This window comes from Micromonospora parva (genome assembly GCF_000718515.1).
GTDB classification, from domain to species: domain Bacteria; phylum Actinomycetota; class Actinomycetes; order Mycobacteriales; family Micromonosporaceae; genus Micromonospora; species Micromonospora parva.
Genome location: NZ_JNZS01000027.1, coordinates 57,672 through 114,592, shown reverse-complemented (window position 1 = coordinate 114,592; position 56,921 = coordinate 57,672). Strand labels below are relative to the sequence as shown.

The 56,921-nt window shown below is 70.5% G+C and carries 52 protein-coding genes (1 of these 52 only partly in view); 23 read left to right on the top strand and 29 right to left on the bottom strand.

All coding sequences use genetic code 11. The features are described 5' to 3' along the window. A protein-coding gene (locus IF22_RS0128065) for a S8 family serine peptidase (protein WP_156057939.1) crosses the window boundary here: on the top strand, positions 1-1,184 show its final stretch. Its footprint begins 2,167 nt before the window's first position; only the last 1,184 of its 3,351 coding nucleotides appear in the window; its start codon lies beyond the left edge, outside the window; the stop codon is at positions 1,182-1,184. Between the two features lie 60 nt (positions 1,185-1,244). Here IF22_RS0128065 and IF22_RS34050 read toward each other — a convergent pair whose 3' ends face one another. Beyond that, positions 1,245-1,724 (bottom strand): hypothetical protein, encoded by a 480-nt coding sequence (locus IF22_RS34050; protein ID WP_051708830.1) that lies wholly within the window; start codon positions 1,722-1,724, stop codon positions 1,245-1,247. A gap of 200 nt (positions 1,725-1,924) precedes the next feature. On the opposite strand from IF22_RS34050, the gene IF22_RS0128055 reads away from it, so the two are divergent. Then, positions 1,925-4,147, top strand: coding sequence for a hypothetical protein (locus tag IF22_RS0128055; RefSeq protein WP_036412447.1), 2,223 nt, complete (start codon positions 1,925-1,927; stop codon positions 4,145-4,147). A 192-nt stretch (positions 4,148-4,339) separates the two neighbouring features. Here the strand turns inward: IF22_RS0128055 and IF22_RS0128050 are convergent, their stop codons facing one another. The 3 genes from IF22_RS0128050 to IF22_RS0128040 form a co-directional block, all read right to left on the bottom strand. Continuing rightward, positions 4,340-4,834 carry a DUF2231 domain-containing protein gene (locus IF22_RS0128050; RefSeq protein WP_030337146.1) on the bottom strand — a complete coding sequence of 165 codons (495 nt, stop codon included), beginning with the start codon at positions 4,832-4,834 and terminating at the stop codon, positions 4,340-4,342. A gap of 115 nt (positions 4,835-4,949) precedes the next feature. Continuing rightward, entirely contained in the window at positions 4,950-5,585 is a 636-nt protein-coding gene (locus IF22_RS0128045) for a LysE family translocator (protein WP_030337145.1), read from the bottom strand. Between the two features lie 2 nt (positions 5,586-5,587). Then, entirely contained in the window at positions 5,588-6,334 is a 747-nt protein-coding gene (locus IF22_RS0128040; RefSeq protein WP_030337144.1) for a metallophosphoesterase, read from the bottom strand. A gap of 89 nt (positions 6,335-6,423) precedes the next feature. Here IF22_RS0128040 and IF22_RS0128035 point away from each other — a divergent pair, with 89 nt between their 5' ends. Next, positions 6,424-7,029, top strand: a complete 606-nt coding sequence (locus IF22_RS0128035) for a CGNR zinc finger domain-containing protein (RefSeq protein WP_030337143.1) — start codon at positions 6,424-6,426, stop codon at positions 7,027-7,029. 9 nt (positions 7,030-7,038) lie between these two features. Here IF22_RS0128035 and IF22_RS0128030 read toward each other — a convergent pair whose 3' ends face one another. Together IF22_RS0128030 and IF22_RS0128025 are read right to left on the bottom strand one after the other, a co-directional pair. Beyond that, positions 7,039-8,082 (bottom strand): SEC-C domain-containing protein, encoded by a 1,044-nt coding sequence (locus IF22_RS0128030; RefSeq protein ID WP_030337141.1) that lies wholly within the window; start codon positions 8,080-8,082, stop codon positions 7,039-7,041. An 80-nt stretch (positions 8,083-8,162) separates the two neighbouring features. Next, positions 8,163-8,993: an NmrA family NAD(P)-binding protein gene (locus tag IF22_RS0128025; RefSeq protein ID WP_030337140.1), complete on the bottom strand. Its 831-nt coding sequence runs from the start codon at positions 8,991-8,993 to the stop codon at positions 8,163-8,165. Positions 8,994-9,096: 103 nt separating this feature from the next. Here IF22_RS0128025 and IF22_RS0128020 point away from each other — a divergent pair, with 103 nt between their 5' ends. Both IF22_RS0128020 and IF22_RS0128015 read left to right on the top strand, forming a co-directional pair. Next, a complete protein-coding gene (locus IF22_RS0128020; protein WP_030337139.1) occupies positions 9,097-10,023 on the top strand; it encodes an AraC family transcriptional regulator in 927 nt (308 codons plus the stop codon). A gap of 135 nt (positions 10,024-10,158) precedes the next feature. After that, entirely contained in the window at positions 10,159-12,228 is a 2,070-nt protein-coding gene (locus IF22_RS0128015; protein ID WP_030337137.1) for a phosphocholine-specific phospholipase C, read from the top strand. A gap of 266 nt (positions 12,229-12,494) precedes the next feature. Here the strand turns inward: IF22_RS0128015 and IF22_RS0128010 are convergent, their stop codons facing one another. From IF22_RS0128010 to IF22_RS0127975, 8 genes are all read right to left on the bottom strand, one after another. Next, positions 12,495-13,529 (bottom strand): LLM class flavin-dependent oxidoreductase, encoded by a 1,035-nt coding sequence (locus tag IF22_RS0128010; protein WP_030337135.1) that lies wholly within the window; start codon positions 13,527-13,529, stop codon positions 12,495-12,497. A 176-nt stretch (positions 13,530-13,705) separates the two neighbouring features. Continuing rightward, the gene (locus tag IF22_RS0128005; protein ID WP_051708829.1) at positions 13,706-14,977 is read right to left on the bottom strand and encodes a hypothetical protein; all 1,272 of its coding nucleotides are present in this window, start codon (positions 14,975-14,977) and stop codon (positions 13,706-13,708) included. Between the two features lie 45 nt (positions 14,978-15,022). Further along, positions 15,023-15,859: an aldo/keto reductase gene (locus tag IF22_RS0128000; RefSeq protein ID WP_030337131.1), complete on the bottom strand. Its 837-nt coding sequence runs from the start codon at positions 15,857-15,859 to the stop codon at positions 15,023-15,025. Positions 15,860-15,918: 59 nt separating this feature from the next. Then, complete coding sequence (locus tag IF22_RS0127995) at positions 15,919-17,718, bottom strand: glycoside hydrolase family 15 protein (RefSeq protein WP_030337129.1); 1,800 nt, start codon at positions 17,716-17,718, stop codon at positions 15,919-15,921. 49 nt (positions 17,719-17,767) lie between these two features. Continuing rightward, positions 17,768-18,244, bottom strand: a complete 477-nt coding sequence (locus IF22_RS0127990) for a hypothetical protein (RefSeq protein ID WP_030337128.1) — start codon at positions 18,242-18,244, stop codon at positions 17,768-17,770. 221 nt (positions 18,245-18,465) lie between these two features. Further along, positions 18,466-20,280 carry a DUF2075 domain-containing protein gene (locus IF22_RS0127985; RefSeq protein WP_245233757.1) on the bottom strand — a complete coding sequence of 605 codons (1,815 nt, stop codon included), beginning with the start codon at positions 20,278-20,280 and terminating at the stop codon, positions 18,466-18,468. Positions 20,281-20,513: 233 nt separating this feature from the next. Then, a complete protein-coding gene (locus tag IF22_RS0127980) occupies positions 20,514-20,849 on the bottom strand; it encodes a nucleotide pyrophosphohydrolase (protein WP_030337126.1) in 336 nt (111 codons plus the stop codon). A gap of 270 nt (positions 20,850-21,119) precedes the next feature. Further along, complete coding sequence (locus IF22_RS0127975) at positions 21,120-21,623, bottom strand: hypothetical protein (protein WP_030337125.1); 504 nt, start codon at positions 21,621-21,623, stop codon at positions 21,120-21,122. Positions 21,624-21,867: 244 nt separating this feature from the next. Between IF22_RS0127975 and IF22_RS0127970 the strand changes: the two genes are divergently transcribed. Next, entirely contained in the window at positions 21,868-22,335 is a 468-nt protein-coding gene (locus tag IF22_RS0127970; RefSeq protein ID WP_030337123.1) for a hypothetical protein, read from the top strand. Between the two features lie 47 nt (positions 22,336-22,382). Here the strand turns inward: IF22_RS0127970 and IF22_RS0127965 are convergent, their stop codons facing one another. Then, positions 22,383-22,586, bottom strand: coding sequence for a DUF397 domain-containing protein (locus IF22_RS0127965; RefSeq protein WP_030337121.1), 204 nt, complete (start codon positions 22,584-22,586; stop codon positions 22,383-22,385). Next, positions 22,579-23,466: a helix-turn-helix domain-containing protein gene (locus IF22_RS0127960; RefSeq protein ID WP_030337119.1), complete on the bottom strand. Its 888-nt coding sequence runs from the start codon at positions 23,464-23,466 to the stop codon at positions 22,579-22,581. The genes IF22_RS0127965 and IF22_RS0127960 overlap by 8 nt, the downstream gene beginning before the upstream one ends. Positions 23,467-23,695: 229 nt before the next feature. Between IF22_RS0127960 and IF22_RS0127955 the strand changes: the two genes are divergently transcribed. The 3 genes from IF22_RS0127955 to IF22_RS34045 all read left to right on the top strand — a co-directional run bounded on the left by IF22_RS0127955 (position 23,696) and on the right by IF22_RS34045 (position 25,222). Next, on the top strand, positions 23,696-23,998 hold the full coding sequence (locus IF22_RS0127955; RefSeq protein ID WP_030337117.1) for a DivIVA domain-containing protein: 303 nt from the start codon (positions 23,696-23,698) through the stop codon (positions 23,996-23,998). Then, on the top strand, positions 23,995-24,246 hold the full coding sequence (locus tag IF22_RS0127950; RefSeq protein ID WP_030337115.1) for a hypothetical protein: 252 nt from the start codon (positions 23,995-23,997) through the stop codon (positions 24,244-24,246). Before IF22_RS0127955 ends, IF22_RS0127950 begins: the two co-directional genes overlap by 4 nt. Positions 24,247-25,072: 826 nt before the next feature. Further along, on the top strand, positions 25,073-25,222 hold the full coding sequence (locus tag IF22_RS34045) for a hypothetical protein (protein WP_156057936.1): 150 nt from the start codon (positions 25,073-25,075) through the stop codon (positions 25,220-25,222). A 59-nt stretch (positions 25,223-25,281) separates the two neighbouring features. On the opposite strand, the gene IF22_RS0127935 is transcribed toward IF22_RS34045, so the two are convergent. From IF22_RS0127935 to IF22_RS0127920, 4 genes are read right to left on the bottom strand one after another with little or no spacing between them, the layout of a single operon-like run. Next, entirely contained in the window at positions 25,282-25,479 is a 198-nt protein-coding gene (locus IF22_RS0127935; protein WP_030337113.1) for a DUF4926 domain-containing protein, read from the bottom strand. Position 25,480: 1 nt separating this feature from the next. Then, on the bottom strand, positions 25,481-26,641 hold the full coding sequence (locus IF22_RS36080; RefSeq protein WP_245233756.1) for a WXG100 family type VII secretion target: 1,161 nt from the start codon (positions 26,639-26,641) through the stop codon (positions 25,481-25,483). Further along, positions 26,638-27,006, bottom strand: coding sequence for a type VII secretion target (locus tag IF22_RS33425; protein ID WP_051708827.1), 369 nt, complete (start codon positions 27,004-27,006; stop codon positions 26,638-26,640). Before IF22_RS33425 ends, IF22_RS36080 begins: the two co-directional genes overlap by 4 nt. Continuing rightward, positions 26,993-27,391, bottom strand: a complete 399-nt coding sequence (locus IF22_RS0127920) for a hypothetical protein (protein WP_030337107.1) — start codon at positions 27,389-27,391, stop codon at positions 26,993-26,995. Before IF22_RS0127920 ends, IF22_RS33425 begins: the two co-directional genes overlap by 14 nt. A 289-nt stretch (positions 27,392-27,680) precedes the next feature. Here IF22_RS0127920 and IF22_RS0127915 point away from each other — a divergent pair, with 289 nt between their 5' ends. Next, positions 27,681-29,600, top strand: coding sequence for a Na+/H+ antiporter NhaA (locus tag IF22_RS0127915; protein WP_425339857.1), 1,920 nt, complete (start codon positions 27,681-27,683; stop codon positions 29,598-29,600). Between the two features lie 661 nt (positions 29,601-30,261). Next, entirely contained in the window at positions 30,262-34,296 is a 4,035-nt protein-coding gene (locus tag IF22_RS0127910; protein WP_030337096.1) for a discoidin domain-containing protein, read from the top strand. 58 nt (positions 34,297-34,354) lie between these two features. Here the strand turns inward: IF22_RS0127910 and IF22_RS0127905 are convergent, their stop codons facing one another. Beyond that, positions 34,355-35,050: an NAD(P)-dependent oxidoreductase gene (locus tag IF22_RS0127905; protein WP_030337095.1), complete on the bottom strand. Its 696-nt coding sequence runs from the start codon at positions 35,048-35,050 to the stop codon at positions 34,355-34,357. Positions 35,051-35,114: 64 nt separating this feature from the next. Between IF22_RS0127905 and IF22_RS36245 the strand changes: the two genes are divergently transcribed. From IF22_RS36245 to IF22_RS0127870, 7 genes are all read left to right on the top strand, one after another. Beyond that, on the top strand, positions 35,115-35,696 hold the full coding sequence (locus IF22_RS36245; protein WP_030337093.1) for a TetR family transcriptional regulator: 582 nt from the start codon (positions 35,115-35,117) through the stop codon (positions 35,694-35,696). Between the two features lie 79 nt (positions 35,697-35,775). After that, entirely contained in the window at positions 35,776-37,452 is a 1,677-nt protein-coding gene (locus IF22_RS0127895) for an ABC transporter substrate-binding protein (RefSeq protein WP_081884111.1), read from the top strand. Between the two features lie 6 nt (positions 37,453-37,458). Then, complete coding sequence (locus IF22_RS0127890; RefSeq protein ID WP_030337089.1) at positions 37,459-38,415, top strand: ABC transporter permease; 957 nt, start codon at positions 37,459-37,461, stop codon at positions 38,413-38,415. Then, positions 38,412-39,299, top strand: a complete 888-nt coding sequence (locus IF22_RS0127885; RefSeq protein WP_030337087.1) for an ABC transporter permease — start codon at positions 38,412-38,414, stop codon at positions 39,297-39,299. Before IF22_RS0127890 ends, IF22_RS0127885 begins: the two co-directional genes overlap by 4 nt. After that, positions 39,296-40,303, top strand: coding sequence for an ABC transporter ATP-binding protein (locus IF22_RS0127880; RefSeq protein WP_030337086.1), 1,008 nt, complete (start codon positions 39,296-39,298; stop codon positions 40,301-40,303). Before IF22_RS0127885 ends, IF22_RS0127880 begins: the two co-directional genes overlap by 4 nt. Next, positions 40,300-41,301 carry an ABC transporter ATP-binding protein gene (locus IF22_RS0127875; protein ID WP_030337085.1) on the top strand — a complete coding sequence of 334 codons (1,002 nt, stop codon included), beginning with the start codon at positions 40,300-40,302 and terminating at the stop codon, positions 41,299-41,301. Before IF22_RS0127880 ends, IF22_RS0127875 begins: the two co-directional genes overlap by 4 nt. Continuing rightward, a complete protein-coding gene (locus IF22_RS0127870) occupies positions 41,298-43,088 on the top strand; it encodes a gamma-glutamyltransferase family protein (protein ID WP_030337084.1) in 1,791 nt (596 codons plus the stop codon). Before IF22_RS0127875 ends, IF22_RS0127870 begins: the two co-directional genes overlap by 4 nt. Positions 43,089-43,111: 23 nt before the next feature. Here the strand turns inward: IF22_RS0127870 and IF22_RS35215 are convergent, their stop codons facing one another. Beyond that, positions 43,112-43,792, bottom strand: a complete 681-nt coding sequence (locus IF22_RS35215) for a GntR family transcriptional regulator (protein ID WP_036412443.1) — start codon at positions 43,790-43,792, stop codon at positions 43,112-43,114. Positions 43,793-43,862: 70 nt separating this feature from the next. On the opposite strand from IF22_RS35215, the gene IF22_RS35210 reads away from it, so the two are divergent. Both IF22_RS35210 and IF22_RS0127855 read left to right on the top strand, forming a co-directional pair. Next, the gene (locus IF22_RS35210; protein WP_051708826.1) at positions 43,863-44,579 is read left to right on the top strand and encodes a YoaK family protein; all 717 of its coding nucleotides are present in this window, start codon (positions 43,863-43,865) and stop codon (positions 44,577-44,579) included. A gap of 169 nt (positions 44,580-44,748) precedes the next feature. After that, positions 44,749-48,615, top strand: a complete 3,867-nt coding sequence (locus IF22_RS0127855) for a S8 family serine peptidase (RefSeq protein ID WP_081884106.1) — start codon at positions 44,749-44,751, stop codon at positions 48,613-48,615. A 52-nt stretch (positions 48,616-48,667) separates the two neighbouring features. Here the strand turns inward: IF22_RS0127855 and IF22_RS0127850 are convergent, their stop codons facing one another. The 5 genes from IF22_RS0127850 to IF22_RS0127830 all read right to left on the bottom strand — a co-directional run bounded on the left by IF22_RS0127850 (position 48,668) and on the right by IF22_RS0127830 (position 52,988). Next, complete coding sequence (locus IF22_RS0127850) at positions 48,668-49,633, bottom strand: helix-turn-helix domain-containing protein (RefSeq protein ID WP_051708824.1); 966 nt, start codon at positions 49,631-49,633, stop codon at positions 48,668-48,670. A 112-nt stretch (positions 49,634-49,745) separates the two neighbouring features. Continuing rightward, entirely contained in the window at positions 49,746-50,372 is a 627-nt protein-coding gene (locus IF22_RS0127845; protein WP_030337076.1) for a response regulator transcription factor, read from the bottom strand. Next, positions 50,369-51,610: a sensor histidine kinase gene (locus IF22_RS0127840; protein ID WP_081884117.1), complete on the bottom strand. Its 1,242-nt coding sequence runs from the start codon at positions 51,608-51,610 to the stop codon at positions 50,369-50,371. Before IF22_RS0127840 ends, IF22_RS0127845 begins: the two co-directional genes overlap by 4 nt. 5 nt (positions 51,611-51,615) lie before the next feature. After that, the gene (locus IF22_RS0127835; protein ID WP_030337073.1) at positions 51,616-52,068 is read right to left on the bottom strand and encodes an ABA4-like family protein; all 453 of its coding nucleotides are present in this window, start codon (positions 52,066-52,068) and stop codon (positions 51,616-51,618) included. Next, on the bottom strand, positions 52,065-52,988 hold the full coding sequence (locus IF22_RS0127830; protein WP_030337072.1) for a hypothetical protein: 924 nt from the start codon (positions 52,986-52,988) through the stop codon (positions 52,065-52,067). The genes IF22_RS0127835 and IF22_RS0127830 overlap by 4 nt, the downstream gene beginning before the upstream one ends. A gap of 166 nt (positions 52,989-53,154) precedes the next feature. Here IF22_RS0127830 and IF22_RS0127825 point away from each other — a divergent pair, with 166 nt between their 5' ends. Beyond that, positions 53,155-53,904, top strand: coding sequence for a VOC family protein (locus tag IF22_RS0127825; protein ID WP_030337071.1), 750 nt, complete (start codon positions 53,155-53,157; stop codon positions 53,902-53,904). Between the two features lie 188 nt (positions 53,905-54,092). Further along, entirely contained in the window at positions 54,093-55,265 is a 1,173-nt protein-coding gene (locus tag IF22_RS0127820; RefSeq protein ID WP_051708823.1) for a lactonase family protein, read from the top strand. Positions 55,266-55,359: 94 nt separating this feature from the next. Here IF22_RS0127820 and IF22_RS0127815 read toward each other — a convergent pair whose 3' ends face one another. Further along, positions 55,360-55,662, bottom strand: a complete 303-nt coding sequence (locus IF22_RS0127815) for a helix-turn-helix domain-containing protein (protein ID WP_030337069.1) — start codon at positions 55,660-55,662, stop codon at positions 55,360-55,362. Positions 55,663-55,724: 62 nt separating this feature from the next. Between IF22_RS0127815 and map the strand changes: the two genes are divergently transcribed. Continuing rightward, positions 55,725-56,498: a type I methionyl aminopeptidase gene (map, locus tag IF22_RS0127810; RefSeq protein ID WP_030337068.1), complete on the top strand. Its 774-nt coding sequence runs from the start codon at positions 55,725-55,727 to the stop codon at positions 56,496-56,498. 8 nt (positions 56,499-56,506) lie between these two features. Here the strand turns inward: map and IF22_RS0127805 are convergent, their stop codons facing one another. Beyond that, positions 56,507-56,851, bottom strand: a complete 345-nt coding sequence (locus tag IF22_RS0127805) for a DUF1330 domain-containing protein (RefSeq protein WP_030337066.1) — start codon at positions 56,849-56,851, stop codon at positions 56,507-56,509. Between the last annotated feature and the right edge of the window lie 70 nt (positions 56,852-56,921).

The following is a 56,921-nucleotide window of genomic DNA, read 5'->3' as shown; positions in this document are numbered from 1 at the left end:
CCGACCTCACCAACGTCCAGACCGCGCCGAACGGGTTGTCCTGGTGGCACCAGGTCAGCGGGTACGGGTCCCAGACCACTGTCCGCACCACCGCGATGCCGAAACCCGGTGTCGGATCCCGGAGCAGCTGGGCGGCCGTCAACCTCGATTCGCCGGCCGGCACGGCCAAGCCGTACCGGTACAACCTGGTGCACGAGTACCCGGACGGCGTACCGGCCGACCCCGCCTTCCGGGTGGGCCGGGCCGAGCAGGCGACGCTCGCCCGCATCGATGAGCGATTCCACCAGATGGACTCGGAGGGGATGGTCACCCAACTGGTCCGCAGCGGCTTCACGCCGGACGGGTTCCCGGTGACGCAGACCCACGAGGGGAACCTGCCGCCGAACCGCACCGACTACCTCTCGCCCGGGTTCCGCTGGGCGGACGAGGGTGTCTACGGTGGCCTGTCGGCCCAGGAGGCGCCCCGCAGCTACCAGCCGGGCAGCCAGCAGACCAAGGTGTGGGCGCGGCAACCCCTGCACTCCGGCTTCTACGACGACCCGGCCGGCGTCGACCACAGCTGCGCCACCGCGCCGTCGCGGACCCGGGGCAACCTGCACATCGACCTGGTGTCGCTGACCGACCAGCACCAGCGGGCCGACTGCCTCCAGGGCCCCTCCATCGGGGTGAACCGCAAGCTGTCGCTGTACCGCAACGGCAAGCTGGTCGAGGAACGGGACCGCCCGCTCGCCGACTTCACGGTGCCGCAGCAGCTGTCTGACTACCGGTTGACCCTCGACGTCGACACGAGCCTGATCCTGCCGATCTCCACCAAGGTCAGCACCTCGTGGACGTTCCGGTCGGCCGGGCCGGACGGGACCGCAAGCGTGCCGTTGCCGCTGCTCGCGCTGGACTACGCGCTGCCGATGGACACCAACAACCACGCCACCGGCGGTACGGCCGAGCTGGCCGTCCGGCAGGCACACGGTGTCACGGCGCAGAAGGTGACCTCGTTCGAGGTGTGGACGTCGACCAACGACGGTGCCACCTGGACCTCGGCCCGGGTCACCAGCAGCGGCGACAGCTACCGGGTCGTGCTGCCGAAGGCCGCCGCCGGGCAGGCCGTCTCGCTGCGGGTGAAGGCCGGCGCGAACGGTGGTAGCGGCATCGACCAGACCATCATCCGGGCGTACCACGCCGGCTGACGGTCACCCCGCTGGTGCGGCCCGGGCCCTCGACCGGGCCGCACCGGCACCCCGAGACCGTCATCGGTACCGGTTGAGGACGTCACGCAGTCGGTTCTCCGGGCCCCGGACAAACAGGGCTCGGATCTCGACGAAGGGGTTGTTGCCGGGTCGGTACCTTTCGTCGTCGTCCTCTTCGTACTCGTCGCGTGGATCCTCGGGCATGAGCACGAACGGTGTGCCGTCCTGGTCAGGGTGGTTCACCGGGAGTTGCGGGTTGCAGTGCCACACGGTGCCGTAGTGCCGGTTCTGCACCTCGCCGAGGTACCAGGCCGAGACTGCCACGATCGGATCCTCCTGCGCCGCGCTCACCTCCTCCCAGGTGGAGAACTGCCGCCGGAGCAGGTCTTCGAGCTGATCCAGCGACCCGGGCGTGAAGTCCCACGCCTGGCCACTCTGCTGCGCCCACCCCGGGAAGGCCGCCTCCTGCTTCGCCAGCCACGCGTTCAGCCGTGGGTTGTCGGCCCACTCCTGCTCTTCGCTCTGCCGATCGACGCTCATGGCGTTCCACCCTACGACTGTGGTGGCGCGAACGTAACGATCCCGCATCCAAAGCTATCGATCAGGTAGTGCTGGACTGCATCGGCGGCGAACTCACGCCTAGGGTGCCTGACGGCGCTGGTGACCAGATGACTACGGGGAGGCATCTGCCGCAGCGCTTCCGCTGTCTGGTCTTTCAGCCTCCCCAGACGAGGATCCAGATGAGCTACCCGACACCCAGACGTCGCCCACGCAGCCTGGCGCGAATCGCGGTGGCGGTCGCCTGCGCCAGCGTGATGACCTTCAGTGGCCTGCCTGTTCTCACCGGCGGCGTGGAGGCGGCACCGAAGGCGAAGCGCTGCGACGAGATGTACGGCGTCAGAGGCGATCCAGCGAAGCCGGGCGGACTGCCGGCGGACAGCACGATCCGTCGCGAGGCGGACTGGGACGAGTACGAGTTCGACAACCCACGGCAGGCCATGGACGGTCTGACCCTTCCCTCTGACCCGGCCGAACGCACGAAATTCCTGGACGAGATCGGCGAGGACAGCTCGCGATACAAGGAGGGCGACCCGAAGCGGGTCTACGCCACCTACAACAACAACCAGAAGAACGGCACCAGGCCGTTCGCGGGCACGTTCGACGAGTGGCTGAACGAGGTCTACATCGAGAACTACGCCCGTAACCGGCGTGGTGCCGCGTTCACCGCGAAGATCGTACGCGATCTGAACCTCGTCGGACCGGACTGGCTGTGTGAGGAGTACATCCTCGACAAGGACGGCAAGACCATCCGCAAGTACGACGCGGCCAACCACCGGACCAAGGAATTCGTCGAGTTCAAGTCCGGCGGCGCGCACGACACGAGCCAGCCGCCGAAGGACCGCGTCGTACTCAAGGACCCGAGGTACCAGGACTACAAACTGCGGTACGCCTTCGGCCAGGAGCAGGAACCGAAGACCAGGACGGCTGTGCGGAACCTGGGCGCGGACATCGGCAACGACGCGCAGGGCAGGCCAAGGGTCACCACCTACGAGCACCGTTCCACTGCAGTCGTCCGCTACACGCCTGGCCCGCACAGCAGGTACGACTCCACCCTCAACGCCAAGCCGGGCGTGAACCAGGGCTCACGCGGCGGCGGCAACGACATGATCAACCGGTCCGCGCCGAACCCGGAGACCGCGCGCCAGCAGATCGAGCGTGCCCGTCAGTTGGACACGACCGGTCAGCGCGTGCGTGGTCCCGGCGGCGTGGACTTCTCCACCCTGGAACTGCGCTTCGTGGGCGCGCCGGTCAAGGGCGAGGGCCTGGACTATTCCTTCAGCGCCAAGAAGATGCCAGATCCGGACACCAATCCCGGTGCGGGCGGCAAGGAGAAGGCGGAGCTGGTCTCCGACTCGTTCTTCACCTGGCTCGCGCTCACCCCGGACAAGTTCTGGGTGAACCTCAACCCGGACCAACCCGACAAGATCATGGACGACCGGTTCGGCGAGACCGACGCTGGCCGCGTGCTGCTCGAAGCTGACCTGGATATGAAGCACGACTTCGCCCAGACGATGAACCCCAGCACCGCCCGCGGCGCCCGCTTCTGGGACTCGCTGAGTCGGGTCGACGGACGGCCCTGCCTGCACAGCATCCGCAACTGGATCGTCCCCCAGCCGGCGCAGGTGCGGGAGCAGGACGGCGGCATCTACATCCTCGACGCGCCGCTGAAGGTCAACTCCGTTCCGCAGGAGGTCAACACCCCTGTGCCAGGCGGCACCTGCGACCTGACCAAAGCGCAGATCGAGCACAACCAGAGCCTCGTCAACACCATGATCCTCCCCGAAGTCGAAAAGAAGATCAACAACCATGCGGCGTACGCCGACCTGCGCCGGGTGTACACCTCGCGCGTCGCCGCGGAGTGGATCCGGCTGCAGGACGCGGAGAAGGCCACCGACTACCGCGCCATCATCAACAGCAACGAGGTGTCCCGATGGCCGATCCGCGGTGCGAAGTGGGACAAGAACGAAACCTGGCAGCGGTACCTGAAATCCTTCAAGGAGGGCGACTACAGCTTCGAGCGTGAGTACGGCGGCAGGGTCTACGTCTACACCGTCGGCGGCGTGGACTTCTCACAGGCACCGAAGAAGAACATCACCAAATCGGAGTTCACCACGGCGCACCCGCACCTGCCGCGCACCACGCAGACCTCCGTCAAGGCGATGACCGACGACGCCGAGACCAAGAACATCCTCTACCTCGGCGGTAACACCACCGTGAAGGCGTCCAGGGGCGGAGGCGCGACCCCCGAGCCGCCGTCCAACGACGGCGGATCGGGTGGTGGTCTGCCCATCACCGGCGACAGCCTGCCCATCGGTCTGGTGCTCACGTTCGCTGCCGCGCTCATCGCCGTCGGCAGTGGCATGCTCTGGTGGACGCGTCGCCGTCGGCGATTCCAGAGCTAGCTGTCCCGTTCAGGTCTCCCGGCTGGGCCGGTGCCGTCTCCGGTTGCTGGTCAGCGCGTTGGCTGACCAGCAACCGGAGACCTTGGGCCCGCCCTCGACCCGGTGCCGAATCCTTCTGTCGCCGGAGGTGTCGATCCGGCGGGGCGGCGTTCCCGTCGCTGATCGCGGCCGGTCTGCTGCTCGCCTGGCGGGTCACTGGCCCTCCCAGACCGCCTTCGCCCCGGAGTCGCCGGTACGGAACACGTAGTAGACGGCGACGCCGGCGGCCACCACCGACAACACCTGCAACGCCACTGTCAGCGCAGGGGAGGGGCGCCGGTCGACGTCGCCGTCGGTCGCCCTGGGCGCGACGAACCAGACCAGTGCCAGCGCCACCACGGCCAACCCGATCGTCGCGTACAGCGTGATGTCACCGAACTCCTGATGCGCCTCAAGCTTCGGCAGGAACTCGGGAGTGACCCGGTTGGCCGCCTGCATCCGTTCGAGGAAGGCGTCGCCGGAGAGCTTCGTCAGCAGGGCGGCGATCGGTGCGCCCACCGCGAGCAGCCCCAACACCCAGCGGGTGTGCGGCCGGATCGGCGCGACCAACGCGTAGCCGACGGTCAGCAGGGCCAGCAGCGGCACGAACACCACGGCTGCGTGCAGCAGCAGAGGGTGGGCGGGGATGCCCATGAACTCCTCGAACATCGGCGTCTCCTCCTGATACCGGCCGGACGTCGTTCGTCCGGGCATGGACGCTATCGGTACCGCTCGGATGTGTCAGCCCCCACGATCGCCCGGCGGGGCGCGAGCCACGGCGACCTCAGGTCACCGCCGCCCGTACCCCGAGGCCGAGCAGGATCGCACCGGTCAACCGATCGAACGCGCGTCGCACCGAGGCGGTGCGGAGCAGCCGGGCGGCGGCACCGGAGACCTCGGTCCAGCCGGCGAGCCAACAGGTGTGCAGCGCGGCGTGTGCCGTGGCGAGAAGCACCATCGGCACGAGCACCGGTCGACCCGGTTCGAGGAACTGTGGTGCCAGGGTGAGGTAGATGGCGGCGGCCTTCGGGTTCAGCACGTTGCCGAGCAACCCCTGCAGGTACGGGTGGTCCACCCGCCAGGGCAGCCTCCGGCTGGGAACCGTCGGTGGTCGTTCCGTCTTCGTGCGACGGCGTGACGCGGACCAGAGCAGCCAGAGCCCGAGCCCGACCAGGTAACCGGCCCCGACCAGCTTGACGACCCAGAACGCCTGCGACGAGCGGAGCACCAGCGCGGCCAGACCGACAGCGGCCAGGGTGGCGTGCACGTACAGCCCGGTCACCGTACCCAGGATCACCCACCAGCCCTGCCGCCGGCCGCCGCTGGCGACCTGCGAGACGACCAGGGTCAGGCTCGCGCCCGGCGTGGCGGTGATCGGCGCGACGGCGAGCAGGAAGCCGAGCACCGCGACCCCGTGCACGCTCAGACCACCACCCGGTAGTGGGTGGTGAGCAGCCCGGTGTCGTCGTACACGTGGAACGCGACGCCGGGCGGCTGGGTCTGGGTGGTCAACGGGCCGTCACCCTCCCACGGCATCCGCAGCGTGGAGACCACACCCGGCGCGATCCGCAGTGGACGGCCCGCGAAGGTGCTCGCGGCGGCGGTGTGGAAGTGCCCGGTCAGCACGGCGACGACCTGGGGGTGGGCGGCGACGAGGTCGGCCAGGGGGTCGGCCGGCAGCAGCCGCATCGGATCGATGACCGGGTGGTGCAGCACCACCGGCGGGTGATGTAGGGCGATGAACGTCGGCGTCCCGGCCGGCACCGAACCCAGCTCGTCGACGAGCCACGCCATGGTCTCGTCGTCCAGGTGGCCCTCGTCGGCACCGGGCACCGACGAGTCGGCGAGGAGGAAGACCACGCCGGCCACGTCGTGCCGGGCGTTGATCGGGCCGGTGCCGCCGCCGTCGTCGCCGAGCAGACCCTTGCGGTACGCGTCGCGCACGTCGTGGTTGCCGGGGCAGACCATGATCGGCAGTGGGGATTCGAAGAGCTTCGCGGCGGTCTCGTACTCGGCCACCTCGCCGTGGTCGGCGATGTCCCCGGTGATCAGGATGGCGTCGACCGGTCGTGGCAGGGAGTGCAGGTGGTCCATGACCCGGGCGGTCCGCTCGGCTGATCGGGGATGACTGTCGATGTGAGTGTCACTGAGGTGTGCGATGACCAGCACGGCGCCCCCTAATGGTTCACGAACGGCGTAAGCATTAGGCAAGCTACTCTTGGCAGCATCGACAGCACAAGCCAGCACCGGAGGGACCGATGTCAGCGCAGCTCGCGCTCGCCCTGGTCAGCACGATTCGGCACGACGGCAACGGCGGCGTCGCCGACGACCTCGACGACCTCGCCGGCCTCACCACCTGGCTGCACGAGCACTACGAGGCGCTGCGGGAGTACGTCGGCGGAATCGACGCCCACGGCGAGGTGGTCGACGAACGGACCCGACTCGACGTGGTGGCGGTGCGCCGTGCCGCGCGTGGCCTGTTCGCCGTGGCGGTCCGCCCAGGCCCACCGAGCCGGGCCGACTCGGCCTCACTGCTCTCGCCGCAGGAGGCGGTCGCCCAGCTCAACCAGGCCGCCGGGGCGGTGCCGGTCCGGCCCGTGCTGAGCTGGGCGCAGGAGGGCGCACCGTCCCTCGCCTGGCACGGCGAGGCCGCCGACGCGCGGCTCGCGATCACCGCCGGCCTGGCCCGGGCCGTCATCGGCTTCCTCACCGGTCCGGCGCGCGAAGAGTTGCGCGCCTGCCCCGCACCCCGATGCGTGCGCTACTTCGTCAAGGACCACCCGCGTCAGGAGTGGTGCAAGCCCTCCTGCGGCAACCGGGCCCGGGTCGCCCGCCACTATCAGCGGCACGCCGCATCTCGATAGCTGCCACGCTCAGCTGCGGGAACGCGGCAGGCAGTCCTTCTTGTACTTGAGGCCCGACCCGCACCAGCAGGCGTCGTTGCGCTCCGGCGGCCAGGCGATCCGCGCGCTGGGTCGTGCCTGCACCTCGGCCGCGTATCCCGCCCGGACCGCGGCGTCGGCCGGATCGCCGTCACGTCGACCGGCAAACGCGTTCAACCCGTCCACGGTGGCACGGAACACGGCCAACCCGGCCTGACCGGCCCCCCTCAGCCGGACCAGTTCCTTCTCCAGCCGGCCCCGGTGCGCGTCCCAGTCCGACCCGTACACCTCGCTCAGCGCGGGGTGCTCGGCGAGCAGTCGGTCGAACTCGACCCGGGGCCAGAAGAGCAGGTCGGACTCGGCGTCCCTGCGCTCGCCGGCCCGGCGCACGAGTTGGGTCTCCAGCCGGTCTGCCAGGTCGTCCTGCCGGTCGTGCGGCAGGTTCAGGTTCCGGCGTACCCGATGCCGCTGTTGCAGCAGGAAGAAGGTGACACCGGGCGCGTCCGGCGGACCGAGATCGACCACCGGGTCGATCGCGGTGCTGGCCGGCCCGGAGGCGGCGGTCGCGCGTTCGTTGAGCACCGCGTCGACCGCCTCGCTCAGCCACTGCTCGGCAATCGCCGAACGACCACCGGCATCCAGCGCCGCGCTGACGTAGGCGGGGGCGTCGGGCTGCGTGCGCAGCAACGGGCGCAGCGCTGTCAACTCTGCCATCGCCTCGTCGTCCCGACCGCCGGCGCGGAACAGCGCCCGGGCCCGCAGCGCCCGGGCGAACCCGGCCCGCGGATCGTCCCCGGACGGGTACGCCGCCAGGGCCCGCTCCGCGTAGCGCAGGGCGGCATCCGGTCGGGCCCGGATCTCGGCGATCTCGGCGGCCAGTGTCAGCGCGTCCCCGGCGTCGTCGGGATCCTCCAGTCGGCCCTGCTCCGCCGCCTCGGCGAGATCAGCGGCGACGCCGAGCGGGTTGGCCGTCCCGAGCGCCGAGCGGCGAAGTTCAGCGAGGTCAGCCTTGGTGAGTACGTCTTTCGTCGACACGATCTCACGGTACGTCCGGGTGCTCGCGGTATGCGGGCAGATCACCTGTTACGCCGCTCTCATGCCGCCCGCCGGGCGGACTACGACCACGCGCCGGCCGCAGCGGCCCGTTCGGCGTAGGTGTCGAAGTCGAGCGGGTCCCGTCCGAGAACTCGACGTACCCCGTCGGTCGGTTCGGCGAGATGGCCCGCCCGCATCCCGGCGAACAGGGCGTTCAGCCCCGTGGCCGCCTGCGCCGGATAACCCTCGGCGCGCAGTTCGGCGTGGTACTGCTCCGGAGTGAGCTCCACGTAGCGGATCGAGCGGCCGGTCACCCGCGCGATCGTGGCGACCGCCGTAGCGAAGGTGAGCGCACGGGGGCCGGACAGGTCGTACACCTGTCCGTGGTGACCGGGCGAGGTCAACAGCGTCGCCGCCACGTCGGCGACGTCCTGGGCGTCGACGAACGGCTCGGGCGTGGCCCCCATCGGCAGGGCCAGCCGACCGTCGAGCAGTGGTTGGCGAAACAGGTCCTCGCTGAAGTTCTGACTGAAGTTGTTCGCCCGGATGATCGTCCACTCGATGCCGGACTTCCGCACTGCCTCTTCCGCGGCGAGCATGCCGGGGGAGAAGTCACCGATCCGGTCGATCCCGCGCCCGGAGAGCGCCACGATCCGGCCGACACCTGAGTCGACTGCCTGCGTCACGAAGTCGGTGGCCAGCGCCGGGTCCTCCGGAGCGAGCAGATAGACAGCAGAGGCACCTGCCACGGCCGGCCGCCAGGTGTCCCGCCGCGACCAGTCGAAGCGCACCTCACCGGAGCGAGAGGCGGCCCGGGCGTGGTGACCCGCCGCCCGCAGCGTCTGGACCAGCCGGCGACCGGTCTTGCCGGTGCCGGCCATCACGAGTGTCGAAGGTGCGTTCGTCGTCATGACCACGAGTCAACGCGCCCGGTCGTTTGCGGGACATGTCCTGTCGTACGACGGGCATGTCCGATCGTCCGCGGTCCATCCTCCGCGACCTATCGTCGGAGACATGGACCCGTTCGACAATCTGCTGCGCGGTCTGCACGCCGACGGCGCGGCCTTCGGCCGGTCGGTGCTGACGCCGCCGTGGGCGCTGCGGTTCACCGACGGCGCCCCGCTGACGCTCTGTGTTCCGATGCGGGGCGAGGGCTGGATCTCCCATCCGGACAGCGACAAGCCTCGCCTGGTCCGGGTCGGCGAGGCGGCCATCGTGCGCGGGCCGGCGCCGTTCGTCTTCTCCGCCGAGCCCCGGTCGAGCTTCGAGCCCGGGGAACTGCGGGACGTCCGGCGCGGCCAGACCGGGGTCGTCGACCCGGTGGACGCGGATCACACCGACCGCCTCGTGCTGTTGGTCGGGGTGTACCACGTCCGGGGTCGGGTGCCTCAGCGGTTGCTGGGCGCGCTGCCGCCGGTGCTCGTCGTGCCGGAAGACCAGGACTGCGCCGCGCTGCGCGACTACCTGGACGCCCAACTCAACGCGGGTCGGCCCGGACGGCAGGTCGTGCTGGACCGTCTGCTGGACTGGTTGTTGGTGTGCACGGTCCGGGACTGGTTCGACCAGCCGGAGGCCGAGGCGCCCGGCTGGTACCGCGCGCTGAGCGACGACACTGTCGGTCCGGTGCTGCGCGCCATGCACGACGCGCCGGGCCGACCGTGGACCCTGGCCGACCTGGCCGCCCAGGCCGGGGTGTCCCGGTCCACACTGGCGAAACGGTTCACCGCATTGGTGGGTGAACCGCCGCTCACCTACCTGACCGACTGGCGCATGGCGGTGGCCGCCGACCTGTTGTCCGAATCAACAGCGACGGTCGCCGCCGTGGCGCGTCGCCTCGGGTACGCGGACGCGTTCGGCTTCAGCGCGGCCTTCAAACGCGTGCACGGCCTGAGCCCGAGCGGGCATCGACGGCTCACCCGGGTCGACGTCACGGCGGCGTGACCGGCACTCATCGAGGGCCCAGAGCCGGTCGACGAGTGGTCGCAAAACCAACGAACTACGGTCATCCGCCGTCAACCCGTCGTCGGTAGCGTCCGGTCGCCAGTTTCTCGACCAGATCGCACAAAAGGCGGAGTTATGGGCACGGTGGATCGGCGCACGTTCCTCAAGGCGATGGGAGTCCCCGCGATCGGCGCGGCGCTCCCGCTGGACCTCAGCAAGGCGCTCGCCATCCCGGCGAACAACCGGACGGGCACGATCAAGGACGTCGAGCACGTCATCATCCTGATGCAGGAGAACCGTTCCTTCGACCACTACTTCGGCACCATGCGCGGTGTACGCGGATTCGGTGACCCCCATCCGGCGACACTGCCGTCCGGCAAGGACGTGTGGCACCAGCCCAATGGGGCCGACGAGCTGCTGCCCTTCCGGCCCGAGGTGAAGGACCTCGGCCAGACCTTCCTGCCGGACCCGCCGCACGGCTGGAACGACGGGCACGCCGCCTGGAACGACGGCCGGTTCGACAGGTGGGTGCCGAACAAGGGCGTCACGGCGATGACCTACCACACCCGCCAGGACCTGCCGTACCACTACGCGCTCGCCGACGCCTTCACTGTCTGCGACAGTTACCACTGTTCGCTGATGGGGCCGACCGACCCGAACCGCTACCACATGTTCAGCGGCTGGGTCGGCAACGATGGCAAGGGTGGCGGTCCGGTCATCACCAACGCGGAGGCCGGCTACGACTGGTCCACCTACCCGGAGCGGCTGGAGCGCAACGGCATCTCCTGGAAGATCTACCAGGACGTCGGCACCGGCCTGAACGCCGGCGGCTCCTGGGGCTGGACGAACGACCCGTACATCGGCAACTACGGCGACAACTCGCTGCTCTACTTCCACCAGTACCAGAACGCGCAGCCCGGAACGCCGCTGGCAGACAAGGCCAAGACCGGCACCGAGATCAGGACGCAGGGCCGCGACCCGGAGGCGCTGCTGGCCGACTTCCGCGCCGACGTCGAGGCGGGACGCCTGCCCCAGGTTTCCTGGATCACCGCTCCCGAGGCGTACACCGAGCACCCGAACTGGGAGCCGGCGTACGGCTCCTGGTACATCTCGCAGGTCATCGACATCCTCGCGGCGAACCCCGAGGTGTGGAGCAAGATGGCGCTCTTCATCACGTACGACGAGGAGGGCGGCTTCTTCGACCACGTGGTCCCGCCGACCCCACCGCAGTCGCGGGAGCACGGGCAGTCCACGGTGCCCACCACCAACGAGATCTTCCCCGGCGACGCCAACCACCCGGCCGGACCCTACGGGCTCGGCCTTCGCGTACCGATGATCATCGTGTCGCCGTGGACCCGCGGCGGCTACGTGAACTCCCAGGTCTTCGACCACACCTCGCTGATCAAGTTCCTGGAGGCGCGGTTCGGACACGGCCGGCCGGACCTGATCGAGCAGAACATCACCCCGTGGCGGCGTGCCGTCGTCGGCGACCTGACCACGGCCTTCGATTTCCGACACCCGAACCGCTCACGCGAGGTCCGGCTGCCCGACACCGACGACTTCAAGCCCGAGGACCTCATCCGGCACCCCGACGAGGTGCCGGTCCCGCCGGCGGACCAGCGGCTGCCGAAGCAGGAGCACGGGGTACGACCGGCGCGCCCGATCCCGTACACCCTGCACGCCGACGGGCACCTCGCCGACGGCGCGTTCCGGATCGACTTCCGCAACTCGGGCGGGGTCGCCGCGGTCTTCCAGGTCCGCCAGGCAGGCAGCGCGGACGCCCCGCGCAGCTTCACCGTCGAGCCGGGCAAGCACCTGTCGGACACGTGGAAGGTCGAGTCCGGGTACGACCTGTCGGTGCACGGGCCGAACGGGTTCTTCCGCCGGTTCACGGGCGGCCGGTCGAACCTCGACGTCACCCCCTCGTACGACGAGCGGGACTTCAAGGTCGCCCTCACGCTCACCAACCGTGGGTCGAAGCGGGTCGAGGTAACCGTCCGGGACCTCTACAACTCCCGTCCGGTCAAGCTGTCGCTGCGGCCCGGCGAGACGGAGCGGGCGCAGTGGCCGCTCTCCCGTACCCACGGCTGGTACGACCTGACCGTCAGCGTCGCGGGTGACGCCGCCTTCGAGTACCGGTACGCGGGCCACGTCGAGAACGGCAGGGACAGCATCAGCGACCCGTCCCTCGGCGGGCTCGTCTGATCTGACGCGCGCCGATGCCGTGCCGGGCGGCCGCCACGTGGCCGCCCGGCACCGGCGTGGGTTCAGTCGTCGCCGCCGCGCCCGGCGGTTGCCCACGTCCAACCAGCTTCGCAGGCCCAGGGGGAGTCGGCGTGCCGCGTCCTGGTCACGGCGGAGCAGCGCCCGGATTCTGGCCAGCAGTTCGGCGACTTCGGCAGGCTTGACCAGATAGTCCTCCGCGCCGGCAAGCGGCGGCCTGAGCGCCCGGCAAGGCGGGGGTCGCGGGCTCAGTCGGCCAGCAGCTCCCGCACCCGCGGGATCACCGCCGTGGCGTACAGCTCGATGCTGCTCATCAGGTGTTCGTGGGCCAGGGTGCCGGTGGCGTACTTGAGGTCGATGCGCTGCAGACCGAGCACCCGCACCGTCTCCGCGACCTTGCGGGCCACCGTCTCCGGCGAACCGACGTGCCAGGACCCCTCGGCGATGTCGGCTTCGAACCGGGCCCGGGTGGCCGGCGGCCAACCGCGCTCCCGGCCGATCCGGTTCAACATGTTGCGGGCGTGCGGCCAGAGCCGATCGGCCGCCTCCTTGTCGGTAGCGGCGACGAAGCCGGGCACGTGTGCGATGACCGGAAGGCGCTCGCGGCCGAACTGGTCGAGGGCACGGTGGTACAGCTCCACGTAGGGCGCGAACCGGGCCGGGTCACCACCGATCACCGCCAGGGCCAGCGGGAAACCGAGCCGGGCGGCCCGGACCACCGACTGCGGGCTGCCGCCGACGCCGACCCAGGTGCGAATCCGCCCGGACTCCGTCTTCGGGTAGACCTCCTGCTGCTTCAGCGGCGCCCGTACGCTGCCCTCCCAGGTCACCGGACCTTCCGCGAGCAGCCGGGACATCAGCTCCAGCTTCTCCTCGAACAACTTCTCGTAGTCACCCAGGTCGTAGCCGAACAGCGGGAACGACTCGGTGAACGAGCCCCGGCCCAGGGTGATCTCGGCGCGGCCCTGGGAGACCGCGTCGAGGGTGGCGAAGCGCTCGAAGACCCGCACCGGATCGTCCGAGCTGAGGACGGTCACCGCGGTGCCGAGCCGGATCCGCTCGGTCCGACCGGCGATAGCGGCGAGCACGATCTCCGGGGCGGAGATCGTGAAGTCGTCGCGGTGGTGCTCACCGAGGCCGATGGCGTCCACGCCGAGCCGGTCCGCGAGGACCGCCTGCTCGACGACGTTGCGGATCACCTGCGCGTACGGCAACGGTCTGCCCTTCGCGTCGACTGTGACATCCCCGAAGCTGTCCAGCCCGAACTCCACCTCGGTGGCCACGTCCGTCCTCCTCGTCACGATGCGCCCGCCGCATCCGTTCTCCCGCTGCTTCCGGCACTTCAACCCCGATCCCGCGGACCCGAATTCCCCGACCTGGGCGTGGTGAACAGCACGTCGGCCGAACCCGGCACACACCGTCACCGGTCAGCGCCGGACCGTCCGCCGCTGGTCGGCGGCTACCGCAGGTACGCGAGCACCGCCGGGCGGCTTCCCGGCAGGCCGTACTCCTCGACCAGCATGCTGACGTTGCCGAACTCCTGCCCGTCGATCAGCCACGGCTGCGGTGAGCGGCCCAGCACCTCGGCGAGCCGCCGCTGCCGGGGCGTCAACGCCGCGACCGGTGTCCCCGCCGGCGCGGGGCCGTCCGGGAAGGCGAGGCGCAGCGCGGCACCCAGCACCGTCAACGACCGGTCACCGCTGACGACGGGCAGCCGGTCGAGCAACGCGTCGAAGGCCCGGTCGCTGTGCCGGGGGCCGAGCTGCCGCAGGGCCAGGCCCGCGTAGCCGCCGAGGTCGCCGTCGAGGAACGGCACCCACCCCTCGGGCAGGGGTGCCAGCACCTCGTCCCGGCTCGGATCGGCCGCGTGGTCGGGGGCGGCGATGCCGTCGGGCGGGGACGCCGCCCAGCTCAGCAGCTCCTCGACGGTCGCCGGGTCGGCCGCCGCGCCGAGGACACGGGCCCGACCGATCGCGGCGCCCCACCGGACAACCGGGCGCGGATCGGCCAACCAGCGGACGTCCGGCGCCGCGCCGAGCAACCCCGACGCCACCAGCATCGTCGCCACCTCGCCGGACGCCACCTCGACGCCAGGCTTCCCGGCGGCGTCGATCGCGGCGGCCAGCGCGGGCACGCTGCCGGTGGCCTCCTCCGGAAACCAGGCCACTGTGTACGCCGCGCCCGTCCGCACGCCCGGGTCGCTGTGGTGCAGCAGGGTGCGCAACAGCGGCACCCCGGCGCGCACCGCGTCGTAGACCGACAGTTCGATGTACGCCCACAGCCGACGCTGATCCGCAGCGGAGAGGGACTCGACGTAGGTGTACTCGACGTACTCCTTGGTCGACTCGTCCGCGCCGGTCCACGGTGGCGGCTTCGCGGCGAGCAGCTCACGCCCGCCCTCGGCGGCCCGGCGGTGTTCGGCGACGGGGAAACCGTCGGGGAGGACACCCTCGTCGAAGCCGACCGCCAGGGCACCCAGCAGCCCGAGCACCGCCGCCGGGTCCGGGGTGGCCGCATCGGCGAGCAGTTCCAGCAGGAACGGCACCGCGTACGCGCTCGCCTCGAACCGGCCGCCCTGGTGGAAGACGTTGGTGTACAACTCGCCCAGCGCCGAGTCCCGGACGGCCGGGTCGGGCGAGGCGAGGGCGCGCAGTTGGTCGGGCACGTCGTCGGCCGCCCCGTAGGCGTGACCGAGCCGCGCCCAGTCGATGTCGTCGAGTCCGTCGAGCACGCCCCATGCTCTCCCGACCCCTGACCGTCCGGTGCGGCGGGCCGGTCAGAACTCCTCGTACACCGCCGGGTCCTGGTCCGCGAGACGCCCGTCCGGGCGGCCCAGCGCGGTGATGGCCGCGACCTCCGCGTCGGTGAGCGTGATCCCGAAGACGTCCAGGTTCTCGGCCTGCCGCTGCGGGGAGGCGGCCTTGGGCAGCGGGATCACCTGACGGGCCACGTGCCAGGCGAGGATGGCCTGCGCCGGGCTGACGCCGTGCGCCGCAGCGATCTCCCCGATCACCGGATGCTGTCGCAGGTCGTTGCCGTGGCCGAGCGGGCTCCACCCCTGCACCAGGATGCCGTGCTCCCGGTGGTAGTCGAGCGCCTCCTGCTGCGGGAAGTACGGGTGCACCTCGATCTGGTTGACCACCGGGGCGACACCGGTCTCGGCCACCAGCCGCTCGATGTGCTCGGGCAGGAAGTTGGACAGACCGATGTGCCGCACCAGCCCGCGCTCGCGGGCCTCGATCAGCGCTTGCCACGCCTGCACGTACCTGTCGACCTTCGGGTTCGGCCAGTGGATCAGGTACAGGTCGATCCGGTCGAGGCCGGTGCGGAACACACTCTCCTCGACGGTGGTCAGCGCCTCGTCGTAGCTGTGGTGCCGCCCCGGCAGCTTCGAGGTGACGATCAGCTCGTCCCGTACGTCGCCCGCCGACCGCACGGCCCGACCGACAGCGCCCTCGTTCTCGTAGTTGAACGCCGAGTCGAGCAACCGGTAACCCGCCCGGATCGCCTGACCGATCGCGTCGACACCCGCCGAGCCGTTCAGTTGGTAGGTGCCGAGCCCGATCGCCGGCAACGTGGTGCCGTCGGCGGCCGTCAGATGCGGAATCGTCATGATCGGAACCCTACCCGCGCGAGCCGTCCCACAGGCGTGTCCTGCGCTCGGACGGCCCCTCAGGCGGACCCGGCATCAGCGGGGGCGTCCCGGATGGCGAGTGCCGCCTGGACGAGCGCGGCGTGGGTCAGCGTCTGCGGGTAGTTGCCGAGGTGGGCACCCGTCGCCGGGTCCACCTCCTCGGCGTAGAGGCCGAGCGGGCTGGCGTAATCAACCATGGCCCGGAACATGTCGACGGCCTCGCGGCGACGCCCGGTGCGGGCAAGGCCCTGAACGAGCCAGAACGAGCACGGCAGGAACGCGCCCTCGGTGCCGGGCAGGCCGTCACGTCCGGGCGGGTAGCGGTAGAGCAGTGGGCCGCCGGCGGACAACCTGTCCCGCACGGCGTCGACGGTGCCCCGCACCCGCTGTGACTCGGCCCGGTCCATGTCCAGCAACGGCAGGACGAGCACTGCCGCGTCGAGATCGGCGGAGCCGTACCCCCGGACGTAGCTGTCCGCCCTCGTGTCGAAGCCGCGCGTCCGGACCTCGGCGGCGATGGCATCGCGGGCGTTCCGCCAGCGTCGGCGCTGACGCTCCCGCAGGGGGTGCGTGTCGGCGATGGCCAGGGCGCGGTCCAGCGCGAGCCAGCCCATGAGCTTGGAATGGACGTGCTGGCCGGGCTCCCGCACCTCCCAGATGCCGGCATCGGGTTCCTGCCAACACTCGGCGACCACGTCGGCGAAGCCGCGCACCGCCCGCCACGTCTCGGCGTCGAGGCGATGCCCGGCCGAAGCGAACGCCCAGGCGGCGTCGATCACCCAGCCGTAGCCGTCGAGCTGGTGTTGACCCGCCGCACCATTGCCGATCCGCACCGGACGACTGTCCAGGTAACCGGGCCAACCAGGCAGTTCTCGTTCCGCTGGCACGTGCCGGCCGTGCACGGTGAGCAGCGCCGGCAGGCGTGGCCGTTGCAACCGGCTGGCGTGCAGCAGCCAGGCGAGGAAACCGCGGGCCTCGTCGGCCTTACCCAAGCTGAGGAAGGCGCTGACGCCGATGCTGGCGTCCCGGGGCCAGACATAGCGGTAGTCCCAGTTGCGTCCGCCACCGGGATCCTCGGGCAACGACGTGGTCGGTGCGGCCACCGGCGCTCCGGACGGCGAGTAGGTCAGCAGCCGCATGGTGAGCAGGCTTCGGGCGACGTGTTCCCGGAACGGCAGCCGCTCGTCGATCTCCGCGGTCCAGGCCCGCCACCGGGCCTCGTCCTCGACGAGCAGGTCCCAGGCGGCCTCCGGCTCGACGTGGATCAGCGGTTCGCGGTGGGCCACGGCCAGGACGAGGGTGACCGGACGGCCCGGCCGGACCGTGACCGAGGTGGGCCGACCCGGTTCAATTCTGAACGGGGGCGTGCTGTCGAGCGCGACAGCGAGCGCCCCCCACTCACACACGAGGCCCTGGCGCCGGTGGTGGCTACGCGGCCGGCGGTGCCGTACGCCGAGGCGCGGATCGAAATCCACCACCGCGTCGACCGGTGCCTGCTCGGCCGACAACCGTCGCACGATCAGTGTCGTCGGCAGCAGCCGACCGCTGACCTCGGCCACCATCGCCTCGGTGAGGCGCAGCCGGCCGTCGCCCACCGCCCAGGTGGTCTCCACTGTGGCGGTGTGCTGCTTGTACCGTCGCTCGACGACGGTGGCCGCTCCGGCCGGGCCGACCCGGAACGTGCCGGCTTCCGGGCCTCCGACCAGCCGACCGAACAGCGGATCGCCGTCGAAACGTGGTACGCACAGCCAGTCCATCGCGCCGTCACTGGACACCAGGGCGGCGGTGCGCGTGTCGCCGATCAGCCCGTAGTCGCTGATCGGTGGCCCGTCGGTCATGCAGATCGCTCCGTGCCGGGCCGCCTGGACGAGCGGTGGGTCACGCGGGTCACCTGGCCTGCAGGAGCAACCCGAGGAAGGCCCCGTAGACGACGTGGACGACGACCGTGACCAGCGGGGTCTGGATGCCGTAGTTGACGGCGAACAACCCGGGCGGCTCCAACACCGCAGTGCTGGCCGGCCCCGCCCGCTGCGACGCCATCCGCGGGTGGACACCAGGAAGCAGCGGCAGAATCACCGTCAGCGCGATCCCGACGTGCACGACCCCCAACACCGCCCCGAGCCACCAGGTGGAACGATGCAACAGCGCGAACGCGGCCGCGTAACCGAGCGCGAAACCCTGACCAATGCAGAGATGCAGGAAGAACCCGACGACCCGCGCCCGGTCCGGATCCCCGGTGACGAAAGCCCCGAGCACCAGGGGAAGGTCGAGCCGGGTGAGACCGGCCAGTTGAGCAGTGATCATCGCCGCGGTGAGCGCCGCGGTGGCGACCAACCCGAACAACGCCCATCCGGCCCAGTCCATCTCAGCGGTTGTCGACGCCGAGGGCGTTGTCGTTCATCGGTGCACCCTTCGGCTGAACAACGTGAAACCCACGGCCGTGGGCCGCCCACCCGGCGCCCGACTTCTCACCATAGGTCACTGGACCGGTCGGGTTGACCTCCTCGCTCAGACATCCCTTGACCAGTTGACCCCGTGTGGCGAGTGCCCCTTCGCACCTGTCGTGCCGCCGAGCCCACCGGTCGTCAGCCGAGGTCGTCTCCGATGGCCGTTTCGTAGACAGTCTCGACCGGTCGGATCACCTTGACCATCGACGCGAGGTATTCCCGCGTCTCCGGGTCCGTGGAGTAGACGATCGTGCCCCGCATCCCGCGGGTCAGCAGAACCTTGTAGGTGTTGCGAATCAGCAAGTCGGCTTCGGTGTCGCTGACCAATTTGCGACTGCGAAACGCCGGGTCCTTCGACTCCTCGCGTCGAGTCACCAGCCGGCCATCCCGCGCCACCAGATCCGGTCCGATGATGACGCCCGACCAGGTGTACTCGAAACCCTGCGCGGTGTAGACGCAGCCCACCTGGCCAAAGCCGTCCGGGTCAGTGGCCCAGAACGCGCTACCTGGCGCCTCGCCGACGCTGCGGTCGCTCTTGACGTTCCAGGGCCTCGACCAGCCGCCGATCTGTACGTCCGGCACCAGGCTGTCGTCCGCTCGCGGGTCGCTCCACGGCCAGCAGTAGCCGGCGGACATGCGCGCCGTGAGACCGGCTGCCTGCCTGCCGGCGAGGAAGGTCTCCAACTCCTGCGGCGACTCGGCGAGGCGCAGGTCGACCCTCCCGTCGCCGGTCCAGACCGACGGCTCGCCGCCGTCGAGCCCGAGCAGATCAACGACCCACTGCTCGTACGCCTCGCTGCCGCCGCAGCGGAACTGAGTGTGTAGAGACACCACCTCGACGTCAAGGTTGAGCTGCTTCGCGTACGACGAGATGACCTCCACGTTGCCCAACTCACCCGGCTTGACTACCTGGTGCTCATCGAGCAGGAAGACCGGCACCCGAGCAGCGGCGATAAGCTCGTCGATCTGCGACCGAGCCTTCTCCCGCTTGACTTTCGGCGTGAACCGGTTGACGGAGGTTTCCCGGATGCGGTGCGCCTCGTCGCAGATCAAGACGTCCAGACCGTTGCGCTCGGCGGACATGAAGCTGTTGAAGTAGCTGAACAGGTTCTTGATCCGGGTCGAGCCTTTGCCTGCGTACCGGCGCAACGTCTGGGTGAACGACCGCGAGCCGGTCGCGTGCATGACGGACCGGTTCTGGCGTGCCAACTCACCGAGCACCGACAACGCGATCACGCTCTTGCCGCTGCCCGGTCCGCCCGATACGACAACGACCGATTTCCGATCCGCCGATCGGGCGCGCTCCACGGCGTGCAGCACCAACTCGTAAGCCACACGCTGCTGATCCAGCAGCGTGAAGTGCGACCGGCTTTGCAGTTCCTGTGCGGCGTACCTGAGCAGATGACGACTGGGGCGAACGGAACTGGTGAGGAACCGGTCTGCGGCCCCGGTACCTGATGTCGGGGCGAGATGGGTGCGCAGGTAATCGATGAACTGGCCGCGCCGCTGCTTGGTGAAGATGCGGCTCTGCTCGGTTGATCCGCGATCGAACAGGTCACTGATGTCTCGGTCGACCGCGTTGTGTAGGTATGCCACCCCACGGATCCGGTTCCGCTCCGTGGTGAGGACGCCGAGAAAGTCCGTCAGGTACTGGCAGTACAGCTCGACTTGGACGCCAGGGTGGAGCCGTGGGCCACGTGCGTGTTCCACCGCCACGAGGTCGCCGGAGCCCTCGTAGGACTCGGCGTAGGACCACTGCTTCAACTCCACGACAACGTAGGAGTCGTCGGCGGTCCTCGGGTCCACACCGGCGAGAACCACGTCGACCCGCTTGCTGGTCAGCGGCAACTGGTACTCGACGAGCATCTCGACCTGGCTCAGGCCGGCATCGGCGAGATCCTGGCCGAGCACCTCAAGGCTGCGCGACCAGGCACGGCGTTCCGCCGGACTCACGTTTCGGCCGATCTGCTCCGCGATCCGGTCCGCGAGAGTTCCGTTAGCGACCAGGCGCAGCAGACCATCGGCGGACGTACGAAACGCTGACAACTCTTGCCCCCGGGCAGCACGAAGTGATCGTGCGCATGGGGGGCGTATCCGACACTCGCCGGAAGCCCGTCGTGACGCGCTCCTACGTGGTGGACTGTAACGAATAGATCAACTCGGCGCCATGCCGACGCTGCCTGCGGCTACCGCTTCGAGGCTGAACCGCGAGCCAGGTCAACGGGGTAGCGACGAGCCGAATCCTGAAGCTTGGTCAGAGCCGCCTCCACTAGATCGACGTCGAGTACATCGGCGAGCCGGGTCAGGTAGATCATGACGTCGCCGATCTCGGCTCTCACCCGTTTGCCGGCGTCCGGGTCAGACATGACCGCCGCAGACTGCTCGGGCGTGAGCCACTGGAACTCGGCAATCAGCTCACCAACTTCACCAGCGAGTGCCATGGCCAAGTTCTTGGGCGTGTGGAACTGTTGCCAGTCCCGTTCTTCCGCGAATTGCCGTACGCGGCTCGTCAGGTCGTCCATGGCCTGAGCATGGCAGGCCTGCGAGCCAGCGGCGGCAGCCCCATTGCTGTCCCTCCGCTACTGGCGATGCCGGCGGACCGACTGCGAGTGGACGCGGTCGTCGGCAACTCCGGTGACCAATTCAGAGGTGAGATGGTCAGCGGCGGGCCCGCCGTCGGATTCCTCAAGAATATCGGACTGTCTATTCCGTGCGAATGTGACAGGTCGATGCGAGAGCCCGAGTTGCTGAAGGAATTATGTACGGAACCGATTGCTAGGTGCCGTCGTCGGTCACAACGAAATGATGACCGGCTGGATCTGGACGTTCTTTTTCAGCTGCTGCGGCGAGGGGATTGGCGTGCTGATGCTGACGGACGTGTTGTAGCCGTAGATGACGACCCCGTCGAGGTGGTTCGCGCCCGGCCAGTTCGACTCCAGGCGGACCGCCATCTGGGTGGGGAAGTTGGTCACCTCCTCGGCGCACGACCGGATCAGGACGACGCTCGGGGTGGCGGTCAGGTGGGTGGCCAGCATTCGGGCCAGCTTCTTGTACGTCCAGCCCCAGTCCTTGGCACCGGCTTCGGCGTCGCCGATTTCCTCGTCGTTGCCGTGCGCGCGGATGCACAGCGGCTCGCCCGCCTGCACCCCGGCCAGGTAGGTGGCCAGTTGCCGGTCCGCCTCGGCCTGCGTGAGCCCGGCGTCGATGGGTAGGAGGGCACCCCACGCGTCCGCGCCCGATTCGGGAGCCTCAGACTGACCGCGTGTCTTCGGATCCTGCGTCGCCACGATGAACATGACATTCTCCTTTAGGAATGGTCGCCTGTTTCAGCGAAACCGCCGAAGGCAGATTAGCGTGGTGGTCGAAGAAGTGCCCTGTCAGCTATCCGGCTCGCATTTAACTCTGTCGGTGGTCGGACAAAATGCTGGCGGCTTCGACGGAGTGACACGTGATTGCCGTCCATCACGGATGCGCAATTCCCGCACGTGCAACAGACGTGCGATGGCAGCCGGCGTTGGGGGAGCTACCCGGGGGGTGAGGGTGCGTTATCAGATCCACGTCGAGCAGGAGTTGCCCGCAGGGGCGCTCTGCCGATTTCTGGACGAGAGCTACGGCATCTCGCCGGACGCCGTCTACGTGGGACGCGTCGAGGATCGAGCAGTCGATGACCCTCGGCCGGTCGCCATGCTCAGCCCTCCACCGCACGACGAGGAGTTCGGCTGGATCCTGACCGGTGACACCGACCCAGCCGATGCCACCGGTCAGGGTGAACGAGAGTCGGCGATTACCTTGGCCCGCGCCTTCGGGGTGCGGGCGCTGGTCGACGACGGCAGCATCTACCCCAGCCGGTGGCTGCTGGTCAGCACCGACGGCAGCAGTGGCCGCGTCATCATCGACGAGGACGCGGCGGCCGACGGGCACCTGCGGGTGGTGCACGCCCTCGAACCGATCAGTGCGGAGCCGCACCTCGCCGTCACACCGCCGTCGAAGTGGGCAGGTGACTGGTGACCGACTGGTTAAGGCGGCGCCCGCACACCGTCGGCGACGCCCGACCTTCAGCTGGCGCGGCCCTCATGTTTGGCCGCCGCGATGAAGTCCGTCCAGGCCTGGGCGGTGAAGGTGAGTACCGGTCCCGTGGAATCCTTCGAGTCGCGCACGGCGACAACGCCGGGGAGGTTTGTGGCGACCTCGACGCAGTCACCGCCGTTGTCGCCGCTGCGGGTGCTTTTGCGCCAGACGGCGCCACTCAGGTCAGTCATGCCGCATCTCCCCAGCGATCCGCTTGATCATGTCAGTCGATTCTGCCTCGCCGAGGGCCAGCGCATCCAGGCCTCGCCAGACGCGCTGGTAGGCGGCCAGCTCGTCGGGCTTGTCGAGGTACAGAGCGCCGGTCAATGACTCGCTGTAGACCACGGAGGGCTCCGGCGCGGTACGACCGCCCTTGGTGGCCGGGAAATCGAGGATCACAAAGGATCCCGCGACCGCCCCGGGCTGCGGGCCTGCTGCCAGGGGCAGCACTCTGACGCTGACGTTCGGTAGCTCGGACAGCTTGGTGAGGTGAGCGAGCTGCTCGGTCATGACGGTTGGGCTGCCAACGCCACGCCGAAGCACCGCCTCGGACAACACGGATTCAACCCTGGGAGCTGCCGGCAGCCGCCGAGAGAGCAGTGCCTGCCGTTGAAGCCGGACCTGGACCGCGCGCTCGCGTTCCTCCTCGTTCAGCATCCCGCCAAGGCGATAAAGCGCGCGGGCGTACTCCTTGGTCTGAAGGATCCCAGGGATGAGCGACTCGTCATAACGGCGGAGGTGGGCGGCGGCGGATTCCAGGCCGACGTACAGCTCGAACCAGTTCGGCACCGCATCGCCGTACGCGTGCCACCAGCCCTTCGACTTCGTCTCCACGGCCAGCCCGCGCATCGCCTCGGTCATCTCCGGCGACACCCCGTACAGCTCGCACATCGCCTTGACGTCGAGCACCCGGACGGAACCCTGGCCGCATTCGAGGCGCCAGATCTTCTGCCGGCTGTATTCGAGGGCCTCGGCGGCGGCGTCGAGCGTCACCCCGGCCTCGTTGCGGAACTGCCGCAGCAGCCGGCCGAGTTGCCGGCGCGGCACTGTCGATCCGATGTCTTCGGGCATCCGCACACTCCCTGGTTCCGTCTCGCAACACTGCGTGACCTGCTCCTGCAACTCCTACGGGTTTCAGCAAAGAAAGTCAATGCACAGCAGCGAAATTGCGGTTTAGAACGTTGCGTTTCCACTGCGGACTGTCGCAGGCTGATCACAGCACGGCGGCCGGCCGGTCCCCCCGAACGGCCGCCGTGTCTCCCGAACCCCTCGCCCCTCCGCAGCAGGAAGGCAGGCAGACATGAACGCCAGCAACCAGCGACCAGAGCCGCCGCGCGGCGGCGCGACCTACCGCTCGGCCGCGTACACCAGTCTGCTGCCGTGGCAGGTGCGTGAGCGCCGCTTCCCGCCGGTCGGGCTCGGACGTCGCGGCCTGAACCCCGACGACGTGTACGCCTTCCTCGACCGGGTCGCCGGCGACATGGCCGCCGTCTACGCCGCGCTCGCCGAGAGTCGCCGCGAAACCGCACGGATCAAGGCCGGTCTGCGTCGCTGGCAGACCGATCAGGCCCGCGCCCGCAACGAGCGGGACCAGACCAGATGAGCCAGCGGTACGTCATCCATCTGCCCGTCGTTGCCAACGACCTGCCGGCCGCGCAACGCCTGGCTAGGGTCATCGGCCGATGGATGCTGGTGCTGCCCATGGCGGATCCGGGGGAGACCACCGTTTCCGCGGAGGACCAGCAGTTCCTCCGTCACCGGGTCTTCTGCGACCTGCGACTGCCCGGCGGTCGGCGTTGCCTCCTGCGCGACGGTCACGACGGCGACTGCTCCCGCCGCCGACGCCGCTGACCAGGCGTCTCCAGTCCAGTTGGACCTGATCGACGTGCCAAACTGCGCTGGTCGACATCGCCGTGTCCTGATCGACGAGGACGCGGCGGCCGACGGGGACCAGGCGTCGGTCCAGCCCGGGCCGCCTGTTGCGAATCCAACGTTGGAACGTGCAGGTGACGGCGAGCGGGTGTCGCATCGCCCGATGGTGGTGTTCTCGGACGGCAGGTCATCAAGCAGCTTCGGACGTCCGTAAGTGCTCTACCGGTCACCGGCGTGAATCCCGCCCGCGCAACAGCACCAGTACGACCGACGACACGAGCATCGCACCGGACCCGAGTAGCACGGCGAAGTACAACACTGGACCACCGAACCCCTGGTTGGGGCCCCTCATCAGCATCGCAGCAAAGGTGCCGGCCGCCGATACCAGCATTGCCCGGAGGAACCATCGAGGTTGCCGTCGTAGGTCCTGCCACATCCGTTTGAAGATCACGCCGCCCCGCTCATCGAAAGCCGCTATGGCACATCCGCCGTCATGAGTGCAGGCCTCCCTGCCTGATTGATGGGCCCGGTCGCCGTCCAATCTAAGTTTTCTTCGCGGCTGCCGTCGTCCGGAGCTTGGCCGTCACCGCACCCGGAATCGCCCACCTACACGGCATTGCCCTGGCCGGCTGATCCGAAAACGGATCGTGGTCGACGCCTGCGTCCAGTGCGAGACATCGCCAAGGTCCTGGTCCTGTGGCGTCAGTGGTAGCCGAGGATCCGTGTCGCCTCCTCGCCGATCAGCCGAAGTCGATCTCCTCGGAGATCAGGCACGCGAGCGTCGTCTTCAGGGCTGGTGATGCCGATGGCGGACCCGGGGGAGACCACTGTCTCGGAGGAGGACCAGCAATTTCTCCGTCACCCGGTCTTCTGCGACCTGCTGATGCCGGGCGGCCGGCGATGCCTCCTGCGCGACGGCTACGACGGCGACTGCTCCCGCCGTCTGCACCGTTGACTATGCGTGGTTCGGTGAAGCATCATCGCGATCTGCGACGATGAGTGACGCACGACCAACTACCCACCTCGGTGTATCACCTGGTCGGCCCGGAGCGTGACCATGGCGGTGGTGCGACCGTCGGCGTCGGCGAACTCGATTTCGTAGGCAGTTGGGGAGCCGTTGAAAATATGAACGACGGTTCCCACTGCCCCGGCAGGCAGTGATTCTCCCGGAATGGCTTCGCGGAGCTCAACCACGTCGTACAACTCCAACATGTCACCCTTCCTTGGGCGGGAACGAGATGGTCACCATTCGCGGCGAAGAGGATCCATTCTCCAGTATCCAAGCTGTGCGGACGATGACCGTGCCACCTGGCCCGGTCAGGGGTAGATCCACGTTCCACCGCTGGCCGAACTCGTCGGCCTTGCCCAGCAGTGGCGTACCAGCGACAACCCCTTCGCGGATCTGCTGCATGATCACGTCGGCATCCTCCGGGCCGAGGCCGGTGGTGGAGTTGATGACGCGGTACTTGTTCTTGCCGACAGGGTGGTCCGGGTTCATGGCGTAGGTGGTGATCTTCCGTGCGTCGATCTCGGCCTTGGTGAAGTCCGGTCGGCTGGGATAGCCCGGAGTCTTGGTCGGCTCGGGGCCGTCGGGCTTCTGTGAGGCGGGTGGCTGCTTATGGAGTCGCCCCAACGCCTGTTTGAGCTTCTCGATGAGGTCGGCGAGTCGGCGTACCTCCGGGATCAGCCGCCGCAGGCTGGCCAGCAACCCGCGCAGCAGCCGCGCGATCCGTGCACCCCACGACGCGACCAACGTCGTCACCTGCTCCACGACCAGGGGTGCGGCCAGGCCGCCGGTGATGAGGAGTTCGCCCGCGTACACGATGATGCGGGACACGCAGGTGGCGATGGCGTCGCGGACGAGGAGCCGGACGGCGGCGATCAGGCCGGCGGCACCTTCGGTGATCGCGGCCAGGGTGTCGGCGCCCTGGGCGAGGCCGGTGATGGCCTGGTGTTGTTCGTTGGCCCAGGCCCGGTAGGCGGGGCCGGCGCTGCCGCCCCAGCCGGCGACGTCGTTGCGCACGGCGCGGGCCAGTTCGGCGGCGTCGTCGCGCAGTGACCCGGCGACGGCGCGCCAGGTCTGGGCGTGTGCGGTGATCTGCGCGGGGTCGCCGGCGAGCCAGTCCAGCGCCTCGCTGAGCGGCTTGACGTGTTCGATGAGCCAGGCGATCCCGTACTGGAGCAGCGCACCGACCGGGTCGGAGACGAGGGCGAGGGCGTCCAGCCCGGCGCTCACGACGCCGAGGCTGCCGTCGATCCAGCTGCCGTTGCGGATGCCCTGCGCGATGAGGTCGATGTCCTCGCAGATCCACACGCCCGCCCAGGCGCTGGGCGGGGTGTCCGCAGCGGTGGCGACGAGCGGGTTCGACGTCACCGGTGTTGCCGCACCCCGTCGAGCGGGTGCTGCCGCACCTCGTCGAGCCGGTGCTGCCGCACGCTGTCGAGCAGATGTTGGGCATGGGTGTCGGAGCTGCGGTAGCGATCCGCTCCGACCCGCAGCCTGCCGGCGGTGTCGCGTACCGACGTGGCGGCGGCGCCGATGCCGTCGACCACTGCCTGCTGGAGGCCGCCGAGCAGCACCGGCATCATCGCGCAGAGCTGCCCGTAGGCGTCAGCGCCCAACCGGACGTGCTGTCCTGCCTGGTGGGCGGTGTCGAGACTGCCGGCGCAGCGGTCGAGGCGCGCGGCGTGGGCGGTCAGGTCGTCCGGGTCGACCTGGATGCCGTCACCGGCGGGCATCGTTCGACCCCTGGTCGGGGAGAAGCCGGCTGCGGTACGAGTCGATGATGGCCGGGGCGCTCGCGTCGTCGCCGAGCGTCTCCCCGACTGTGGCGCTGACCTGCCGGAGCAGGTCCGCGCGGGCGGCGGCGGTGATTTCCAGGATCTGCCGGGCGGTGCGGGTCGCGGGTTGTTGCCGGATGCCCTCGTCGAGCGTGAGGTCGATCAGCAGGCCGGTCGAGTCGACGGTGACCTCGACCGTCCGGTCGGCGTTGCGGGCGGTGCCGGTCAGGTCCCGCATCGTCGTCGACAGCGCCCTGGCGCGTTCCGCCCGTTCGGCGAGCGATGATTCCCACTCGTCGAGCCGGCGCGCCGCCGCGTCGAGCGCGGCGTCGTCCGCCCACATGTCGACCCTCCCCAGGGGAGCGCCGCCGACGGCAACCGGCGACCCCACGACACGTTACCAACCGGTGCCGCTGCGTGCATGCCCGCCAAGGTCGCCGCCCTCCCCGCGCGATCTTGCACTTTCTGTCGCGACAAATGACACGGAAGCCCGCAACCCGACCACCGAAAGCGCAAGATCGGCGCAGTGGGGGAGGGATGAGCGCGCGGGGTCGTCTTCCCTGGGCAGGAGTGGCAATCGGGGCCGTGTGACGGTCGGGTCGGCGAAGATTGTCCCCGTGACGAGCGACAACATGCGCCGGGGCTGGACCAGCCGAACGGCCTGGCAGGGGCGGATCAACGCTCCGCTGCGCCGGTTCCTGCGCACCGAGACCGGCGGCGCGCGGGTGGTGCTCATCGCCGCGGTGGCCGCTCTCGGCTGGGCGAACCTGCATGTGTCGTCGTACGAGTCGGTCTGGCGTACCTCCCTGTCGATCCAGCTCGGCGGATGGACCGTGTCGCACGACCTGCGTACCTGGATCAACAGCGGCCTGATGACGTTCTTCTTCCTGGTCGCGGGGCTGGAGTTGCGCCGCGAGTTCGACATCGGCGAGTTGCGGGAGCGGCGTCGCCTGGCGTTGCCCATGCTGGTCGGGATCGGTGGCATGCTCGTGCCGGTCGCGATCTATCTCGCGATCAACGCCGGGCAGACCACCGCCGCGGGGTGGGGCGCGGTGATGGCCACGGACACGGCGCTCGCGCTCGGGGCTCTGGCCGTCTTCGGGCCGCGCTTCTCGGAACGGTTGCGGGGTTTCCTGCTGACCGTCGCCGTCGTCGACGACGTGGTGGCGATCGCGGTGCTGGCCATCGCGTACCCGCACCATCCCTCGGTGACGGCACTGGTCGTCGCGGCGGTGATCTTCGGCGTCGTCCTGCTCGTCCGGGCGTGGGGTGTGCGCTTCGGGCCGGTCTACGGGGTGTTGGGGGTGGCGGCCTGGTTGGCGGTCTCGATGTCCGGCGTCGATCCGGTGGCGGTGGGCCTGGTCATGGGGTTGCTGACCTACGCGTACGCCCCCGGCCGCAGCGACCTGCAACACGCCAGCGACCAGTTCCGCCTCTTCCGGGAACAGCCCACCCCGCAACTGGCCCGCATGGCGCGAGCCGGGCTCACCGCCGCGCTGTCGCCGAACGAGCGGCTGCAGACGCTCTACCACCCGTGGGCCAGTTACCTGGTGGTGCCACTGTTCGCGCTGGCCAACGTCGGGATCGTGATCGACGGCGACCTGCTGGCCAGGGCCGTGACCTCCCCGGTCACGCTCGGCGTCGTGGTGGCGTACGTCGTCGGCAAGCCGGCCGGGATCGTGCTCACCGCGTGGCTGGTGGCCCGGCTGAGCGGTAACCGGTTCCGGCCGCCCGTCGGGTGGATCGCCGTCCTCGGGGTCGGCACGGTCTCCGGCATCGGGTTCACCGTCGCGCTGCTGATCGCCACCCATGCCCTGGACGGCCCGGCCCTGGACGAGGCGAAGTTCGGCATCCTCGTGGCCACGTTCGGCGCGTCCCTCGTCACCTGGCTGGTGTTCCGCTCCGTCGGCCGGCTCTCGCCGGCGCGGCGGTCACGCGCGCTGCTGGGCGTCACCGAGGGCATCGTCGACCTGATGTTGCCGGTCGACCCGAACCGCGACCACATGCGCGGGTCGCTCGAAGCGCCGGTGACGGTGGTGGAGTACGGCGACTTCGAGTGCCCCTACTGCGGGCAGGCCGAGCCGGTGGTCCGAGAGCTGTTGGCAGACTTCGCCAACGTCCGGTACGTCTGGCGGCACCTGCCGCTCACCGACGTCCACCCGCATGCCCAGCTCGCCGCCGAGGCCGCCGAGGCGGCGGGGGAACAGGGCGCGTTCTGGGAGATGCACGACCTGCTGCTCGCCCACCAGGACGCGCTCAGCCCCACCGACGTGCTCGGCTACGCCGAGCAGCTCGGCCTGGATCTGGACGGGTTCCGGGAGCACATGGTGAAGCGGATGGGCGTGGACCGGATCGCCGAGGACGTCGACTCCGCCGACCTCAGCGGCGTCACCGGCACCCCGACCTTCTTCATCAACGGCCGTCGACACCACGGCGCGTACGACATCGCCGCCCTCTCGGCGGCAGTGAAGGCGGCGTTCGCGAGCGCGAAGCTGCGCCCCGAGTACCGCCCCCGGGACCCCGATCGCCGCGAGGGCGGGCCGGCGAGCTGACCGCGCGGGCGCTGGTCGCCTCCAGCCAGGTGATTGATGGGTACGGATGGGCAAACACCTCGCCCAGCGCCGGGCACTCGCGGCGCCATCGGATCGGCGGCTGAGTCGGCGGCTGGGGCGCCGGGCCTCCGGGTGTGAACGGCGGCCGAGCGGGTGTTGCCGCAGGGGTGGGCATCTTCAGGGCGGAGCCGTAGGTGGCGGTCGCTGCCTTTGGAGCTGAATCGTTTGCGGCATCGCCCGCTTGTCGGTGTGGGTGGTCTGATCGTTTGCGGGATCGCCGGCCTGGCGGTGGGCGGTGTGATCGTTTGTGGCATCGTCGGCCCGGCGGAGTGGACGGCTGATTCGTTTGTGACATCAGCTCCAAAGGCAATCCGCTAAGCCTGCCACGCCGAGCCGCCGAGCCGCCGAGCCGCCGAACCCGTGACACCCCGGAGCCCCACGCCCTCCGCGATCCGATGGGCTTAGAGGCCTCGCCGTGTGCCGGCGGCCAGGCAGCAGGAAAGACGGCCACGGTCGATGTCCGGAGTGGAACAGCTGCGGAACGTGGTGGCGGAATCACGATGGACGCCGGCTCTTGACTCCCGGGAAACATCAGGCCACCATCTGACAACGTTGTCACGGATCCCCGCCGTCTGACAACGTTGTCACTTCTGGAGGCACGATGTCCGAGCCATCGCCGATTTCGCGGCGTACCTTCCTCTCCGCCGGTGCGACGCTGCTCGCCTCGGTCGGGGTGACAGCGGTCCTGCCGGACGCCCTCGCGTCCGCCGCCGGGCCGACGCCGAGCACCACCCCGACCACCACCGACCTCGCCCGGTACCGCCCGGTGGCGGTCTCCTCGACCGACTACGCCCCGACCCCCGCCACCTTCGCCGTGGACGGTCTGCCGCTGGTGGGCGTGCGGGGGAGCGGATGGCGGGCCGCCAACGGCGATCCACAGTGGATCTCGGTGGACCTCGAGGCGCCGTGCCGGGTCGAGGCCGTCTGCCTGGTCTTCGAGGCCACGCTCACCGACGCGCCGTTCGACGGCAACTACACCGACACCGACGGCGACGAGATCCTGTCCAGCGCCGCGACGGCGTACCGGATCGAGGTCTCCACCGACGGCCGTTCCTGGCGGTCGGTGTACGAGACCAGCGAGGGGCAGGGCGGCGTACAGACCATCAAGCTGCCGGAGCCCGTCACCGCCCGGTGGATCCGGATGACCGTCACGAAGCGCTCGAACAGCAACCCGGTGGGCCTCAACGGCTTCCAGGTCTACGGCGTACCGCTGGCCGGCCGGCCGAAGGCCGCTGGTTGGACCAGCTGGGAGGGCGGCAACACCGGCCCGGCCCCCGAGCTGAGAGTCGCCGCCGACGGTACGGTCCCGCTGGAGTCGGGCTGGTCGTTGACGATGGACGACTTCGCCGGCACCGCCGACGGCGCCGAACTCTCCCGCGCCGGTGTCGACGTCCGGTCCTGGCTGCCGGCGACGGTGCCCGGCACCGTGCTGGGCACCCTGGTCGAGCAGGGTCACCTGCCCGACCCCGTGGCCGGCTTCAACAACATGCGCATCCCGGAGGCGCTGTCACGGCACGCCTGGTGGTACCGGCGCGCGCTGCGACTGCCACGCGAGCTGGACACCTCGGCAGGCCGACGGATCTGGCTGGAGTTCGACGGGATCAACCACGAGGCGACCGCCTGGGTCAACGGCGTCCAGGTCGGCACCGTCACGCACCCGTTCGCGCGGGCGGCCTTCGACATCACCGACGCGTTGGCCGGTCACCGTGGCGAGCACGTCCTCGCCGTCCGGGTGACCCCGATGCCGCACCCGGGCACCCCCGGCGACAAGGGCCCCGACGGCCGTACCTTCCTCCAGTCGGCCCGCCACTACCTGGACGCGCCGACCTACCTGGCGGTGTCCGGGTGGGACTGGATGCCCGCCGTCCGCGACCGGGTCACCGGCCTCTGGGACCACGTCCGCCTGCGCAGCACCGGCGCCGTGGTCATCGGCGACCCGCACGTGCAGACCACGCTGCCCGACCTGCCCGGCACCGACACCGCCGAGGTCACCATCCGGGTGCCGGTCCGCAACGCGGCGGCCAGCGCCACCACTGTCACCGTCCGCGCCGAGTTCGACAAGGTACGCGTCGAGTCCACGGTGACCGTCCCCGCCGGCGCGAACACCACAGTCACCTTCAGCCCGCAGCGCTTCCCCGCGTTGCGGCTGCGCAAGCCCCGGCTCTGGTGGCCCAACGGCTACGGCGACCCGCACCTGTACGACCTCACCCTCACCGCCACCGTCAACCGCTCGGTCAGCGACCGGCGCGCGCTGCGCTTCGGCATCCGCGAGTTCGCCTACGACTGGCACCAGCCGGTCGTCATCTCGCCCCCCGGCAAGCCGGCGCTGGAGTTCGTCGACGGCGCCGCGACCCAGACGGTCACGTTCGACCGTCAGCACGCCCAGCACGTACGCATCCAGGCCGGCCAGCGCGCCACCGGTTGGGGCATCTCGATGTTCTCGCTGTCGGTCGCCGACGGCACCGGCCCGGATCTCGCCCTGCGCCGCGACGCCATCGCGTCGTCCTCGGAGAACGACGGCAACGGTCCCGGAAGGGCCGTCGACGGCGATCCGGCGACCCGGTGGGCCTCCCGGGCCGAGGACGACCAGTGGATCCAGGTCGACCTCGGCGCGGCGGTCGACTTCGACCGGGTCACCATCGTGTGGGAGCAGGCGTACGCGCTGGACTACCGCGTCCAGGTCTCCGCCGACGGGAACGCGTGGACCGACGTGAAGGCCGTCAGCAACGACACCCCGCTGGGCAGCCGCGCCACCCAGGTCGAGACGTTCCCCAGCCAGACCGCCCAGCACCTGCGCATCCAGACCGGTGCGCGGGCGACGTCGTGGGGTGTGTCCATGTGGGCGCTCTCGGTGCAGCGCCAGGCCGAGCCGGACGTCGACCTGGCGCTGCGCCGCACCGCCACCGCGTCGTCGTCCGACGGCGACTCCAACGGCCCGGAGCGGGCCGTCGACGGCAACCCGCGGACCCGGTGGTCGTCGAAGTTCGAGGACAACCAGTGGATCCAGGTCGACCTCGGCGCTCCCGTCGCGTTCGACCAGGTCACCATCGTCTGGGAGCAGGCGTACGCCCGCGACTTCGTCATCCAGGTCTCCGCCGACGGGCAGCGCTGGACCGACGTCAAGACGGTCAGCAACAAGATCACCGAACTGAAGATCACGGTGAACGGCGTGCCGGTGTTCGCCCGTGGCGGCAACTGGGGCTGGGACGAGCTGCTGCGCCGGGTGCTGCCCGACCGGCTGGCCGACACGGTCGAGATGCACCGCGACATGAACTTCACGATGATCCGCAACTGGCTCGGCAGCAGCAACCGCGAGGAGCTGTACCAGGCCTGCGACGAGCAGGGCATCCTGGTGTGGAACGACTTCTGGCAGGCCGGCGCGTTCCTGCCCAACCCGCCCGGCTACGTCGACATCGCCGCCGACACCATCCGGCGCTTCCGCCACCACCCGAGCATCGTCGTCTGGTGCGGCGCCAACGAGGGGGACCCGCCGCCGATCGTCGACGCCGGGCTCAAGCAGGCCGTCGCCACCGAGCACCCGGAGATCCTCTACATCCCCAACTCGGCCAGCGGCATCGTGAGCGGGCGTGGACCGTACGGCTGGGTCGACCCGACGACCTACACCGACAAGACGATCTACGAGGCGGACTCGTTCGGCTTCCACACCGAGATCGGCATGCCGGTGGTGTCGGTGACCGAGAGCATGCGCAACCTCGTCGGGGACGCTCCGGAGTGGCCGATCGGTGAGGTGTGGAACTACCACGACTGGTCGACGGTCGGTAACCAGCGCGTCGGCACGTACCAGGCGGCGATCGACGCGCGCCTCGGTGAGTCCGGCTCGCTCGACGAGTTCGCCACCCGGGCGCAGTTCGTCAACTACGAGAGCCACCGCGCCATGTTCGAGGCGTGGAACGCCAACCTGTGGCAGGACGCCACCGGTCTGCTGCTGTGGATGTCGCACCCGGCGTGGCACAGCACGGTCTGGCAGACCTACGACTACGACCTCGACGTGAACGGCGCCTACTACGGAGCCCGCAAGGGATGCGAGCCGGTGCACGTCCAGGCCGACCCGGGCACCTGGCAGGTGCGGGTGGTCAACCACACCGCCGCGCCGCTGAGCGGGGTCACCGTGAGCGCCCGACGCTACGACCTGAGCGGCCGGTCGTTGGGTCCGGCGCAGCGTCAGCGGGTGGACGTGGCCCGCTCGGCCACGAGGACGGTCTTCCCCCTCGCCGCGCCGGACGGCGGCGGGCTGCACCTGGTGCGACTGGAGCTGCGCGACAGCCGGGACCGGCTGCTCGCGGAGAACACCTACTGGCGCTACGACAAGGCCGAGCAGATGCGGGCGCTCAACGACGTGCCGCGCACCCGACTGTCGACGTCGTCGAGCACCGTACGCGTCGTGGACGGGCGCAACACCGTCACCACGACCGTCCGCAACCAGGGCCGTACGGTCGCCGCGCTGGTCCGGCTCGCCGTGCGCGACAAGGACGGCAACCGGGTTCTGCCGGCCCGCTACGACGACAACTACTTCTGGCTGCTGCCGGGGGAGACCCGGGAGGTACGGGTCTCCTGGCCGGCGCGGCCGGGCGTAGCCCGTCAGGTCACGGTGACCGCGCAGGCGTACAACTCCTAGGAGGACGGTGGGAAGCGGCGCTGAGCGGGCCGCTTCCCACCGGGGCCCGGCCGTCGGGTCACTTCTTCTTCAGCACGGCCTCGCGCCAGATCAGACCCGCGATGCTCGGCCTGACCTCGGTGGTGACCACCGCCATCGCCCGCCGGACGTACCGCTCGTCGGTCAGCTGCGCCAGCATGCTCGCCGCCAGGTCCGCGCGTGCCGTGAAGAGGCCGTCGGCGACGTCCTCGGCCACCTGGTAGCGGGTGACGGTCGGGTGGTCGAACAGCCCGGACGGTCGGGCGATGGTCCAGTCCAGGTCGCTCTCGCGGACGAGGGACTCCATCCGCCGCATGTCCTCGTGCGCGGTGCGGCCCGCCCTGCGGTTGAACAGCGGGTCCAGCACGTTGTTGAAGAAGAACTCGCCGGTCGGTCGCCAGGTGGGGTCGAGCACGCTGGAGCTGACGGTGATCAGGCGCTTGACCCCGTGGCGGTGCATGGCGGCCAGGATGTTCGCGTTGCCCGTCGAGTAGACGGTGATCGGCTTCGGGGTGAGCGGGACGCCCAGGCTGGACAGGACGGCGTCGCCGCCGGCCACCGCCCGGTCGACGGCGTCGAGGTCGGCGACGTCGGCGCTGACCACGGTGAGGCCGGGGCGCGGTGGCCCGGCGGGCGGGCGGCGGGTGACAGCGACGACCTCGTGGCCGGCGGCCAGAGCCTGTTCGGTGATCTGACGGCCGGTGGGGCCGGTGGCGCCGAAGACGACAGTGCGCATGTGTTCGCTCCTCGCTGGGGTTGACGGCGTTGACCGTGCCAGCGGGGAAGCGCAGTATTCAACCGTGTTGAATAAAACTCGGGGCCGGCCCCGCGGCAACCCCGACACCAAGGCCCGCATCGCGCGGGCCGCCCGCGAGCTGTTCCTGACGCACGGTTATCCGGGCACCACCCTGCGGGCCGTCGCCGCCGCCGCTGGCGTCGACGTGGCGCTGATCAGCTACCACTTCGGCTCCAAGCAGGGCCTCTTCAGTCAGTCACTGAACCTGCTCTGCGTTGATCCCACCGCTCTCGACCAGGCGTTGCGGGGCAACCGGGAGCAGTTGGCCGACCGTCTGCTGGACTCGGTCACCGGCTTGTGGGACGCCGCCGGGCCCGCGCAGAGCCGGATGGTGGTGCAGGATGACGCCACCATGCGCGCCCTGAGGGACTACCTGGACGGTGAGCTGCGCCTCCGCATCGCTGAATTTATCGGCGGGCCGGACGCGACGCGACGGGCCACCGCAGCGGTCGCTGTGCTGGGTGGGCTGATCTTCACGCGGTACCTGAACCCGATCCGCTCGGTCGGTGCGCTGTCCCCGGCCGATGTCCGGCGGGTCTTCCGGCCGGCGCTGCGCGCGGCCCTGTACGGCCGCACCCCGGCCTGAGAAGCCCCGTCACGGAGGTCTTGCGGCGGTCATCGTATACAACATACGCTCCCCGAATCGCCCACTTGAGGAGCTCTCCATGACGAACCTCTCCGTCCGCGAAACGACACTGCCCCGCCGTCGGGTGCTCCGGGCCGCGGTGGCGGCGGTTGCCGTCGTCTGCACGGCCGTCGCCTGCTCACCGGTGTCGAACAGCGATGGCGGCAACCCGTCCGGCGGCGACCAGTCGGCCGGCCAGGACGCCTTCGGCACGCCCGCGGACCCCGCCTCCGTGAAGCAGGGCGGCAACCTGGTCATCGCCCTCTCCGCCGAACCCGACGCGCTGGACCCGACACTGTCGAGAAGCCTCTACTCCCGCTACGTCTTCCAGGCGATGTGCGAGAAGCTCTACGACGTCAACGAGCAGGCGCAGGTCGTACCGCAGCTCGCGACGGCCCTGCCCACCACGAGCGACGACGGCCGGACGGTGACCATCCCGCTGCGGCCCGGCGTGCGCTTCGCGGACGGGACGGCGTTCGACTCGGCCGCGGTGAAGGCCACCCTGCAACGCCACCTCACCAACGCCCGGTCGGCGCGCAAGAGCGAACTCGGCCCCATCGACGGCGTCGACACCCCGGACGCGCAGACCGTCGTCCTGCGACTGAAGCAGCCGTTCGCGCCGCTGCTCGGCGCCCTCGCCGACCGGGCCGGCATGATCATGAGCGCGCAGGCACTGCAGGCCCGGGGGGACGACTTCGCCTCGGCGCCGGTCTGCGTCGGTCCCTTCAAGTTCGCCAAGCGGGTGCCCCAGAACTCGATCGAGGTGGTGCGGGACCCGAACTACTACGACGCCAGCAAGGTGCACCTGGATGGCATCTCGTGGCGGATCCTCACCGACGCGAGCATCCGGGCCGCCAACCTGCGCTCCGGTGACGCGCAGGTGGCCGACTCCGTCTCCACCCAGGACGTCGCCTCGCTCCGGCAGGACGCCGCGGTCTCCGTCCTTCAGTCGCAGTCCCTCGGATACCAGGGCCTGACCATCAACGTCGGCAACGTCGACGGTGTCGGCACCACTCCCAAGCCCATCAACCGCCCGCTCGCCCAGAACGCCAAGGTGCGGCAGGCCTTCGAGCACGCCATCGACCGCAAGGCCCTGGTCGACGCGGTCTTCAACGGTGAGCACGCCGTCGCCTGCTCGCCGATCTCGCCAGCGAGCACGTTCTCGTCCCCCGAGGCGCAGACCTGCCCGGCGCACGACCCCGCCAAGGCCAAGCAGTTGCTCGCCGAGGCCGGAGTGCAGACGCCGTACGAGGTGACGATGCTCGCCTCGAACACCCCTGACACGCTGCGCCTGGCCCAGGCGTTGCAGTCCATGGTCAAGGACGGCGGATTCGACCTGAAGATCAACCCGGTGGAGTATTCCTCGCTCCTCGACGAGCAGGACCGCGGCAACTTCGAGCTGCTGCAACTGGGGTGGAGCGGACGGATCGACCCGGACGCCAACATCACCAACTTCGTCGGCACCGGCGGCAGCCAGAACGTCGCCGGCTACCGCAACCCGCAGCTCGACACGCTGCTGACCCAGGCCCGCCAGGCCGGTGACGTCGAGCAGCGCCGCAAGCTGTACGGCCAGGCGGTCACCCTGCTGCAGCAGGACGACGCCCTGATCTACCTCTACCGGCAGCGCAACCTGACCGCCGTCAGCAAGCAGGTTCAGGGTTTGCAGGTCTACCCGGACGGCGTCATCCGGGCGGCCTTCGCCGGCTTCGGCAAGTAGGTCGTCGTGGCCCGATATCTGCTCACCCGTGCCTGGCAGTCGGCAGTGACCCTGCTGTTGTCGACGATCGTGGTCTTCGTCGGCGTACGGGCGCTCCCCGGTGACCCGGCCCTCGCGCTGGCCGGCGAGGACCGGTCGCCGGAGGCCCTGGAGGCCATCCGTCGGCACTACGGGCTGGACCAGCCGCTGCCGGTGCAGTTCGCCCAGTACGTGGAGCGGATGGCGCAGGGCGACTTCGGCGTGTCGATCCGCACGGGCACGCCGGTCTCGTCGATGCTCACGACCGCGCTGCCGGTGACCGTCGAGCTGTCCGTCCTGGCGATCCTCATCGCGTCGGCCCTCGGCGTCGGCGCCGGGGTGCTCGCGGCGGTCCGTCGTGGACGGCCGGCGGAGTGGCTCGCCAACGGCCTGGCCCTGATCGGCCTGTCGGTGCCGCACTTCTGGCTCGGGCTGCTGGCGATCCTCTACCTGTCCGTGGCGACCGGACTCTTCCCCGCCTCCGGCTTCGTGCCGATCCTGGAGGACCCGGTGGACAACCTGCACCACATCGTCCTGCCCGCGGTGATCCTCGGCACCGGCCTCGCCGCCATCATCATGCGGCAGACCCGCTCGGCGATGCTCGACTCGCTCTCCTCCGACTACGTGCGGACGGCGAAGGCGAAGGGGCTGCGACCGCGCGCCGTCATCACCCGGCACGCCCTGCGCAACAGCCTCATCGTGGTGGTGACCGTCGTGGGCCTGCAACTCGGCGGGCTGATCTCCGGCGCGGTCGTCACCGAACAGATCTTCGGGCTGCCGGGCTTCGGCAAGATGACCATCGACGCGGTGTTCCAACGGGACTACCCGGTGATCCAGGCCGTCGTCCTGCTCACCGCAGCGGCCTACATCGTGATCAACCTCTTCGTGGATCTGCTCTACTCGGTCATCGATCCACGCATCCGGGTGACGGGAGATCCGGCATGACCGTCCTCACCGTACCGATGGCGGAGACCGGCACCGCCAGCGTCACCCGGCGTACCCGCGTGCTGCGGCGGCTGCGCCGCAACCCGCTCGCCGTCGTGAGTTTCGTCGTGCTCGCGCTGGCGGGCGTCATCGCCGTGCTGTCGCCCTGGCTCGCGCCCTACTCGGTCGACCAGACCGACTTCGCCCGTACGTTCGCACCGCCCGGCACCGCCGGGCACCTGCTGGGCACCGACGACCTCGGCCGCGACGTCCTCTCCCGCATCATGCTCGGTGCCCGGGCGTCGTTGCAGGTGGGGCTCCTCGCGGTGGCCACGTCCCTGGTCATCGGGGTGCCACTCGGGCTCGCGGCCGGCTACTTCCGGGCCTGGGACGCGGTGATCTCCCGCTTCACCGACCTGCTGCTGGCGTTCCCGTTCCTGATCATGGCGGTGGGGCTGGCGGCCATCCGGGGCGCCAGCCTCGGCAACGCCGCGGTGGCCATCGGCATCGCCCAGATCCCCGGGGTGATCCGGGTGGTCCGCTCGGACACCCTGCGCCTCAAGTCACTCGACTTCGTGGCGGCGGCCGTCGTCGACGGCGCGAGCGACCTGTGGGTGCTGGCCCGGCACATCCTGCCGAACGCGACGTCGGTGATCCTGGTGCAGGCCACCGTCGCCATCCCCGCCGCGATCCTCGGCGAGGCGGTGCTGTCGTTCCTCGGCCTCGGCATCCAGCCCCCGGCGCCCAGCCTCGGCACCATGCTGGCCACCGCCCAGCAGTTCGCCGCCCGCGCACCGTGGGCCGCCGTCCTGCCCGGCGTCGTCATCATGGGGCTGGCGCTGGCGTTCAACGTCTTCGGTGACGCCCTGCGCGACGCCCTCGACCCGAAGGGAGACCGACGATGACCACGGCCGGAGCGCCCGTGCTGGAGATCCGCGACCTGTCGGTGTCGTTCCCCACCGAGACCGGCACCGTCTCGGCGGTCGACGGTGTCAGCCTTGACCTCGCGCCCGGCGAGATCGTTGGGATGGTGGGCGAGTCGGGGTGCGGAAAGAGCGTCACCGCGATGAGCATCGCCGGGCTGCTACCGGGCAGCGCCCGGGTCACCGGCTCGGTACGCCTGGACGGCACCCAGCTGATCGGGGCCCGCGAGGCGGCGCTTCGCCGGGTCCGGGGCCGGGAGATCGCCTACATCTTTCAGGAACCGATGACGTCGTTGAACCCGGTGCTCACCGTCGGGAGGCAGATCGGCGAGGTGCTCCAGGTCCACGAGCGGATGTCCCGGCGGGCGTCGCGGGCGCGCGCCGTCGAGTTGCTGACGCTCGTCGGGATCCCGTCCGCGGCCCAACGCGTCGACACCTATCCGCACCAGCTCTCCGGCGGCATGCGCCAGCGCGTGATGATCGCGATGGCGGTGGCCTGCGGCCCGAAGGTGCTGGTGGCCGACGAGCCGACCACCGCACTGGACGTCACCGTGCAGGCCGGCATCCTGCAGGTGCTGCGGAACCTGCGCGACCAGCTCGGCACGAGTGTCCTCATCATCACCCACGACCTCGGCGTGATCGCCGACATCGCGGACCGCGTCGTCGTCATGTACGCGGGACGGGTGGCGGAACGGGCACCAGTGGACGACCTGTTCGCCCACCCCCGACACCGGTACACCGCCGGTCTGCTGTCGGCGTCGCCGCAGCCGGGCCGGCACGCCGGGACGGACCGGTTGACCGAGATCCCCGGGCTGGTGCCCGTCCTGGCCAGCCAACCCGACGCCTGCACCTTCGCGGATCGCTGCCCGGCCGCCGACGAGCGGTGCCGCACGGCCGCCCCGCCGCTGGCGGGGGTCGGTGGCACCGACCACGTCGCGGCCTGCTGGCACCCGTGCGAGACGGCCCCTCAGGAGGCGAACCGATGACGCCGCAGCCGAACGCCCTGGAGATCACGGACCTGGTGATGCACTTCGGCCCGGTGCGTGCCGTGGACGGGGTGTCGCTGACCATCCCGCGCGGCCGGGTCACCGCCCTGGTGGGGGAAAGCGGCTCCGGAAAGTCGACGGTGGGCCGCTGCGTGGTACGCCTCGTCGAGCCGACAGCGGGAACGGTGCGGATCGCCGGCACTGACGTCACCCACCTGTCCCGACGGCACCTGCGACCCCATCGCGGCGCGGTGTCGATCGTCTTCCAGGACCCGGCCGCGTCCCTGGACCCGCGCATGCTGGTGGGTGAGATCGTGGCCGAGCCGCTGCGGCTTTCCGGCAAACGGATGTCCCGGCGCGAGCGGGAGGCCCGCGTCGCTCCCCAACTGGAACGGGTGGGCCTGCGCGCCGAGGTGGCCCGTCGCTATCCCCACGAACTGTCCGGCGGGCAACGCCAGCGGGTCAGCATCGCACGGGCACTGATCTCCGAACCGATGCTGCTCATCGCTGACGAACCGACCAGCGCGCTCGACGTGTCGGTGCAGGCGTCGGTGCTCAACCTCCTCGCCGACCTGCAACGCGACATCGGGTTCGCCTGCCTCTTCATCACCCACGATCTCTCCGCCGTCGAGTACCTGGCCGACGAGATCGCGGTCATGTACCTGGGGCAACTCGTCGAGCGGGGCAGCCGGGAGCGGATCTTCGCCCGGCCCGCCCACCCGTACACGCAGGCGCTGCTGTCCGCCGCGCCGGTGGCCGATCCGGTACGCCAACGCGAACGTCAGCCGGTGCTGCTCGGCGACGACCTGCCGTCCGCGCTCGACCCGCCGTCGGGCTGCCGGTTCCGGACCCGGTGCCCGCTCGCCTTCGACAGGTGCGCGACCGAGGTGCCGGCGCAGACCGCGATCGGCGACGGCATGGCCGCGTGCCACCTGGTCCAGCCGGACGGCACCGGCCCCGACGTTCGCACCGCAGATCCCAGTGAGGTGTTGTCATGACGTTCACCACCCGACCCACGTTGCAGGGCACCTTCGGCATGGTGTCCTCGACCCACTGGCTCGCCAGCCAGGCGGCGATGGGCATCCTCGAACGCGGGGGAAACGCCTTCGACGCCGCGGTCACCGCCGGGTTCGTCCTGCACGTCGTCGAGCCGCACCTGAACGGGCCGGGCGGCGAGGTGCCGGCCATCGTGGCCACCGCACAGGACCCCCGGCCGAAGGTGCTGTGCGGGCAGGGGCCGGCACCGGCCGGCGCCACCATCGCGCACTTCCGGTCCCTCGGGATGGACCTCATCCCGGGCGCCGGCCCGCTCGCGGCGGCCGTGCCCGGCGCCGTGGACGCCTGGCTCCTGCTGCTGCGTGAGCACGGCACGCTCACCCTCGCCGAGGTGCTGGAACCGGCCATCGGCTACGCCGGCGCCGGACACCCCGTGGTGGGCCGGGTCGGTGACACGGTGGCCGCCGTCCGGTCGTTGTTCGAGGAACACTGGCCCACGTCCGCCGCGCTCTGGCTGCGCGACGGCCGGCCACCGGCCGCGGGGGAGTTGGTCACCAACCCGGCGTACGCGGACACGCTGCGTCGGCTCGTCGAGGCGGGACAGGCGGCCGGCGTCGACCGGGAGGCCCAGATCGAGGCGGCGCGCCGGGCCTGGAGCACGGGTTTCGTCGCCGAGGCGATCGACGCGTTCAGCCGGCGACCGTTCCAGGACTCCAGCGGACGCCCGCACGCCGGGCTGGTCACCGGCGACGACCTGGCCGCGTACTCGGCGAGCTGGGAGGCGCCCGCCACCCTCGACTGGCACGGCTACTCGGTGGCGAAGACCGGGTTCTGGGGTCAGGGCCCGGTGCTGCTGGAGTCACTGGCCACATTGGACGCGCTCGACGACCCGGGCGCGTACGACCCGGGGACCGCGGCCGGCGTCCACGCCCAGGTCGAGGCGCTCAAGCTCGCCTTCGCCGACCGGGAGGCCTGGTACGGCGACGACGTCGACGTGCCCGCCAAGGCGCTGCTCTCCCCGCAGTACGCGCGGGAGCGGGCCGCCCTGATCGGCGACCGCGCGTCGGCGGAGCTGCGGCCGGGGCGTCCGGACGGTGCGCAGCCGCGCCTGCCGGCCCACGTCCGACCCGGTGCCGTCCGGCGTACCGGGTCGACGGATGCCGCGACGGGGGAGCCGACGGTGCAGTCGGACGGGGTGACCCGGGGCGACACGTGTCACGTGGACGTGGTCGACCGCTGGGGCAACATGATCTCCGCGACGCCCAGCGGCGGCTGGTTGCAGAGCTCCCCGACGATTCCGGAGCTCGGTTTCCCGTTGGGCAGCAGGTTGCAGATGTTCTGGCTGGAGGAGGGGCTGGCCTCGTCGCTGGCACCGGGCCGTCGCCCGCGGACGACGTTGAGCCCGACGATGGTGCACCGCGACGGTGAGCCGGTGCTGGCGTGCGGCACCCCCGGTGGCGACCAGCAGGACCAGTGGCAGTTGCCGTTCCTGCTGCGGCACCTCGTGGGCGGTCAGAGTCTGCAGGAGGCCATCGACGCGCCGGCGTGGCACACGGTCAGCCTGCCGGGGTCGTTCTATCCACGCGACATGCAGCCGGGTGTCCTGGTGGTGGAGGACCGGCTCGACGAGGGCGTGCTGGCGGCGCTGCGGGCGTACGGGCACGAGGTGCGGGTCACCGACGGGTGGAGCTTGGGCCGGCTCTGTGCGGTGACCCGCGACCCGGCCACCGGGCTGCTGGCCGCCGGTGCGAACCCCCGGGGGATGCAGGGTTACGCGTGCGGCCGGTAGCGGGTGCCGCGGCCACCTGAGCGTCAGCGGGCGGCGTAGCCGCCTTCGGCGTTCTCGTAGGCCGCGGCGGAGGCCGCGTCGAGGTGGTTGAGCGCGGCCCGCTCGGCGCGGTCGCCGTCGCCCGACTCGATGGCGTCGACGAGCTGGATGTGCTCGGCCCACGAGTGGGGGGCCCGTTCGGCCGCCCCGAGCCGGAAGATCCACTGCACATGGAGGTAGAGCGACTTGGCGATCGACGACAGCCAGGGGTTTCCGCTGATCTGCAGGATGCGCAGGTGCAGCGTGCTGTTGAGCTCGGCGACCCGGGCCAGGTCCTGTCGCTGCGTCGCCTCGCGGCCCTGGTCGAGCAGGGCGCGCAGGGACGCCACGTCGGCGGCGGTGGCCCGCTCGGCGGCCAGCCGGGCGGCCAACGCCTCCAGCCGCTCGCGTACGGCGAACATGTCGGCGATGGTCCCGCTGCTCGGTGAGGCGACGACAGCTCCCCGGCGGGGGAGGATCACCACGAACCCCTCCGCCTCGGCGACCCGCAGCGCCTCCCGGACGGGGTTGCGGGAGACGCCGAAGTCCTCGGCGAGCCGGTCCTCGGTGAGCCGTTCCCCGGGAAGGTAGTCGCCGTCGATGATGGCGGTCCGCAGCGCGGCGAGGACCTGATCGCGGAGCGGCAGGTGTTGCGCGCCGAGCTTGTCCCGTAGGTCTTCAGCCACCTGGTCGCCTCTCCGTGAACGTGTCCGGACAAAGTGTATACGAAGAACAATCACCGGAAGGTGGCCGACAGTGTCGAGCACAGCGCCCCGCGTCACCCGCCCCCACGTCGCCGCACATCCAGACGATCGACTGCTGCGCCGACGGCACGCGCTCGTCGTCGTCCTCACCTTCCTGACCGGAACCGCCGACGCTCTCGGGTTCCTCGCCCTCGGCGGCGCGTTCGCCAGCGTGATGACCGGCAACATGGTCCTGCTCGGGCTCTCGGCGGGCCGGGGCGAGGCCGATTTGGCCCTGACGTCGGGCTGCGCCATCGTCAGCTTCATCGTCGGTGTCCTCGCGGGCGCCCGCGTCGTCGGCTCGGCGCAGCCTGACGACCCGGTCTGGCCTCGACGGGTCACCTGGGCGCTGGTCCTGGAGCTGTCGGTGTTCGTGGTGTTCGCCGTCGTCTGGGAGGTCACGCTGCACGCCCCCGACGCGCGCGTGCACCTGGCGCTGCTGATGCTGTCCGCGGTCGCGTTGGGCGTGCAGAGCAGCGCCATCCAACGCTTCGGCGTCTCCGGCCTGTCCTCCACGTACCTGACCGGCACGCTCACCAGCCTGATCGCCGGGGTCGCCGCCCGCAGCCCGTGGGCCGGCCTGCGGCCCAAGGCGCAGGTGCTGCTGGCCCTGATGGTCGGCGCGGCGGTCGGCGCCCTGGTCGCCCTGCACCTGCCGGTCGTCGCCCCGGCCCTGCCGCTGGTGCCGCTGGTGCTCGTCATCGTCGTGTCCGCGCGGATGCGGGGCTGACAGGGGTGGTGGCCCGCCGGTGTCGGTGGGGCCAACGCGGGATGGCGGAGACCCGCCATGTCCGTGCTCCGCCAGTGATCTTGCGGGTCAACCGGATGCCCGTCGCCCGAGAATCGGCGACGGCGGTGTCGGCCCTCCCGGGCGACCGCCCGAGGGAGGGACGTACGTCATGCTCAGACCCAGACCGCTGACACGTCGAGCCATGGGCGCCGTCGGCGCGGCGCTGGCCATCGTGCTCGCACTGCCGACCGGCGCCGCCGTGGCCGCGCCCGCACCGGGCAACGGCGCTGCCGACCCACTGCGCAAGGTGGACCCGCTGGTGCTCGGCTCGGCCCGCGCCGGCACCAACGCCAGCTTCTTCGTCGAGCTGACCGACGAGGCCACGCTGAACCAGAGCGACCTGGACCGGGTCGCGCGGGCCGCCGGTGGCCGGGCCGGGCGGGTCGCCCGCACCACCCGGGTCTACCAGACCAAGCTGGCCCATGCCGAGAAGACCCAGCGTGGGCTGCGTGCCCTGCTGCGCGAGCGGCACGCCGACTTCACCCCGTACTGGATCGCGAACATCATCGAGGTCACCGGCGACCTGAAGCTGGTGACCGAGCTGGCCGGCCGGGCGGACGTCGCGCGGATCACCGCGATCGGTGGGACCGCGCTCGCGGAGCCGGTCCGCACCGCCGGCGCCGCCGCCGACGACCCGCAGCTGCCGTGGAACCTCACGTCGCTCGCCGCCGACAAGGTCTGGCGCGAGTACGGCACCCGCGGCGAGGGCATCGTCGTCGGCAGCGTCGACTCCGGTGTGCAGTACGACCACCCGGCCCTGGTCCGCCAGTACCGTGGCAACGACGGTGACGGCACCTTCACGCACGACTACAACTGGTACGACCCGACCGGGATCTGCCTGCCGTCGACGCCCTGCGACAACTTCGGGCACGGCACCCACACGGTCGGCACGATGGTCGGCGACGACGGCGACGGGCGGATCACCGGTGTGGCCCCGGGCGCCAGCTGGATCGCGGCCAAGGGGTGCGAGGCCAACTACTGCAGCAACAGCGCGTTGCTCGCCGCCGGTCAGTGGATGCTCGCACCGACCGACCACAACGGCGAGAACCCCCGCCCCGACCTCGCCCCGGACATCATCAACAACTCCTGGGGCGGCCACGACGGTGACCCCACCTTCTACGACACCATCATCGACTCCTGGGTCGCCGCCGGCATCTTCCCGGTCTTCGCGGTCGGCAACGAGGCCAAGGAGCTGCCCGAGCCGTGCGGCTCGGCGGGGCACCCGGCCACCAACCCGCTGGCGTACGCCGTCGGCGCGACCGACTCCACCGGTGTGATCGCCGACTTCTCCAGCCGTGGGCCGGGCCGCGAGGACGCGGTACGGCCGGACATCACCGCCCCCGGGGTGGGCATCCTCTCCTCAGTGCCGGGCAGCGACTGGGGCATGAGCGACGGCACCTCCATGGCCGCGCCGCACGTCGCCGGCGCGGTCGCCCTGGCGTGGTCGGCGGTGCCGAACCTGCGCCGCGACCTGGCGACCACCCGGGAACTGCTGGACCGCACCGCGCACGACGTCAACGACCTTCAGTGCGGTGGCACCCCGGCCGACAACAACGTCTACGGCGAGGGTCGGCTCGACGCGTACGACCTGGTGACCCAGGCCTCGACGGCGCAGCTCGGCGGCGTCGTGGTGCACGCGAAGCTGAACGGGACCGTGCTCTCCGGTGCGAAGATCACCCTGACCTCCGCGCTGGTCACCCGCACCGCCCGCACCGAGGCGCGCGGCACCGTCCAACTGGGTCGGGTCCCGGCCGGGGAGTACACCCTGACCGCGTCGTTCTTCGCGCGGCGGACCGTACGGCAGAGCATCACCGTGTCGACCAGCGGCACCACCAACCTGACCGTGGACCTGTCCGAGCCCGCGCCGTGGCAGGCGATCCAGGGCCGGGTCACCGACCCGGCGGGCAAACCGGTCGTGGGCGCCCGGTTGGCGCTCGCCGGGGAGACGTTCCCGGCATTCGTCACCGACGCCGACGGTCACTACACCGGGATGCTGCCCGAGGCCGACTACGACCTGCTGGTCGAGTACGGCCGGTGGCTGGCACCCAAGACTGTCGCGCTGAGCGTCGACGGGCCGCAGACGGTGGACGTGGCGCTCGCCGCGAAGGCCGACCGGCACGGCTACCAGGCGGGGACGGCCACCGCGCAGTGGGTCGACGGCGGCAGCGTGCTCGCCCTCACCGGTGACGCCGCGAGCCGGGCCGTCGACCTGCCGTTCCCGATGACCTTCTACGGCAGCACCTACCGTCGGCTCACCGTGCACACCGACGGTTACCTGACCCTCGGCGTCGACACGAGCACCTCGGTCGGCGACAACGGTCCGCTGCCCGCCCCGGCGGTCTCGGCGCCGGCCGTCTACGCGTTCTGGGACGACCTGATCCTGGACCACGCCTCGACGGTGCGTACCAGGGTGTCCGGCACCGGCACGACCCGACAGTTCGTGGTCAGCTGGAACCGGGCCGCGCTCAAGAGCGCGCCGAAGAACCGGATCGACGTGCAGGTACGCCTCGGCGAGAACGGCACCGTCACCATCCAGTACCGCAAGCTCGCCACCACCGCAGCGGGGGCCGGCGGCTCGGCGACCGTCGGCATCGAGGACGCCACCGGCCGCGACGCGCTGATTTACTCGCGCGACGAGCAGGCGCTCGACGCGGGCGACGCGGTCACCTTCCGGGTGGCCGGTCGGGGCCTGCTGCGGGGCACGGTGCGCGACGCGAACGACCGTCAGCCGCTGGCCGGCGCGACGGTACGGGTCGAGTCGGCCGACGCCCCTCAGCCGGTCACCGCTACCACCGACGCGGACGGCTTCTACCAGCTGGAGGCGCCGGCCGGGCCGGTCACGGTGACCGCGCTGCAACCGGGCTACGACCTGCCGGGGAGCACCGTCGACGTGGTCGAGTCGACGGTCGTCACGCACGACCTGGCGCTGCGTACGCCGTTGCTGCTGGCCAACAGGAACGCGATCTCGGTGACCGCCCGCGCCGGGGCGACCCGGACCGCGACGGTGACACTGACCAACCGGGGTGACCTGCCGGCCAGCTGGCTGGCCCGGGAGATCAACTCGCCCACCCCGCCGACCGGCATCCCCGGCCGGCAGCTCAGCTCGTTCCCGCTCAAGGAGCTCTACAACGCCTACGGCGTCGGCTACCGCAACGGCGAGTTGATCGTCTCCAACTCGTACCTGTTCGGGCAGTTGCAGCGCTTCAGCACCGACGGCCGGTCACTGGCCAAGGGTGTGCTGCCGATCGACGGCTGGCCCTCGGACATGGCGTACGTGGCGAGCCGGGACCTGATGTGCGCGCCGAAGATGTCGTTCATCGGGGACCTGCCGATCGTGTGTTTCGACCCGGACACCCTGGAGGTGAAGGAGACCATCACCGGGCCGTGGGCCGGCAAGCTCTACTACGGGCTGGCCTACCGCGCCTCGGACGACACCTTCTACCTCAGCGGCGACAACCGCATCCGGCACCTCGCCGGGCTGTCGCACCCGCAGCCCGGCTCGGTGCTGGGGGAGTGCACCCCGCCCATCCCGTGGATGACCGGCCTGGCCCTCAACGAGGAACACAACGTGTTGTGGGGCATCAACCAGGACTCCAAGGAGTCGATCTGGGCGCTCGACCCGGCCACCTGCCAGCCGCTGGCCTCGGTGCCCGACCCGGACCCGAACCCGCTCAGCGGGGCCGGGCTGGACCTGGACGAGCAGGGCAACCTGTGGGTGCTCGGTAACGCGACCGGCCGGCCGTACGGCGCCAAGGTCTATCACGTCGACGGTTCGCTGCCGGCGTACAGCGACGTGTCGTGGCTGTCCGCCGCCACCTCCGGCGAGGTGCCGGCTGGGGCGAAGGGCACGCTGGCCGTCACTGTGGACACCACCGGCCTGGCGCCGGGCACGTACGTCGCCACGCTGCTGGTCACCAACAACGGTGCCAAGGGCGCGTCCACCCCGGTCACCGTGTCGGTGACGGTCACGAAGTGAGCACCGGGGCCTGCCGTCACCTCCCGTGTCGGCAGGCCCCCCACCGCCGGGTTCAGAGCCAGTCGTGGCGGGCGATGAACCAGCCGAGCTGCATCCGGGTGGCGCTCCCGGTCGCGTCCATCAACTGCCGCAACCGCCGCTGCACCGTCCGCAGCGAGATGCCCAACTGGGAGGCGACCGCCTTGTCCGGCAGCCCGGTCATCAGCAGGGACAGGATCTGCCGGTCGACGAGGGTGGGCGTGCTCTGCCGCTCGACGTCGTCGACCACCTCGCTGGCCGGGGCGAGCCGCAGCGGCGTGGCCCGGTCCCAGACCTCGGTGAACAGCGCCACGAGCACCTCCACCCAGGTGGCGCCCCGCACCACCAGTGCCCACGGTTCGGTGCTGTCGGCGCGGGCGGGGAAGGAGATCAGGGCGACCCGGCGGTCGGCGACGGCGAGCTTGCCGGGCACGTTCGCGGCGACCCGTGCCTGTTCACCGGCGGCGACGAACCGGCCGATGTGGGCGGCCGCACCCGGCCGTTCCAACCCCCGCCGGTCGTACACCACCCGGAAGGCGACGCCCCGGCCGAGCATCTCGATCTCGGTCGGGTTGTCCTGCAGCACTGCCGCGTACGGCGGGCGGTCGAAGCCGAGCACCTCCTCCTGCGCCCCGCGTAGGAACTGGTCGAACGCCTGCATGATCGCGGGAACGCCGACCACCAGCTGGACGTCCTGGTCCATCGGGTCCGCCGGGCGTTGCTGCCGCAGCCAGTCCCACAGGCCGACCCGCGCCTCCTGAAGCTCGCGCATCCGCTGGTTCAGCAGCGACTCGATGGCCAGGTCGGGTGGGGCGGCACCGGCGCGGCCGGCGACCACGCGGACCAGCCCGGCCCGGGTGAGGGCGTCGAGCGCGTGCTCCAGCTCGGCGACCGTGGCCGCGACCCGTGGTGCCAGCTCCGCAGCGGTCCCGGCACTGCCCCGGACCAACTCCAGGTAGACCTTCTCCTCCAGCTCGCTCAGACCGAATGCGCCCAGCAACAGACCACCACACCCGCCTCGGGCGGCCCGCCGTTCGTGCGGCTCCGCTCCAGCTGATCTTGGAGCGCTCCCAGCGGCACGTCAAGAGGCGCGAGCGGACGGCTTCCGCGCGTCAGACGCCGCGAGCGAACAGCGCCAGACGGACCCGGTTGGGGCTGTCGGTCTTGGCCATCAGGCTGGTGATGTGGGTCTTGACCGTGGTGACGCCGATGTGGAGCCGGTCGGCGATCTCGGTGTTGGACAGACCCTCGGCGACCAGGTCGAGCACGTCGCGTTCCCGGGCGGTCAGACCCGGCAGGACCGGTGGGGCGTCGGGGCGGGCGTGCACCGCGCGCTGGACGAGGCGACGCAGCACCTCCGGGCTGAACGGGCTGTCACCGACGGCGGCCCGGCGGATGCCGTCCAGCAGCTCGATGGGGGGCGCGTCCTTGAGCAGGAACCCGCACGCCCCGGCGGTCAACGCGGGGTACAGGTGGTCGTCGTCGCCGAACGTGGTCAGCACCAGGATGCGGGTGGTGGGACGGTCGGCGAGGATCCGGCTGGTCGCGGTGATCCCGTCGACACCGGGCATCCGCAGGTCCATCACGACGACGTCGGGGACGAGCCGCCCGGCCAGCGCAATCGCCTCGCGGCCGTTGTCGGCCTCCCCGACGACCTCGATGTCGGGTTGGGCGTCGCAGAGCATGCGCAGCCCGGCCCGGATGAGGTGCTGGTCGTCGACCAGCAGCACCCGGATCACGCCGGCTCCGGTGCGGGGGAGCCGGCGGACGCCGCACGGTCGCGGGGCAGCGACCGGGTCGACGGCTCGGTGGCGTTGGCCGGGAGCACGGTCCGCACCCGCCACCCCGTTTCCGTCGGGCCGGCCTCCAGCCGGCCGCCGAGGACCTCGACCCGCTCGCGCATTCCGGTGATGCCGTGCCCACCGCCGGCCGGCACGCCCACCGGCACCCCACCACGGCCGTTGTCGCTGACCTCCCAGTGCACCGCGCCGTCCCGGACGGCGACCACGAGGTGCGCGAGCGCGGACGTTCCCGCGTGTTTGGCCACGTTGGTCAGCGCCTCCTGGGTCAGTCGCAGCACCGCCATGCCGCGCACCGCGTCGAGGGAACCGATCGCCGGGTCGAGGTCGGCCTCCACGGTGATACCGGCCTGGCGGGCCCGGTCGATGGACGCGCCGAGCGCCGCCGGCAGCGCGGTGGGCTCGATGGCGGTCAGCGCCGCGTCGCCGCGTACCCCGTCGGGGTTGCGCAGCACCGCGACCAGCCGGCGCAGCTCCGCGAGGGCCGCGGTGCCGGTGCCGTGCACGTCGTCGAACACCTCGGCCACCCGGGGGTCCGGGTCGGTGAGCACGTGCCGGGCCACGCCGACCCGCAGGACCATCGACGCCACGTGATGCGCGACGACGTCGTGCAGCTCGCGGGCGATGGCGCTGCGTTCGTCGGCGCGGGCCGCGCGGCTCTCCGACTCGTGCTGGCGTTGCTCGGCCAGGGCCCGTTCCACGGCCTGCCGGCCCAGCTCCCGGTTGGCGCGGATGACCAGGCCGAGCAGCACCGGCACGCCGACCTCCACGGCGAGCCCGACGACCCCGGAGGCGAACCGGCGTGGCGGGTCGCCGATCGAGTCGGTCAGGTCGACCACCACCAGCAGCGCGGTGGCCAGCCAGATGGCCCGGGGGCCGCGCGCCCGCATGGTCATCTCGAGCAACGCCCAACTGGCGCCGACCTGGTTGATGGTGAAGTCGTCGATCAGGCTGATGGCGACCGCCAGCAGGGCGGCCTGCGCCACCATGTTGACAACCGGTCGACGGTGCGCCGCCAGCGCCATCGCGAACGCTGGCACCGCGAGGACCCACTGTGCCGTCGTGGGCGTGCTGGTGGAGTGCGGGACGACGAGCAGGTAGCACAACCCGGTGAGGTCGAGCAGCACCATCCGCACGAGTGTGTCCCGCAGGTCGAACAGTCGCACCAGCCAGCTCACGACGGTCAGCCTAGGCGCTGCGGGCCGGTGGCGGCGGTCGCCGGCCGCCGCCACCGGGTCCGGACCGCGAGGTAGGCGGCCAGGCCGAGCGGTCCGAGCAGGATGGTCAGCAGCAGCACCGGAGCCATCACCAGCGCCGGCACCCCCCGTTCCCTGCTGTCCAACCACGCCCACCGCCCGACGAACAGATCGAACGCGATCATGTGCGCCCAGCCCGCCGCCGCCCCGTCGGAGGTGCCGAGCAGGTCGCGCACCCCGGTCAGGGTCGGCGACGCCACGGCCGGCAGCACGTCACCGAACGCCGGAAGGACCAGCAGCGCGTAGATCAGCACGACCGGCAGCACGATCAGCGGCGAGGCGATGATCCGGGCGGTCCACGACCAGCGGGGCAGCAGGATCATCAGCGCCCAGAACGGCGCGGCCACCGCGAAGGTCAGGGCGAACAGCGTCGCGGTCATGCGGCCAGCGCCACATCAGGGCGGCGGCGGGCCAGCACCAGGCCAGTCGCGGTCGCCGTCGCGACCACCAGGGCCGCGACCGCCACGAGGGTGGCGGCGTCCGGGCGCAACAGCGGCTGTCCGCGCAGGGCCTGCCAGGTCAACAACACAGTGAGTACGCCGTACGCGCCGCCCGCGACGACCAGCAGCCGGGCGCGGGTGCGCTCGTCCAACCGGGTGGCGAACCGGCTCAGCAGGATCGCCAGGATCGGCAACGCCTGCAGCGCGTGCAGCCCCACGAAGTGCCCGATCCGCAGGTCACCGCCGGTGGTGCTCCAGCCGACGATCGGCAACCCCGGCCCGCCGTCGAGCACGCCGACGCTGTGCGCCCCGCCGATCCCCTCGATCCCCGGGTCCTGCATGGGCAGCGCCATCGGTACCGCCGCGAGCATGCCCAGCAGGGACAGGCCGAGCCCCCACCCGACGGCCGTCAGAGCCGCCCGGTCCGGGATCCGCCGGATCAGCACCACGATGCCGACCACGAGGTGCGCGAGGAAGAGCACCATGATCGCCGCGCCCATCGCCGCGAACAGCGCGGTGTTCAGGGGAGTGGTGTCGTTGAAGTGGCTGGTCTGCCCGCGTACCACCTGACCGACGATCACCAGCATCTCGATCACCGCCATCGCGACGATGACAGTGAAGGCCCACTCGGCGGCCCGGCTGCGACGCGGCAGCAGGGAGAGCATCCAGGCGAGCGTCGCGCCGTACAGCACGAAGGACACCGCGAACTTGAACGGCTTGAGCCAGATCGGCGCTCCGGTGAGGACGCGCGGGTCGACAAGGATGCCGACCGCCGCGACGACGGCGAGCACCGCCATCGCGGAGACGAAGACCATCATTGGGCGATTCCAGTGCGTCGCCCGGCGCAGCAGGGTTGTCATGCCTGTAGATGTTCGTGGCCGCGCCCGCCGGTCGCGTCCGACCCCGAGCCCTGGTCGCGGCCGGTGGTCGGAGCCCGTCTCCTCCCCGGGTAGGAGACGAAACCCGTCGAAGCCGTCCGACGGTGCTGGCACAATGGCCGGCCTGTCGACCGGACGGGGAGCGACCATGACCACCAATGCGGACCGTGTCCAACCGAACGAGACCGCAGTGCCGCTGCTGCACTGTGCCGACCCGGAGCAGACACTGGCGTTCTGGCGGGCGCTCGGGTTCGAGGTGACCTACGAGCAGACCAGGCCGTACGTGTACCTGGCGTTTCGGTGGAGCGGCTTCGACCTGCACTACGGGCCGGCGCCGAAGGATCTCGACCCGGCGAGAGAGCACTCCGGCGGCTGCCTGGTGTTGGTGGACGCGGTCGCCGCGTACCACGAGGTGTTCACCGAGGCGATGCGCCGCAGCTACGGCAAGGTGCTGGTCAAGGGCCTGCCGCGGATGACCCGTTACCGGGCCGGAGCGTCGCGGTTCAGCATCGTCGACCCGTCGGGCAACACCATCACCTTCATCCAGCGGGATGAGCCGAAGGACGTGGAGTACGGCGGTTCGAAGGAGCTTGCGGGGTTGGCCCGGGTGCTCGACAACGCGCGGATCCTGCGCGAGTTCAAGCTGGACGATCAGGCGGCCTACCGGGCGCTCGACTCGGGGATGCGCCGCCGCGCGGAGGACGCGCCGGTGGTCGAGCAGGCGATGGCGCTGGCCGCCCTGATCGAACTGGCGACCGTGTTGGACAAGGACGATCGGGTGCCGGAGTGGGGCGAGCGCCTCCGCGCGCTGCCCCTGCCTGCGGAGCAGCGGACGCCGGTGCGGGAGTACGTCGCCGACCCGGCCGTCCTGGAACCGTGGTGGCCTGACGCCAGCTGAGCGTCGGCCTCAGCGGGCGTAGGTCGCGGCGGGGTAGCTGACCCCCGGTGGGTGCGTCTGGTCATTCCATGGAACGGCACGAAATTACCGCTTTAGGGTAAGTATGGCGATCTGCGATAGCTGGTCCGATAACTTTCGAAAGAGAGGAAAACTCGTATTCCTCCCTTCGGATGCATGAGGAGTCAGTGATGAAGCGCAGTGTCGCACTCGCGGCAGCCCTCCTGGCAGGTCTGACCAGCATCGGATCGATCCCCGGGACCGCCCTCGCCGATGGCGGTGGCCCTGGGTACCACGACGACCGCAAGGGGGGTGATCACCACCACGGCGACGAGGGCGCGGTCTTCGTCCAGACCAACAAGGCCGAGGGCAACACCATCAAGGTGTACGACCGCGACGAGGACGGCCGTCTCACCAAGGCGGGTGAGTACGAGACGGGCGGGCTGGGTGGCTTCACCATCGGCGCGCCGCTCGACGCGCTGGCCTCGCAGGGTTCCCTGACCTATCACAAGGGGCTGCTGTTCGCCGTCAACGCCGGCAGCAACACCGTCACTGTCTTCCGCGTCGAGGGCACCAGGCTGCACAAGCTCCAGGTCATCTGGTCCGGTGGCCTGCTGCCGGTCAGCGTCGCGGCCCGTGGCGACCTCGTCTACGTCCTCAACGCCGGTGGCGAGGGCTCGGTGCAGGGCTTCGAGCTGCACAAGGGTCGGCTGTCCCGGATCGAGGACGCCAACCGGTCACTCGGGTTGCACAACGGCAACCCGCCCGCGTTCGGCACCGCCCCGGCCCAGGTCAAGATCGACCCGGACAGCGAGTTCGTGTTGGTGTCGACCAAGGCCGCCAACGTCATGTTCAGCTACGAGATCGGACGCCACGGCAACCTGTCGCGCACCCCGGTCATCAGCGACGCGGGCAACACCCCGTTCGGCTTCACCTTCGACACCGACGACACGCTGCTGGTCACCGAGTCCGGCGCGAACGCGGTGAGCCGGTTCGAGCTGGAGGACGACGGGGCGCTCGACCAGATCGGGCCGTCGGTGCCCAACGGTCAGCAGGCGACGTGCTGGATCCAGCGCGTCGGCGACTACTTCTTCGCCGCCAACGCCGGCACCTCCACCATCAGCTCCTACCGGGTCAACGACCACGGCAAGCTCGAACTCGTCAAGGGCGTCGCCGCCGACACCGGCGGCGGGTCGATCGACATGACCACCAGCGACGGCTTCCTGTACGTGCAGAACGCCGTCGCCGGCAACGTGCAGGGCTACGAGGTGGGCAAGGACGGGTCGCTGACACTCGTCACCACAGTGGAGGGCCTGCCGAAGTTCGCCGACGGCATCGGCATGGAGGGCATCGCCGCCTCCTGAGCGCACCACCCGCTGGTCCCGGTCGGTCATCGACCGGGACCAGCGCCGTGTGGTCGGTCACCGGTCGACCCGTCCCGTTGAGGTGGGGCCGAGACTACGAGGCCAGTCGCTCGCCAGCGACGTGTGCCGGTCGGGGGAGGTTGGCGGCGGCGTCCGACGTGTTGATCTCCGACCAGACGGCGTCGAGGGAGAGGCCGAGCACGTCGGCGATCGCCGCGATGGTCGGGAAGGCGGGGGTGGCTATCCGGCCGGACTCGATCTTTCGAAGGGTCTCCGGCGAGACGCCCGCGTCGAGCGCGGTGAGGAGCATCGAACGCTCTCCGCGGGCGCGACGCAGCAGGGCGCCGAGGCGCTGTCCGCGTTCGACCTCCGCGGGAGTGAGTGGCAACCTGACCATGCTCCGATTCTAGTACCGGGATAATATGGCCGGGATACTTATTGGTTCGTGGAAGGCGTTGCATGATCGAGATCCTGAGCCCCGCCGACGTGCTGCGCGCGAAGGAGACCGGCGCGCTGGTCGCCGGCATCCTTCAGACACTGAAGAGCCGCTGCGTGGTCGGCACCAACCTGCTGGACATCGACCGGTGGGCCCAGGCCATGATCACCGAAGCCGGGGCGCAGTCCTGCTACGTCGACTACGAGCCGTCCTTCGGGCGCGGCCCGTTCGGCCACTACATCTGCACGTCGGTCAACGACGCGGTGTTGCACGGGCTGCCGCACGACTACCCGCTCGCCGACGGCGACCTGCTCTCGCTCGACCTCGCCGTCTCACTGGGGGGAGTTGTCACGGATTCGGCCATCAGCTTCATCGTCGGCGACGTCCGGCCCCCGGAGAGCGTCGCGCTGATCGACGCGACCGAACGCGCGTTGCAAGCCGGGATCGCCGCCGCCGGCCCCGGCGTACGCATCGGTGACATCTCGTACGCCATCGGCTCTGTCCTCGGCGCGGCGGGATACTCGATCAACACCGAGTTCGGCGGCCACGGCGTCGGGTCGACGATGCACCAGGACCCCCACATCTCCAACACCGGGCGCCCCGGGCGCGGATACCGGCTGCGTCCGGGGCTGCTGCTGGCGCTGGAGCCATGGGTCATGGCCGACACCGCCACGCTCGTCACCGACCCCGACGGCTGGACCCTGCGCAGCGCCACCGGCTGCCGGACCGCGCACAGCGAGCACACCATCGCCATCACCGACGACGGCGTCGAGGTGCTCACCCTGCCGAGGTCCTGACCCCGACGTCAGTGACCACCGGCCCGGCGGATCGCGGCGGCCATCTTCGACGAGTCGTGGTCGGCCTCCACCCCCTCGACGAGGACCAGCTCGCCCGCGAGGTGCCTCGTCCGCAAGGGCTTGATCTCCTGGTACGCGCTGGACTGGTACCAGGAGCGTGCCCGGATCAGGTCCGGAAACTCGACGACGACCAGATCGCCCGACCAGTCGCCCTCCAGCACCTCGATGGGCCCACCGTGGACGATGAACCGGCCATCGAAGGGCAGGAGGGTGGCCTGGATGCGCTCCAGGTATTCCAGCACCTCGGCATGCATGGGTGCCTTACGCAGATGAGCAAGCGCGTACGCGGTCATGACTCTCCGTTCGTTTCGGTCGGGTGGTTCCCCGCATCCCAGGAGATGGTCGCGCGCGCCGGTACGCGCT

What these genes read in the sequence shown, in the direction of transcription:
- IF22_RS0127920 (WP_030337107.1), bottom strand. Translation starts at nt 27,391, where the DNA reads ATGTGGGCGGACGACGCCGCGCTCGACGCGGCGGCGCGCCGGCTCGAC.
- IF22_RS34045 (WP_156057936.1), top strand. Translation starts at nt 25,073, where the DNA reads ATGGCGGACCCGGGGGAGACCACTGTCTCGGAGGAGGACCAGCAATTT.
- IF22_RS0128015 (WP_030337137.1), top strand. Translation starts at nt 10,159, where the DNA reads ATGGGCACGGTGGATCGGCGCACGTTCCTCAAGGCGATGGGAGTCCCC.
- IF22_RS0127995 (WP_030337129.1), bottom strand. Translation starts at nt 17,718, where the DNA reads ATGACCGACGGGCCACCGATCAGCGACTACGGGCTGATCGGCGACACG.
- IF22_RS0127815 (WP_030337069.1), bottom strand. Translation starts at nt 55,662, where the DNA reads ATGGTCAGGTTGCCACTCACTCCCGCGGAGGTCGAACGCGGACAGCGC.
- IF22_RS0127990 (WP_030337128.1), bottom strand. Translation starts at nt 18,244, where the DNA reads ATGGACTGGGCCGGATGGGCGTTGTTCGGGTTGGTCGCCACCGCGGCG.
- IF22_RS0128035 (WP_030337143.1), top strand. Translation starts at nt 6,424, where the DNA reads ATGTCAGCGCAGCTCGCGCTCGCCCTGGTCAGCACGATTCGGCACGAC.
- IF22_RS0127885 (WP_030337087.1), top strand. Translation starts at nt 38,412, where the DNA reads ATGACCGTCCTCACCGTACCGATGGCGGAGACCGGCACCGCCAGCGTC.
- IF22_RS0127875 (WP_030337085.1), top strand. Translation starts at nt 40,300, where the DNA reads ATGACGCCGCAGCCGAACGCCCTGGAGATCACGGACCTGGTGATGCAC.
- IF22_RS0128055 (WP_036412447.1), top strand. Translation starts at nt 1,925, where the DNA reads ATGAGCTACCCGACACCCAGACGTCGCCCACGCAGCCTGGCGCGAATC.
- IF22_RS0127965 (WP_030337121.1), bottom strand. Translation starts at nt 22,586, where the DNA reads ATGACTGACCTGAGTGGCGCCGTCTGGCGCAAAAGCACCCGCAGCGGC.
- IF22_RS0127830 (WP_030337072.1), bottom strand. Translation starts at nt 52,988, where the DNA reads ATGACAACCCTGCTGCGCCGGGCGACGCACTGGAATCGCCCAATGATG.
- IF22_RS0127905 (WP_030337095.1), bottom strand. Translation starts at nt 35,050, where the DNA reads ATGCGCACTGTCGTCTTCGGCGCCACCGGCCCCACCGGCCGTCAGATC.
- IF22_RS0127880 (WP_030337086.1), top strand. Translation starts at nt 39,296, where the DNA reads ATGACCACGGCCGGAGCGCCCGTGCTGGAGATCCGCGACCTGTCGGTG.
- IF22_RS0127895 (WP_081884111.1), top strand. Translation starts at nt 35,776, where the DNA reads ATGACGAACCTCTCCGTCCGCGAAACGACACTGCCCCGCCGTCGGGTG.
- IF22_RS0128000 (WP_030337131.1), bottom strand. Translation starts at nt 15,859, where the DNA reads ATGACGATTCCGCATCTGACGGCCGCCGACGGCACCACGTTGCCGGCG.
- IF22_RS0128020 (WP_030337139.1), top strand. Translation starts at nt 9,097, where the DNA reads ATGGACCCGTTCGACAATCTGCTGCGCGGTCTGCACGCCGACGGCGCG.
- IF22_RS0127950 (WP_030337115.1), top strand. Translation starts at nt 23,995, where the DNA reads ATGAGCCAGCGGTACGTCATCCATCTGCCCGTCGTTGCCAACGACCTG.
- IF22_RS34050 (WP_051708830.1), bottom strand. Translation starts at nt 1,724, where the DNA reads ATGAGCGTCGATCGGCAGAGCGAAGAGCAGGAGTGGGCCGACAACCCA.
- IF22_RS0127805 (WP_030337066.1), bottom strand. Translation starts at nt 56,851, where the DNA reads ATGACCGCGTACGCGCTTGCTCATCTGCGTAAGGCACCCATGCATGCC.
- IF22_RS0127960 (WP_030337119.1), bottom strand. Translation starts at nt 23,466, where the DNA reads ATGCCCGAAGACATCGGATCGACAGTGCCGCGCCGGCAACTCGGCCGG.
- IF22_RS0127835 (WP_030337073.1), bottom strand. Translation starts at nt 52,068, where the DNA reads ATGACCGCGACGCTGTTCGCCCTGACCTTCGCGGTGGCCGCGCCGTTC.
- IF22_RS0127935 (WP_030337113.1), bottom strand. Translation starts at nt 25,479, where the DNA reads ATGTTGGAGTTGTACGACGTGGTTGAGCTCCGCGAAGCCATTCCGGGA.
- IF22_RS0127825 (WP_030337071.1), top strand. Translation starts at nt 53,155, where the DNA reads ATGACCACCAATGCGGACCGTGTCCAACCGAACGAGACCGCAGTGCCG.
- map (WP_030337068.1), top strand. Translation starts at nt 55,725, where the DNA reads ATGATCGAGATCCTGAGCCCCGCCGACGTGCTGCGCGCGAAGGAGACC.
- IF22_RS0127910 (WP_030337096.1), top strand. Translation starts at nt 30,262, where the DNA reads ATGTCCGAGCCATCGCCGATTTCGCGGCGTACCTTCCTCTCCGCCGGT.
- IF22_RS0127820 (WP_051708823.1), top strand. Translation starts at nt 54,093, where the DNA reads ATGAAGCGCAGTGTCGCACTCGCGGCAGCCCTCCTGGCAGGTCTGACC.
- IF22_RS0128025 (WP_030337140.1), bottom strand. Translation starts at nt 8,993, where the DNA reads ATGACGACGAACGCACCTTCGACACTCGTGATGGCCGGCACCGGCAAG.
- IF22_RS0127975 (WP_030337125.1), bottom strand. Translation starts at nt 21,623, where the DNA reads ATGTTCATCGTGGCGACGCAGGATCCGAAGACACGCGGTCAGTCTGAG.
- IF22_RS0127870 (WP_030337084.1), top strand. Translation starts at nt 41,298, where the DNA reads ATGACGTTCACCACCCGACCCACGTTGCAGGGCACCTTCGGCATGGTG.
- IF22_RS33425 (WP_051708827.1), bottom strand. Translation starts at nt 27,006, where the DNA reads ATGCCCGCCGGTGACGGCATCCAGGTCGACCCGGACGACCTGACCGCC.
- IF22_RS0127915 (WP_425339857.1), top strand. Translation starts at nt 27,681, where the DNA reads ATGCGCCGGGGCTGGACCAGCCGAACGGCCTGGCAGGGGCGGATCAAC.
- IF22_RS0127855 (WP_081884106.1), top strand. Translation starts at nt 44,749, where the DNA reads ATGCTCAGACCCAGACCGCTGACACGTCGAGCCATGGGCGCCGTCGGC.
- IF22_RS0127980 (WP_030337126.1), bottom strand. Translation starts at nt 20,849, where the DNA reads ATGGACGACCTGACGAGCCGCGTACGGCAATTCGCGGAAGAACGGGAC.
- IF22_RS0128050 (WP_030337146.1), bottom strand. Translation starts at nt 4,834, where the DNA reads ATGTTCGAGGAGTTCATGGGCATCCCCGCCCACCCTCTGCTGCTGCAC.
- IF22_RS0127955 (WP_030337117.1), top strand. Translation starts at nt 23,696, where the DNA reads ATGAACGCCAGCAACCAGCGACCAGAGCCGCCGCGCGGCGGCGCGACC.